The 47,241-nt window shown below is 43.9% G+C and carries 45 protein-coding genes and 1 tRNA gene; 24 read left to right on the top strand and 22 right to left on the bottom strand.

From position 1 onward, the window contains the following. Positions 1 to 777: 777 nt before the first annotated feature. Positions 778 to 1,056 (bottom strand): peptidylprolyl isomerase PpiC, encoded by a 279-nt coding sequence (gene ppiC / locus OH461_RS19595; protein ID WP_004745652.1) that lies wholly within the window; start codon positions 1,054 to 1,056, stop codon positions 778 to 780. A 185-nt stretch (positions 1,057 to 1,241) separates the two neighbouring features. Between ppiC and OH461_RS19590 the strand changes: the two genes are divergently transcribed. Both OH461_RS19590 and OH461_RS19585 read left to right on the top strand, forming a co-directional pair. Then, positions 1,242 to 2,156: a chemotaxis protein gene (locus OH461_RS19590; RefSeq protein WP_270022217.1), complete on the top strand. Its 915-nt coding sequence runs from the start codon at positions 1,242 to 1,244 to the stop codon at positions 2,154 to 2,156. Positions 2,157 to 2,413: 257 nt separating this feature from the next. Then, positions 2,414 to 3,430, top strand: a complete 1,017-nt coding sequence (locus OH461_RS19585; RefSeq protein ID WP_270022216.1) for a GGDEF domain-containing protein — start codon at positions 2,414 to 2,416, stop codon at positions 3,428 to 3,430. Positions 3,431 to 3,443: 13 nt separating this feature from the next. On the opposite strand, the gene OH461_RS19580 is transcribed toward OH461_RS19585, so the two are convergent. Beyond that, positions 3,444 to 4,280, bottom strand: a complete 837-nt coding sequence (locus OH461_RS19580) for a YdcF family protein (RefSeq protein ID WP_270022215.1) — start codon at positions 4,278 to 4,280, stop codon at positions 3,444 to 3,446. Positions 4,281 to 4,450: 170 nt separating this feature from the next. Between OH461_RS19580 and OH461_RS19575 the strand changes: the two genes are divergently transcribed. The 4 genes from OH461_RS19575 to OH461_RS19560 all read left to right on the top strand — a co-directional run bounded on the left by OH461_RS19575 (position 4,451) and on the right by OH461_RS19560 (position 8,136). Beyond that, positions 4,451 to 5,821 (top strand): L-serine ammonia-lyase, encoded by a 1,371-nt coding sequence (locus tag OH461_RS19575; protein WP_270022214.1) that lies wholly within the window; start codon positions 4,451 to 4,453, stop codon positions 5,819 to 5,821. Positions 5,822 to 6,009: 188 nt separating this feature from the next. Next, positions 6,010 to 7,485, top strand: coding sequence for a peptide MFS transporter (locus OH461_RS19570; protein ID WP_270022213.1), 1,476 nt, complete (start codon positions 6,010 to 6,012; stop codon positions 7,483 to 7,485). Between the two features lie 168 nt (positions 7,486 to 7,653). Continuing rightward, on the top strand, positions 7,654 to 7,851 hold the full coding sequence (locus OH461_RS19565; RefSeq protein WP_270022219.1) for a DUF2986 domain-containing protein: 198 nt from the start codon (positions 7,654 to 7,656) through the stop codon (positions 7,849 to 7,851). A 57-nt stretch (positions 7,852 to 7,908) separates the two neighbouring features. Next, a complete protein-coding gene (locus tag OH461_RS19560; protein WP_270022212.1) occupies positions 7,909 to 8,136 on the top strand; it encodes a hypothetical protein in 228 nt (75 codons plus the stop codon). Here the strand turns inward: OH461_RS19560 and OH461_RS19555 are convergent. Both OH461_RS19555 and OH461_RS19550 read right to left on the bottom strand, forming a co-directional pair. After that, positions 8,133 to 8,825 (bottom strand): hypothetical protein, encoded by a 693-nt coding sequence (locus OH461_RS19555; protein ID WP_270022211.1) that lies wholly within the window; start codon positions 8,823 to 8,825, stop codon positions 8,133 to 8,135. The genes OH461_RS19560 and OH461_RS19555 overlap by 4 nt on opposite strands. Before the next feature lie 246 nt (positions 8,826 to 9,071). After that, positions 9,072 to 9,162 (bottom strand) — tRNA-Ser (locus tag OH461_RS19550). Between the two features lie 316 nt (positions 9,163 to 9,478). Between OH461_RS19550 and OH461_RS19545 the strand changes: the two genes are divergently transcribed. After that, positions 9,479 to 10,153 (top strand): MaoC family dehydratase, encoded by a 675-nt coding sequence (locus OH461_RS19545; RefSeq protein ID WP_270022210.1) that lies wholly within the window; start codon positions 9,479 to 9,481, stop codon positions 10,151 to 10,153. A gap of 55 nt (positions 10,154 to 10,208) precedes the next feature. Here OH461_RS19545 and OH461_RS19540 read toward each other — a convergent pair whose 3' ends face one another. Next, entirely contained in the window at positions 10,209 to 11,024 is an 816-nt protein-coding gene (locus tag OH461_RS19540) for a phosphate ABC transporter substrate-binding protein (protein WP_270022209.1), read from the bottom strand. A gap of 177 nt (positions 11,025 to 11,201) precedes the next feature. Between OH461_RS19540 and OH461_RS19535 the strand changes: the two genes are divergently transcribed. Continuing rightward, complete coding sequence (locus OH461_RS19535) at positions 11,202 to 11,552, top strand: DUF3024 domain-containing protein (protein WP_270022208.1); 351 nt, start codon at positions 11,202 to 11,204, stop codon at positions 11,550 to 11,552. Here OH461_RS19535 and OH461_RS19530 read toward each other — a convergent pair. Next, on the bottom strand, positions 11,549 to 12,196 hold the full coding sequence (locus OH461_RS19530) for a TetR/AcrR family transcriptional regulator (protein ID WP_270022207.1): 648 nt from the start codon (positions 12,194 to 12,196) through the stop codon (positions 11,549 to 11,551). The two genes, OH461_RS19535 and OH461_RS19530, sit on opposite strands and share 4 nt — an antisense overlap. 64 nt (positions 12,197 to 12,260) lie before the next feature. Next, positions 12,261 to 12,842 (bottom strand): hypothetical protein, encoded by a 582-nt coding sequence (locus tag OH461_RS19525; RefSeq protein ID WP_270022206.1) that lies wholly within the window; start codon positions 12,840 to 12,842, stop codon positions 12,261 to 12,263. A 148-nt stretch (positions 12,843 to 12,990) separates the two neighbouring features. Between OH461_RS19525 and OH461_RS19520 the strand changes: the two genes are divergently transcribed. Then, entirely contained in the window at positions 12,991 to 13,272 is a 282-nt protein-coding gene (locus OH461_RS19520) for a hypothetical protein (protein WP_270022205.1), read from the top strand. Positions 13,273 to 13,632: 360 nt separating this feature from the next. On the opposite strand, the gene malG is transcribed toward OH461_RS19520, so the two are convergent. The 3 genes from malG to malE form a co-directional block, all read right to left on the bottom strand. After that, complete coding sequence (gene malG / locus OH461_RS19515; RefSeq protein ID WP_260261758.1) at positions 13,633 to 14,523, bottom strand: maltose ABC transporter permease MalG; 891 nt, start codon at positions 14,521 to 14,523, stop codon at positions 13,633 to 13,635. 11 nt (positions 14,524 to 14,534) lie between these two features. Then, a complete protein-coding gene (gene malF, locus OH461_RS19510) occupies positions 14,535 to 16,109 on the bottom strand; it encodes a maltose ABC transporter permease MalF (RefSeq protein ID WP_270022204.1) in 1,575 nt (524 codons plus the stop codon). A gap of 72 nt (positions 16,110 to 16,181) precedes the next feature. Continuing rightward, positions 16,182 to 17,363 (bottom strand): maltose/maltodextrin ABC transporter substrate-binding protein MalE, encoded by a 1,182-nt coding sequence (gene malE, locus OH461_RS19505; protein ID WP_270022203.1) that lies wholly within the window; start codon positions 17,361 to 17,363, stop codon positions 16,182 to 16,184. 659 nt (positions 17,364 to 18,022) lie between these two features. Here malE and malK point away from each other — a divergent pair. Continuing rightward, positions 18,023 to 19,144 carry a maltose/maltodextrin ABC transporter ATP-binding protein MalK gene (gene malK, locus OH461_RS19500; RefSeq protein WP_270022202.1) on the top strand — a complete coding sequence of 374 codons (1,122 nt, stop codon included), beginning with the start codon at positions 18,023 to 18,025 and terminating at the stop codon, positions 19,142 to 19,144. Between the two features lie 37 nt (positions 19,145 to 19,181). Here the strand turns inward: malK and hutZ are convergent, their stop codons facing one another. Further along, positions 19,182 to 19,712, bottom strand: coding sequence for a heme utilization protein HutZ (gene hutZ / locus OH461_RS19495; protein ID WP_270022201.1), 531 nt, complete (start codon positions 19,710 to 19,712; stop codon positions 19,182 to 19,184). A 68-nt stretch (positions 19,713 to 19,780) separates the two neighbouring features. Beyond that, the gene (hutX, locus tag OH461_RS19490; RefSeq protein ID WP_270022200.1) at positions 19,781 to 20,284 is read right to left on the bottom strand and encodes a heme utilization cystosolic carrier protein HutX; all 504 of its coding nucleotides are present in this window, start codon (positions 20,282 to 20,284) and stop codon (positions 19,781 to 19,783) included. Between the two features lie 290 nt (positions 20,285 to 20,574). On the opposite strand from hutX, the gene OH461_RS19485 reads away from it, so the two are divergent. Genes OH461_RS19485 through OH461_RS19460 form a run of 6 tightly spaced genes read left to right on the top strand, consistent with a single transcriptional unit; the run spans position 20,575 to position 25,121 of the window. Beyond that, entirely contained in the window at positions 20,575 to 21,315 is a 741-nt protein-coding gene (locus OH461_RS19485; protein ID WP_270022199.1) for an energy transducer TonB, read from the top strand. A 2-nt stretch (positions 21,316 to 21,317) separates the two neighbouring features. Next, positions 21,318 to 22,016 (top strand): MotA/TolQ/ExbB proton channel family protein, encoded by a 699-nt coding sequence (locus OH461_RS19480; RefSeq protein ID WP_270022198.1) that lies wholly within the window; start codon positions 21,318 to 21,320, stop codon positions 22,014 to 22,016. After that, on the top strand, positions 22,013 to 22,432 hold the full coding sequence (locus tag OH461_RS19475; protein WP_270022197.1) for an ExbD/TolR family protein: 420 nt from the start codon (positions 22,013 to 22,015) through the stop codon (positions 22,430 to 22,432). The genes OH461_RS19480 and OH461_RS19475 overlap by 4 nt, the downstream gene beginning before the upstream one ends. Positions 22,433 to 22,442: 10 nt before the next feature. Further along, positions 22,443 to 23,291, top strand: a complete 849-nt coding sequence (locus tag OH461_RS19470) for a heme/hemin ABC transporter substrate-binding protein (RefSeq protein ID WP_270022196.1) — start codon at positions 22,443 to 22,445, stop codon at positions 23,289 to 23,291. Between the two features lie 10 nt (positions 23,292 to 23,301). Continuing rightward, the gene (locus OH461_RS19465) at positions 23,302 to 24,339 is read left to right on the top strand and encodes a FecCD family ABC transporter permease (RefSeq protein WP_270022195.1); all 1,038 of its coding nucleotides are present in this window, start codon (positions 23,302 to 23,304) and stop codon (positions 24,337 to 24,339) included. After that, complete coding sequence (locus OH461_RS19460; protein WP_270022194.1) at positions 24,336 to 25,121, top strand: heme ABC transporter ATP-binding protein; 786 nt, start codon at positions 24,336 to 24,338, stop codon at positions 25,119 to 25,121. The genes OH461_RS19465 and OH461_RS19460 overlap by 4 nt, the downstream gene beginning before the upstream one ends. 73 nt (positions 25,122 to 25,194) lie before the next feature. Here the strand turns inward: OH461_RS19460 and OH461_RS19455 are convergent, their stop codons facing one another. The 3 genes from OH461_RS19455 to rnb all read right to left on the bottom strand — a co-directional run bounded on the left by OH461_RS19455 (position 25,195) and on the right by rnb (position 30,793). Next, on the bottom strand, positions 25,195 to 27,378 hold the full coding sequence (locus OH461_RS19455) for a hypothetical protein (RefSeq protein ID WP_270022193.1): 2,184 nt from the start codon (positions 27,376 to 27,378) through the stop codon (positions 25,195 to 25,197). Positions 27,379 to 27,609: 231 nt separating this feature from the next. Next, the gene (locus tag OH461_RS19450) at positions 27,610 to 28,650 is read right to left on the bottom strand and encodes a GGDEF domain-containing protein (RefSeq protein WP_270022192.1); all 1,041 of its coding nucleotides are present in this window, start codon (positions 28,648 to 28,650) and stop codon (positions 27,610 to 27,612) included. A gap of 139 nt (positions 28,651 to 28,789) precedes the next feature. After that, on the bottom strand, positions 28,790 to 30,793 hold the full coding sequence (gene rnb / locus OH461_RS19445) for an exoribonuclease II (protein WP_270022218.1): 2,004 nt from the start codon (positions 30,791 to 30,793) through the stop codon (positions 28,790 to 28,792). Positions 30,794 to 31,157: 364 nt separating this feature from the next. Between rnb and OH461_RS19440 the strand changes: the two genes are divergently transcribed. Both OH461_RS19440 and OH461_RS19435 read left to right on the top strand, forming a co-directional pair. Then, positions 31,158 to 33,128, top strand: a complete 1,971-nt coding sequence (locus tag OH461_RS19440) for a DEAD/DEAH box helicase (protein WP_270022191.1) — start codon at positions 31,158 to 31,160, stop codon at positions 33,126 to 33,128. A gap of 231 nt (positions 33,129 to 33,359) precedes the next feature. Beyond that, on the top strand, positions 33,360 to 33,872 hold the full coding sequence (locus tag OH461_RS19435; RefSeq protein ID WP_270022190.1) for a prepilin-type N-terminal cleavage/methylation domain-containing protein: 513 nt from the start codon (positions 33,360 to 33,362) through the stop codon (positions 33,870 to 33,872). A gap of 66 nt (positions 33,873 to 33,938) precedes the next feature. Here OH461_RS19435 and OH461_RS19430 read toward each other — a convergent pair whose 3' ends face one another. Both OH461_RS19430 and OH461_RS19425 read right to left on the bottom strand, forming a co-directional pair. Continuing rightward, positions 33,939 to 34,445 carry a hypothetical protein gene (locus OH461_RS19430; RefSeq protein WP_270022189.1) on the bottom strand — a complete coding sequence of 169 codons (507 nt, stop codon included), beginning with the start codon at positions 34,443 to 34,445 and terminating at the stop codon, positions 33,939 to 33,941. 13 nt (positions 34,446 to 34,458) lie between these two features. Further along, positions 34,459 to 36,777 (bottom strand): tetratricopeptide repeat protein, encoded by a 2,319-nt coding sequence (locus OH461_RS19425; RefSeq protein ID WP_270022188.1) that lies wholly within the window; start codon positions 36,775 to 36,777, stop codon positions 34,459 to 34,461. 338 nt (positions 36,778 to 37,115) lie between these two features. On the opposite strand from OH461_RS19425, the gene OH461_RS19420 reads away from it, so the two are divergent. Next, positions 37,116 to 38,588 carry a C69 family dipeptidase gene (locus OH461_RS19420; protein ID WP_270022187.1) on the top strand — a complete coding sequence of 491 codons (1,473 nt, stop codon included), beginning with the start codon at positions 37,116 to 37,118 and terminating at the stop codon, positions 38,586 to 38,588. A gap of 43 nt (positions 38,589 to 38,631) precedes the next feature. Here OH461_RS19420 and OH461_RS19415 read toward each other — a convergent pair whose 3' ends face one another. Continuing rightward, a complete protein-coding gene (locus tag OH461_RS19415) occupies positions 38,632 to 40,419 on the bottom strand; it encodes a bifunctional alpha/beta hydrolase/class I SAM-dependent methyltransferase (protein ID WP_270022186.1) in 1,788 nt (595 codons plus the stop codon). Positions 40,420 to 40,425: 6 nt separating this feature from the next. Next, complete coding sequence (locus tag OH461_RS19410; protein WP_270022185.1) at positions 40,426 to 41,046, bottom strand: CDP-alcohol phosphatidyltransferase family protein; 621 nt, start codon at positions 41,044 to 41,046, stop codon at positions 40,426 to 40,428. Positions 41,047 to 41,406: 360 nt separating this feature from the next. On the opposite strand from OH461_RS19410, the gene OH461_RS19405 reads away from it, so the two are divergent. From OH461_RS19405 to OH461_RS19390, 4 genes are read left to right on the top strand one after another with little or no spacing between them, the layout of a single operon-like run. After that, positions 41,407 to 42,165, top strand: coding sequence for an energy-coupling factor ABC transporter ATP-binding protein (locus OH461_RS19405; protein ID WP_270022184.1), 759 nt, complete (start codon positions 41,407 to 41,409; stop codon positions 42,163 to 42,165). Further along, complete coding sequence (locus OH461_RS19400) at positions 42,140 to 42,754, top strand: energy-coupling factor transporter transmembrane component T family protein (protein ID WP_270022183.1); 615 nt, start codon at positions 42,140 to 42,142, stop codon at positions 42,752 to 42,754. Before OH461_RS19405 ends, OH461_RS19400 begins: the two co-directional genes overlap by 26 nt. A 1-nt stretch (position 42,755) precedes the next feature. Further along, on the top strand, positions 42,756 to 43,301 hold the full coding sequence (locus OH461_RS19395; protein ID WP_270022182.1) for a biotin transporter BioY: 546 nt from the start codon (positions 42,756 to 42,758) through the stop codon (positions 43,299 to 43,301). Positions 43,302 to 43,357: 56 nt separating this feature from the next. Beyond that, positions 43,358 to 44,086 (top strand): BPL-N domain-containing protein, encoded by a 729-nt coding sequence (locus OH461_RS19390; protein WP_270022181.1) that lies wholly within the window; start codon positions 43,358 to 43,360, stop codon positions 44,084 to 44,086. A gap of 27 nt (positions 44,087 to 44,113) precedes the next feature. On the opposite strand, the gene OH461_RS19385 is transcribed toward OH461_RS19390, so the two are convergent. Next, entirely contained in the window at positions 44,114 to 45,052 is a 939-nt protein-coding gene (locus OH461_RS19385) for a hypothetical protein (protein ID WP_270022180.1), read from the bottom strand. A gap of 319 nt (positions 45,053 to 45,371) precedes the next feature. On the opposite strand from OH461_RS19385, the gene OH461_RS19380 reads away from it, so the two are divergent. After that, a complete protein-coding gene (locus OH461_RS19380; protein WP_270022179.1) occupies positions 45,372 to 46,199 on the top strand; it encodes a delta-class carbonic anhydrase in 828 nt (275 codons plus the stop codon). Between the two features lie 100 nt (positions 46,200 to 46,299). Here OH461_RS19380 and OH461_RS19375 read toward each other — a convergent pair whose 3' ends face one another. Then, positions 46,300 to 46,722 carry a hypothetical protein gene (locus OH461_RS19375; protein ID WP_270022178.1) on the bottom strand — a complete coding sequence of 141 codons (423 nt, stop codon included), beginning with the start codon at positions 46,720 to 46,722 and terminating at the stop codon, positions 46,300 to 46,302. Continuing rightward, complete coding sequence (locus OH461_RS19370; RefSeq protein ID WP_270022177.1) at positions 46,715 to 46,990, bottom strand: hypothetical protein; 276 nt, start codon at positions 46,988 to 46,990, stop codon at positions 46,715 to 46,717. Before OH461_RS19370 ends, OH461_RS19375 begins: the two co-directional genes overlap by 8 nt. Positions 46,991 to 47,241: the final 251 nt, after the last annotated feature.

Below are 47,241 nucleotides of genomic sequence, written 5' to 3'. Positions count from 1 at the left end.
CTCTTACTCTAAGATGTTTTCACATGAGACAGATGAAATAAAAATAAACAATATTTTAATAATTATTTAACATTCATTTGCTAATGTTAATTTTGACATTGCTCGAGTGTCTATAAAGAATTAGAAACTTAACACTTTATACACAAAATTGGGTTATTTTGAAAACCCAAAACTACAATTTGAAAAACTTTTGTCTAAACCCTTTATTAAAATGATATACCGCACAAATTAATAGAACTATCATTTGCACTTATTGCATTTTTAAGATCCTAAAAATAAATACCAGCTAGACAACAAATTCCACAACAATTACAAGGTTAATAATCCTTACATTTAAAAGTGATATTCACCATTCGGGTTTAACGAGTTAAGCCACATCACAACAAAGCCATAAAACCACACAAAAACAATTACTTAATTAAAAAACAAGCAAAATTAGTGAAAGTTTTCACTATGAAACATGTGCATCCCAATAATGACCTTGCTTTTATAATGGTTTAATGTAGATGATCGCTTCATGATGAGACAAAATAAGTCATCATATTATTTGTGGTTATTAAATATAACGAATTGGCTTACTTACAATTAAGCCCAACACAGAATAATAAATTAATCACCATTTAATCTAAGGTCGGATATTAATATCCCATCATATTATCAAAGCCTTACAACACAGCAAGAAAGGCATACAGATGTTAAATGTTGAGCAAGTTGTTACAAAAAAGCGCCTTTGGTTTCCCAAAGGCGCTTTTGCTGTTCATCTTGGCGAGATATGCACTATGTTCTATACAAAACCTTTACTACATGCCATCCGAATTTGGTTTTTACCAAATGAGGAACCAGTGTTTCGCCACTAAAACACACTTTATCAAACTGCGGAACCATCTGACCTTTGCGGAATTCACCTAGATCACCACCTTTTTTACCTGATGGGCAAGTTGAGTACTTCTTGGCTAGAGTCTGGAACTTTGCTCCTTTTTTCAGTTGCTTAATGATGTCTTCAGCTTGTTCTTTATGCTTGACTAAGATGTGGAGTGCAGCAGCAGTATTTGCCATAACAATGTCTCTGTCAGGTTAATTTAGCGCGCGATTGTATCGAATTTACGCACTGGGTTCATCTAAGGTTTGTACCATGATCTCATTTAATCAATGAAACATGACAATCCCTGATCTGCTTCATGGATCATAAATTCATTTGCGTTACCATATTCATTTATAGGATGTCATATCTGAGAGACCAAATGGCGAAAATTAGTAAAGCAAATCAGTCACAAGGTATGCTGATGTTTACACTCACCACCAATAAGCAGCTTTTTGCAATTGGTACGCTTAAGGTGCGTGAAATAGTCCCTTATATGCCGACGACACAAATCCCCTACTCACATCACAACGTGATTGGTACGGTGACGATTCGTGATCTCAACGTTCCTGTTATTGATATGCCTGCGGCTATTGGCTTTCGTCCAATTCAGCCAGAAGAATACAGCTCTTGTTATTTAATCGTGACCGATTGCCTACGCACGGTTGTGGCATTTATGGTTCGTTCGATCGAAAAAATCATAGATTGCGATTGGCGCAATATTGAGCCCTCCCCTCCAACGGCGGGAAACAACGTCTTCGTGACGGGTATTACTCGCTTCGACGAGAAAATCATTCAAATGTTAGATGTTGAGCTTCTGCTTTCCAAAATCTATCCAGACACTGAAGCGGCCAACATTCCGATGCTGACCGATATAGAACGTGAACGCCTCAAAGCCTTGCACATTCTTCTGGTTGATGATTCAAGCATTGCTAGAAAACAGCTCTCAGATGCGCTGGATAGTATCAATATTACTTATGCGATTCGTAAAAATGGCGCGGAAGCACTCGACTACATGCGCGAAGCCTCTCAAGCTGGCAAAGGCATCGATCTATTAGTCAGTGATATTGAAATGCCAGGGCTAGATGGCTACGAGTTAGCGTTTGAAACACAGAATGATCCTGAGCTACGTAAAGCCTACATCATTTTGCACACCTCATTATCAAGTGAGATATGTTTGCAGCGTGCGCAACAAGTGGGTGCTCATGAGGCACTAGAGAAGTTCAACGCAGGCGATTTGATAAAAGCCATGCTTCGCGGCGCAGCGAAACTCAGCCAAGGTACTGAGCTTGCCTAGCTCCCCAAAAGCGCGAACGCATTAGGCATAAGTGAGCCTTTAGTCACCACAAGGTTGTTTTCTATCAAGTAGGATCACAGTTTTTAGGTTTATTCTCTATGCTCACTGTACGCACTCAATCAGTTTGATTAACGTAGCCCTAATCAAGAAGTCATAAAGTAACTAAAAACAATTAGACACTTATTTTTATAACTGACTTAATAAGTTTGAGTTAACATAAACAGATAAGTAATAAAGTAAGACTGCCGCTGAAGATCATGACAGAAGACGATTTTAAGAAGTCGACGGCTAATCTCAAAAAAGCTGTCCCACTAATGATGAAGAATCATGTCGCTGCTACGCCTGCGAACTACGCGCTATGGTATGCCTACGTCGATAATGCGATTCCAAAACTCAATTTCGAGCTTGATACCATTATCGAAAATTTTGGTATCTGCCCTCCCGCCAGTGGCGAACAACTTTACAACAAGCATGTTGCGTCTCGTAACGAAACCAAATTAAGTGACTTACGCGCCAACATTGAGATATTAGTCAACGAAGTGGCTAGCTCAATGTCTGATACTCTGAGCGACACTTCTCAGTTCTCAGAGCTAATAGACCGCAGTTTTAGTAACTTAGAACGCGTTGAAGATGAAAGCATGTCACTGGATGAAGTAATGACAGTCATTCGACAGCTCGTTGCAGAATCTCGTGAAATTCGCCATTCCACCAGCTTTTTAAGCAACCAACTTAGCACCGCGAGTGAAGAGATTGGTCGATTAAAATCTCAACTGGCAGAAGTCCAAAAAGACGCGCTGTTTGACAGCTTATCGGGCTTATACAATCGCCGCTCATTTGATAATGACATCAAAACGCTGTGTTTAAGTGAACAAAGCTTCTGCCTCATTTTGGCGGATATTGATCACTTCAAAAACTACAACGATACCTACGGCCACTTGTTTGGCGATACGGTAATCAAAGGGCTAGCTCGTCGTTTGCACAGCAGTTGCCGCGATGGTATTACCGCCTACCGCTTTGGTGGGGAAGAGTTTGCGCTGATCGTTCCTAATCGCAATGTTCGTGTAGCTCGCCAGTTTGCTGATAGCTTGCGCCGCACCATTGAAAAGCTGTCAATTCGCGATCGTCGCTCTGGTCAGCAAGTCGGCAATATCACCGCCTCTTTCGGGGTCACAGAACGCCTTGAAAACGAGCACTTCGAAGCGGTTATCGAACGCGCCGACAAACTCCTTTACGAAGCAAAACAGCTAGGTCGTAACCGAGTGATGCCACTCTAGCGCGATTAAGCGATTATCCTTCCGGATCTATGACGCGATTTAACTGAGTTAATATCGCGTCAAACTCTACAAGCACTTGCTGCACAACCTCTATTGTTAACTTGCTCTGTTCCAGTAGCAGTTCAATCTGAACAACCCACTCAGATATCCGCTGCAAGTCACTCTGGTGTGGCTTCATTACTTGCAGCTTAGTTAACGCCCTCAAGGCCTGCTTGGTTACGGCTATAGGCTCTTGCGCGGTATCGCTCCAACGCTTCGAAAACACACCTTTCACTATGCCTTCTAATAACACTCGAAATGTCGTGAGCTCATCAATCAGTAAAAACGCTTCACCTTGTTCTGTCTCATGCGGGTATCGTGCACTGCAATGCGCATCGATTGCTAAAGGAACATTAAGATGCAATCCTGCTTGAGCACAGCGATCTACAAGCACAGTCAGTAACCCTTGCTCAGGCATCATCTTTTGTATTTCAATGATTCTGGTGAGGTGATAATCATTCGACACTAAGATCACATCAACCCACTCGCCACGCTCACACAAACCGCTGCGTATAAGTTCACTGCTCGCATTGACTATATTTTGCACCGTATTAATCGAGCGGTTTTCTATAATGATCCGGGCTTGCGGAATGGTTTTCCAGAGGGAGTTAGTGAGCCGAAATTCATCCCATAATGCTTGTGCTTCAGAACGCGTTTGGCCTTTCAATACGCCTCCGCAGAAGACCAAGATGGGTTGCTTGGGTTGTATTAGATGCAAATAATCGTTGAGTGCCGCTATGCGCGAAACGCCCTCTGAAGTGAGAGTATCATCAACTAAGCGCTTGCCTAAAATAAGAATGACTTGCTTCACATTCCTTGATGTTCGATTACTCAATAGCTTCCCTTATCCAACGCATTTTAACCAAGCCCGACTATATTTAGAGTATACCTGACTCGCTTGCTCTCACTAGAGATTAATCTCACCACAGTTCAAAAAAGATCAGGTAACTACCTGATAATTTAGCTAAAAGGAGTACAGGTATGTTGTCTATCTTCGATATATTTAAGATTGGTGTCGGCCCATCAAGCTCCCATACCAACGGCCCAATGCTAGCTGGGTTTGATTTCTTATCTCTCATAGAATCACAACTTGTCGAGGTTTCCCGCGTAAGAGTCGACCTGTTCGGTTCTCTTTCGCTGACGGGCAAAGGCCACCATACAGATAAAGCAGTCATCTTAGGGTTACTTGGCAACAAACCTGACACCATCAAGATCACCAGCGCTAAGCAATCCCTATCAGACACCATCGACAATCATTGTTTGAATCTCGCCGGTAAACAGTCCATTAGCTTTGATTACGATACAGACATCGTTTTCCACTCAAGCAATCTCCCGCTTCATGAAAACGGGATGTCGATTACCGCCTTCGATTCCCAAGCCAAGCCTCTAACAAGCCAAGTGTATTATTCTATTGGCGGGGGCTTCATTGCCACAGAGCAGCAGCTAACCAATAACGAAACCAGTGTACAAATTGATGTCCCTCATCCCTTTAAATCCGCCGATGAAATGCTGACCCAAGCGGATTCACTGGGACTTAGCATCGCCACTATGGTGCTACGCAATGAAGTGGTTTTTAGGCCCATGGAAGAAATTGACCAGCAAGCCGATAAATTATGGAAGGTCATTCAACTCTGTATGCAAAGAGGCTTTAATCAAGAAGGCATTCTAGAAGGTGGCCTGCGCGTCACTCGCCGCGCGCCAAGCCTGCATAAGAAACTCAAATCCAATAATGAATTAGAACATGACCCGATGGCAGTAATGGATTGGATCAACCTATTTGCCTTTGCCATTAGTGAGGAAAATGCCGCAGGTGGACAAGTGGTCACCTCACCAACTAACGGTGCCGCTGGGGTTATCCCTGCGGTTTTAACTTACTACCATCAATTTATCTGCCCACTTGATACCAAACAACTTAAAGACTTTTTCGCCGTAGCAGGTGCAATTGGCATTCTTTACAAAATGAATGCTTCCATCTCTGGCGCAGAGGTCGGCTGCCAAGGGGAAATTGGCGTTTCATCATCGATGGCGGCGGCTGGCTTAACTTCACTGCGCGGTGGCAGCAATGAGCAGATCTGCATTGCTGCAGAAATCGCCATGGAGCATTCACTCGGCATGACATGCGACCCAATAGCCGGCTTAGTTCAAGTCCCATGTATTGAGCGCAATGCAATGGGCGCGGTAAAGGCCATCAATGCCTCTCGCATGGCATTAAAGCGCACCAGTAAGTGCGTTATCTCGCTCGATAAAGTGATTGAAACCATGTACCAAACAGGTAAAGACATGAACAGGAAATACCGCGAGACTTCATTAGGTGGCTTAGCGCTGATTCATCTTGCACACCCGTGTGAATGATAATTTTACAAGACAGAAGTTACATAAGAAATCAACTTCATCGTCAGCATAAAAACCCACAAAGCAAACGGTTGGCATCAAAAAAAGCATAATATCCCGCATGGCAATGGGGAAACTTCGTGCATCATCTCGCATTTCTGCGATAATTCCCGCCCTCAAAATTTGTGTTCCAACCCCAAGAGAAAACTATGTGGAATAGACTCAATAAGTCGATGATGTTCTGCCAAATGATGTTTGGCTTATCTTTCTACGGTGTGATGATTATCCTCACGCGCTTCTTCCTAGAAGAACTGCAATACAGTGAAGCCGATACCATGATGGTTGTTGGTGCATTCTCATCCATCGGCCCACTATTTGCTATCGCAGGTGGTTTCATCGCCGACAAATTCTTAGGCGCATACCGCTCGCTGACCATTTCTTACGGTACTTTCGCGACCGGTTACCTTCTACTTATCCTTGGTGCTTCAACCACCAATATTCCAATGAGTTTGGCAGGTATCGCTCTAGCGAGTTACGCTCGTGGCCTTATGTCGCCATCTTACCCTAGCCTTTACAAACGTACTTTTGCTAGCCAAGAAGACTTCGAAAATGGCTACCCAGTAAACTACTCGGTAAACAACGTAGGCGCTCTACTTGGTCAATACCTATTCCCTATGTTTGTTTTGGTGATTGGCTTCCACGGTAGCTTCATGCTGTCTGCGGTTATGGCTGCATTAGCATTCGTTACCCTCGTATTCTTCCGTAAGCCTTTGGTCGGTGTCGCGGCTGATATTGACCAAAAACCAGTATCAACAACCAATTGGCTCGCGTTCTTTGTTCTGTCTGCGGCGATGGTTGGCTTAGTATTCTTCATGTTCAAAAACATGGACATTGGTCAAAACATCGTTTACGCCATTGGCGCGGTTGCGATCTTGTACTTCATTTCTTTGATGTTCAAATCTGGCAAGTCAGACGCACTTAAGATGGGTACCATCCTCATCATGACAGTGCTGACCACTTGCTTCTTTGTATATTACGGTCAAATGATGACATCAATGACTATGGTAACCATCAACACTATGCGTGGTGACCTATTCAATATCATTCCTATTGCACCTGAAGCTTCAATGGCAATGAACCCTCTTTGGTGTATCGTCGCTGGCCCAGTGATTTCCCTAACGTTCTCTTCTCTAGAGAAGAAAGGTATCAACCTATCGACCGCAACCAAGATCGGTCTAGCGTTTATCTTTACCGCTATCGCGTTTGGTATCTTAACAATGGCAGTAATAAACATTGGTGACGACGTAATCATTCGCCCTGAAATCTTCCTAGCGATTCACTTCTTCCAAGCATTTGCAGAAGTCATTGTAGGTAGCTTAGTGGTTGCATTTATCTTAGCGGTTACACCAAAACACATCGAAGGCTTCTCTGTATCACTATTCTCAGTTGCAATGGCACTAAGTGGCATTATTGGTGCGGTGTTCTCTACGTCTATTGCTCTAGAAAAGGGCCAAGAGATCACTCAAGACATCGTTAAAAACGTTTACGGTGAATACTTCCAACTGCTGACTATTCTTGCTGTCATTATGGTGGTCGTTGCGTTTGTTTCTTCTTTCGTTATTCGTAAGATGCTTCAAGCGGCTCGTGAGCAAGAAGAGCAATTGGTTGAAGCAGAAGCTAACTAATCTTGCTAACAACGTTTAGATAAAACCCGAAGTTCGCTTCGGGTTTTTTATTGCCTGTTTTCCACTATCTAGATAGTAGAATAAGCGCCTATCAAGCAAGCGCGACAGCTAATGCAATACGACAAAGAGTTTGCTATGATTCGCGACCGCACAACACTAGGTGGCATCATGAACCGTAAAAAGAAAATCAATCAGATCTTAAAAGCGAAGCAAAAGAAAGCGAACTCAAAATTGCACAAAAACAATAAGCCTCGTTATATTTCCAAAGCTGAGCGCGCCAAAATGGAAGCGGAAGAAAACCAACAGCAAACTGTGGAAGTTAGCGAACCAGAGCAATCTTTAGAAGAAGCGCCAAAAGCCGAGTAGCCTTCCCCCTCGACAAAGGCTATGCTTGGTGAAGTGGTATATAGCGAAGAAAAGCTCATGAGAGACGACACCAAGCAAAAAGTTAAGCAGCTATTGCTAGCGACCAAATATGGCGTTTCAGCCTCAGAAATGCCAACCATCATCCAAGTGCCCGAAGCTCAAGGCTTAGCCATCATTAAACAATTGATTGAAGATGGCGAGGACATCCACTCCCTTGGAGCAAATGAAAACCCCGCCGAACTCGTGCTTTATTCTATAGGGCCAATCGACGAAAGCATTGGCTAACCTTTAACAAACAGTGACTTCACTTTTTGATAAAGGTAATCCCAGCGCTCCTTCATCCCTGTATCCATGCTCACTAAATAGCCTGTCGAACCGGTATAGATATAGTCCACCGATTCATCAAACACGAACCATGCTGCGTAGGTAGGATAGTCACGATAGTTTTGCTTAAATCGTTCAAACACTAATTGCTCTTGTAAATACCCGAATCGACTTCTGAAATGACACGATGTTGGGGAAGTCATTTTTCCATCTGCCGATTCCTTGGCGACAATCGTGACATCACGCGCCTCCATATATCGACCATAGCTGTACGCGATATCTAACGTGTTATATTGCGCGCGATAGTCATAGCCATCCATCTCTTCTCGGGCTGGATTTTCACTCTGCAAAGCGATGTTTAGATTGGGGTACTTTCTGATATGGGTATCAATCTGCTCAATCTGCGCTTCAGGAAACGTATGTTTTACCAAAGCGGTACAAACATGCTCTAGCTTAGCATTGATCACCGCATCCCCATCTAACAAGAGCAAGGGTAAAAACGGAGTCACCAACACGGTAGTAAACGCAATTAGAATTGGGCTTGGCTTTTTGCGGCCCTTGCCTGACTGACGTTGAACCTTTTTCTTAGGAGTGGCAGAAGATGTTTTTACTTCAGCCTTGTTTTTATTTCGGTTTTTCTTTTTTGCCACGATGCTACAACTAAACTATTGAATACAATAAGTAAGGTGACGACCCCGTTAAACTCAGCCATCCATTGGCTAACCTTACCCTCACGGCGGAATTCTATCACAACCACCAGCTGCAAAATGGCAATTAATTGAATCAAGATCAGATAGTTAGGTAAATATGTCAGATAAACCTAAAAGCATATGGGGATATTGGCTAAACGCCGAAGAAACGAAAAAGCCCCAGCATTTCTGCTAGGGCTTAGAATGTGGCGGAGAGATAGGGATTTGAACCCTAGATACGCTATTAACGTATGCCGGTTTTCAAGACCGGTGCTTTCAACCACTCAGCCATCTCTCCGTTGCGTGGCGTATATTAGATATTGGCATGGGTCTTGTAAAGGAATAATTTGCATCTAAGAGTTTGTTTGCTCACTTAGTCGCCAGCAAATAATTGAAACTTGGTAGCACAAAACGACCAAAGTCGCCAAATAGTAGGTCAAAAACTCTAATAGATCACATTCTAATAAAATAGTGTTTTATTGTTAAGTCAATGAAATTATTATAGGTATTAGCATTGAGCAAACGCGTGTACGCCCGAAAGTAATTGCAGATAATTGTGAACTGCTTCAAAATTAGGGAATTAGCGTAGTCTATGTTCTGTATCTGAGGTTTTTATGAAAGTCGCGGACTTATTTAAACATCGTAGTGAAGTAAGCACTAAACAATCTGAGTTTATGCAATGGGTATCGCCTGCAATGCGTGAGTATTGGGGTGAGTTCTTGCACAAGGCAAATAATCGCCAGCTATTTCAACGATTAAAAGATCTGCAACAACCTGCTGTTAATGATGAGCCACCGAAGCCGAAACCTATCGAGCTAAAACCAGAAGCTCAGCAATTGCTTGAAGAACTGGAAACAAAGCTTGATACCGTTATTCACACTGGCGAGTGGATTCATGTATCGCAAGAGCGAATCGATCAATTCGGTCAAGTAACGGAAGACATGCAATGGATTCATACCGATCCTGAGCGCGCTTCTGTCGAATCGCCTTTTAAGACGACCATTGCACACGGTTTTCTAACGCTTGCATTACTGCCTAAAATGACAGACAGCGTCGACCCAGATAACACCCTATTTCCTACGGCAAAGATGGTCGTTAACATCGGCTTAAACCAAGTACGTTTCCCTTATCCTGTAAAGGCGGGGAACCGCGTGCGTGCCGTTAGCACCCTTTCTAAAGTCACTCCTGTACGTAAAGGGCTAGAAATTGAGCGTGAAATCAAAGTTGAAATCGAAGGCATTCGTCGCCCAGCTGCGGTTGTCGTGTCAGTGATTCAACTTCATTTCTAAGCAATCGCTGCATCAGAATGAACAAGGGAGAGCATCATGCTCTCCCTTTTGCTTTCTATTGTTCAGCAGTGTAGCCATAGTCTGCGATGAGTTGTTTCGCAGTATCACTTTTTAAGAACTCAAGAAATGCTTTGCTGTCGTCATCCAATTTATCGTTACGGTGAATAACGAGAAAAGGACGCGCTAACTGATAGCTTCGGTCTGCCACATTTTGATTACTCGGTTTTTCCCCTTCAAAGCGAATCGCCTTCACCGAACTGTCTATCGAGCCAATGGAAATAAACCCAATGGCTTGTTTGTTATGATTGACCAAGGTTTTTACCATGCTGTTGCTATTCACAACTAAGTTATCCGGATTTACGTCCGATACTCGTTGATCGTTCACCACTTTGGTTAGTCCAAGCAAACTTTCAAAGCTGTATTGTGAGCCTGATGATGCCTCTCGGGTTACGACTGCGATTTTTTGATCATGACCACCAAGTTGCTTCCAATTAGTGATCTTGCCTTTATACACGTCATACAACTGCTCGCGGGTGATATTAGCTAGCGGGTTATCGCTGTTCACTACAACCGCTAAGCCATCAAAGGCAATGGTAGAGACGCTGATATTCTCATCTTGCTCGCTCTCTGTAAGGTGACGAGAACTCATGCCCAAATCAGCTACCCCCTTCTTCAACAAGGTAATCCCTGCGGTTGAACCTATGCCCTGAACCGCTACATAGGTTTCTTTATGGTTGGCGTTAAACTCTTCAGCGAGCACATCCATGATACGTGCTACCGAGGTTGACCCACTAATGTTGACTTCACTAGCCTGCGCTGACAAAGAGATAAAAGAAAAAGACAATAACGCAGCAAGTGCGATTCGCATCATAATGTTCTCCAAAATTTCCAACTTGGCCATCCTTGTGATGTGCTACTCAGTGATGACCACTAAACTATAACCAGCCACATGATATGGCGTTTTGATTACAATTTTGTGAAAGGCTATGCAGACGCCACGGTTTATAGACCATAATATGGGAAGCCGCATGGTTGTATTGGAGTCAGTATGGGTTTAGTGAGTTTGTTGCAAAAACAGGTCGAACACCGCGCGCTGTTTGTCTGCCAGCATCGCAATCAAGGGCTACCTCCAGAAATGGGGAAAGCGAACTTTGAGCCTATTGATAACGGCGTGATATTCATAAAACAGCACTACCTTTTAGACTCTAACCATTGTGACTATATGCGTTCAGTGGCGAAGATTGTTTGGGATCATGAAGAAGAAGTGTGGCAGCTTTTTGTCGCAGATGACAAAGAGAATGATGAGTGGAAACCCTACCCTTATTTGGCGCACAGTGGTGACTTAACGACAATCATGCACGAAGTGGAAAAAGATCCTAAAGAGATGTTTTGGTCTTAATTTTCGACCGTATTATCGGCTTTCAGCATGCCACTGGTCATCATTTTTATGTTGTGCTCTAGCAGCTGGTTAAGAAACTCTTCATTAAGCTCAATCCCATGGATGGCAAATAATGAGTGCGGAGCGATGAAAGGGAACACCATTAGCGAAAGATAAGAGACTTTACATAACTTAGCGTCCATCCCCTCTTTCATTCGTTCTTCACCAAACAACTTATCAAACAACACGCTCTGGACTGGCTTAGTGATGTCCATGAACACTCTTTCGATCAAGGTTCGTTGAATTTCTGACGCAGGCATTTGCATTACTTGAGCAATAAGTCGTGGAAATTGAGGAAACTTAATCATTTCTCGATAATACGTGCGCATGATATCAAACACGCTGCCATTGCTGGAATCTTGCATCAGGCGCTTTACTTGTTGCTCCATCGGGGCAAGCGTGTCACGCACCATGGTTTCAAACAGCCCTTCTTTATTGCCAAAATAGTAGCGAATGAGCGCGCTATTCACCCCTGCCTTTTGAGCGACCAAGCGGATAGATACTTTGTCATAGCTCATCACTGTAAATAGATCACGAGCATGTTTAATAAGCAGCTCTCTTGCATTGGTGTCACGGCTTGGTCGGCCAGCTTTGCGTTTTTCCATACATCTTGCTCTAGATTTAGCGCTTTAAAACTATCGGTGTGTGCTTATACAACCAAGCACTTCTCTATTTATCGATAGAGCAGGTTTCACTTTTGAAGCCATCTAAGCCGGGCTTGAGCTTTGATACGCCATCTAACAACTCTAAGCTGCATTCCGGCGAGCCAGATTTACTCATCTTACTCACAAAGTTAAGCTGATATTCTGAACCTTGTTCCGGCACAAATTCGGATAACATGGTGCACCCCATCCCACCAGAATTAGCCGCCACCATTAATTTGATTGGCTCACCCGCTGCAATCGCGACGGTTTTCTCTTCCGTATCGTATTTCCACTCAGCCCAGCCACCAATACCAATTTTGTGCATCACTTGTTTGTAGCCACTGATGCCACGTACATCGCATTGACCATTCTGATCAACATGAAAGAAACGGACAGATGTCCCTGTCATTGTCCCTTCAGCTTGCGCATGTAAGGTGATGTTAGCAAAGTCATCCTGTCCTGCTTGCTCTAACGCGTATTCACTGGCACAACCGCCTACAGTAATAAGCAGTAATAGCACTAATGTTCGAACCATATCGTTCACCTTCTTTTCCGAGCGAATCGTCATCTCAATCAATGTGACTGAGTAATGACGAAACTCATCCATAGAACAATATCTAAGCAATTAGCAGACCATTGTGAGTATCACTTTGTGCAGCTAGTCGCATCTTTTAAGACGACCTCGCCATATTAGGGTACTAAATATCTTCGATAGTCACGCTGCTGTCATTTTTCTTTCATCTAGGTTTGATTAAATGCTGCGAATTCCATTTTTATCTAAGGTTTCTAAATTGGCGACAAAAGGGACAACGCTAAGCGAACACACGTTGCTCAACCCAAAAGCGGTTGAATATCAATGGGTAAGAACTATGTATGTAGAAGGGTATGGTGACAATGAGATTAACCACTACATTCAAACCTGCTTTGGCGGAGATGCTACCTTTGCCGATCTTTTTCGTCGTGTTGCGTTATCTCAAGAGAGCATTTACGTGCTGTTGCGTTACCTTGGCTGCGCGCCATCCAACCGAGAGTTTTAGAAGCTGTCCTCTCTTAACACTGAACATAAAATCATCAAAGCCGTCTTCGTTTCATGTTGCTTTGCAACATGGCATTCTACGTTTGCTTATTTTTTAGATTTGAATCGCATACAGTTAATCTGCGTATGTACTGTAAATACCACAAAAATTAGTATGCCTTGGTGAGTTAGGCAGAAAAAAGCCCAAGCTATGCTCGGGCTCAGGTTACAAAAAACTGTTAGTTTTTGGATAGTAAGGAATCTAGCTAACAGCCAGCTATGCGTAACGCCAACTTGCCCTTTCTTAACTGATCGGCGGCCAAACCAAGAGTGTTAAGAAAAGAACAAAGAGGCGACCAATAGGTCGCCTTTATCATTTTTATTAGCCTTTCACACCGCCGGATGTTAATCCTCCGACCAACCAGCGCTGTGCAAGTAGAAAAACGATTGTAATCGGCAAAGCAGACAATACTGCTGCTGCTGCAAAATCTCCCCACAGATAGTTCTGCGGATATAGATACTGCTGCATACCTACTGCTAGTGTGTACGAATCTACATCAGAAAGCAATAAGGATGCGACAGGAACCTCACCTACTGCCATAATAAATGACAAGATAAACACTACAGCAAGAATCGGCACTGACAGTGGCAATAGCACTAATCTAAAGGCTTGCCATGGAGTTGCACCGTCCAATGCAGCGGCTTCTTCTAGCGATCCATCTATCGTTTCAAAGTAACCTTTGATTGTCCAAACGTGCAGAGCAATGCCCCCTAAATAAGCGAAGATTAGGCCGCCATGAGTGTTCAACCCAAGGAAAGGAATATACTGTCCAAGCTTATCAAACAATGCGTAAAGCGCGACAAGAGCCAATACTGCCGGGAACATCTGGAAAATCATCATTGCTTTAAGAATGGTGTTCTTACCTTTGAACTTCATTCGAGCAAATGCATACGCTGATGTCGTTGAAAGCGCAACAATCAAAATCGAGCTGATACCTGCAACTTTCACTGAGTTCCACAACCACGTAAGTACTGGGAAAGGCGGTGGTGTTACAGAGCCATCCGCATTAGTGACTGAAAAACCTAGTGCAAGCTTCCAGTGCTCCAATGATGGATTTTCAGGAATGATGCTACCAGTTGCGAAGTTACCTTCACGGAAAGAAATCGCCACAATCATGAGTAGTGGGAACATAATTGCCGCAAGAAATAACCACATGAGGGCGTGTGTCGCCCATACACGATATTTTAGAGATTTACCTTGTACCATTGCCATCGGGTTACTCCTTAATCTTGTGCTAGTTTAGTGAATCGTAGGTTGAGTAACGCTAGTGCGCCGACCAACAAGAAAATCAAAGTGGCGATAGCACTTGCTAGACCGAAGTCTTGACCACCCGCACCTTCAAAGGCGATACGATAGGTGTAGTTAACAAGCAAGTCGGTGTAACCCGCAGGCTCTGATGTGCCAATCATGTTTGGTCCGCCTTGAGTCAATAACTGAATCAGTACAAAGTTATTGAAGTTAAAGGCAAACGCAGCGATTAACAGTGGCATCAATGGCTTAATCATAAGCGGCAGAGTAATCGTGCGGAAGTTGTCAAAGAAATTCGCACCATCAATTGCAGACGCTTCGTACAAATCATCTGGTATCGATTTAAGTAGGCCCATACATAGGATCATCATGTAAGGGAAACCAAGCCATGTATTAACAATAAGCACCATCATTTTCGCCAAGAATGGGTCAGAGAACCACGCTGGGCTTAAACCAAACATTGTCTGGAGCACCATGTTGATCTCACCAAAACTTTGGTTAAACAGACCTTTAAAAATCAGAATTGAGATAAATGCTGGTACCGCATAAGGCAAAATCAGTAACACGCGGTAAATGCTGCGTCCTTTCAGCGCTTCCCACTGAACAACGCTGGCTAATACCAAGCCAATCACCCCCGTAAAGACAATGGTCAGTACCGAGAAAACAATAGTCCAAATAAAGATACTGGTGAATGGTTGGCTGATACCCTCATCTTTCCACACACGCTCAAAGTTATCAGTACCGATGCTAACGATGAATCCCGGAGAAACGGTATCACCAACAAACTGACCGGCTTCATCCACTGGTTGGTAGAAACCTTTGTCTAGATTCGGTTTAAGGGTTTCACCCGTTTCGTTATTAAGCAGTGTCTCGCCGTCTTGCTGCAAAGTATACAGAGGAACAACCGCTGCAAACTTACGCAAACCACTCATGCGAATTTCTTCACCACTAGGCATTAATAGGTCAACCTTACCCAGTGAAGAGCGATTCTTGATGATAGTTTTAATCGGTTCTTTTTTACCATTCACTTGATCAACTGGCTTCAGAGCCATGTTCATCTCGCTCAACTGACTTAAGTTAAAGAAATCAGAGGCCAGTGTTTTGCCTTCTTTCTCAACCACAAGTTGATGACCAGAATCGGTCTTGTACAGTGTGAATGGGTAGCTTTGGCCGCTTTGGTAGGTACGATCTAATAACACCTGTTGCGCGCGGTCATAAGAGAGTTGGTTTTTCGCACTGAAATTGGTGAAGGCCAAACCAACCGTGTACACCAAAGGAAACATAATGAATAGAATCATGCCCGCGATACCTGGGTAGATATAGCGATGTGCATAGGTCTTCTTATTTCCGAAGATATATAGGGCTAGGCTGGTAAGTAAAAGAGTAAGAAGAGCAAAGGCGATTTCACCACGTGAATACATCAAAATCGTGGCATAACCATTAACCAGTGCAACTGAGCCTAATAGACCCCACTTGATAAAAACGCTTTTACTCGACGGTAAATAGAGAGTGTTGGATGCCAAAGCATCTGGGCCTTGTACTGACTGCATAGTAGAACCTGCTAGCGAAATACTAAAGAGATGAAGGAGGGACGAATCCCTCCTTGGGAGCATAGAACAGAATTACTTAGTCATCTGCTTTTCTGCATCTGCAAGCGCTGCATCTACAGTTTGACGACCTTCAACAATGTTGATGATGGCATTCTTAGCACTGCCCCAGAATGCGTTCATTTGAGGAATGTTTGGCATGATTTCACCATTCATTGCGTTATCCATTGTTGCTGCAATACGTGTATCCGCATCTAGCTCACGCTGGAATGAGTTAAGAGCAACCGCACCTAGTGGCTTGTCGTCGTTCACTTTACGCAGACCATCGTTCGTCAATAGGTAGTTCTCAATGAACTCTACTGCTAGGTCTTTGTTAGGAGATGCAGTGCTGATACCAGCCGTTAATACCCCTACGAATGGTTTAGATGACTTACCGTTAAACTTAGGAAGTGTCGCAACGCCGTAGTTGATGCCAGATTTCTCAATGTTACCCCACGCCCAAGGGCCGTTGATGGTCATGGCTGTCTTACCTTGGTTGAAGGCAGACTCAGACACTGAGTAATCCATATCAGAAGAGATAACGCCTTTGTCTACAAGGCCTTTAACGAAGTTCATTGCATCTTTAACGCCATCGTTGTTAATGCCTGCATCTTTAACGTCGTAACCTTCTAGACCATATTTAAACGCGTAACCACCGTCAGCTGCCATTAGCGGCCAAGTGAAGTACGGTTCTTTTAAGTTCCACATGATGGCTGTTTTGCCATCTTTCGCTAACTGCTCGTTAATCTTCGCCACTTCTTCCCAGCTTTTTGGTGGGTTTGGCACGAGATCTTTGTTGTAGATTAGAGAAAGTGATTCAACCGCAATTGGGTAACCGATCAATTTGCCGTTGTATTTCACTGCATCCCATGCGAAATCAACGATACCTTCTTTGATTTCTTTTGATGGAGTGATTTCCGTTAATAGACCCGCTTCTGCGTAGCCACCAAAGCGGTCGTGCGCCCAAAATACGATATCAGGGCCATCGCCCGTTGCCGCAGTTTGTGGGAACTTGTCTTGAAGCGCATCAGGGTGTGCCACAGTCACAACAATGCCTGTGTCTTGTTCAAATTGTTTACCTACTTCAGCAAGTCCGTTATAACCTTTGTCACCATTGATCCAAATGGTTAGTTGTCCTTCTTCGATGGCAGCATTAGCACCGAAAGAGCCAAGAGCAACCAGCGTGCCAAGGGCGACTGAGCTTAGCGCTTTTTTCATGTTCATATCCTTTTTATATTTGTGTTGTAGGGTGTTACCGATAGGCTTCACCGGATTTCGTCAAGCATTGTTAAACAAAACCAGAAGCAGCTCATCATCCTAGTTCCTACGCCTTGGGTATGATGAACTATTTTTGTGATCACTATCGACTACTATTTCCAACTCAAATCACAAAAACAAATCGTATTGTGATCATTCTCTATAATTACTCAGGATTTATTTTGAACTCGATCTCCTTACCAATTTTCCTCCCCGTTTCTGCTACTCCCCCCCTACTACCCCTTTAAAAAAAAGCACTGGGAGGATGAACAATGTCCTATAGTTAAGCAAAATTGCACCATCTTAAGTGGAGGGTGAATCCCTTACCGACGTTGTTAAGAGCGACGGTTTTCAAAGCTACGATAAAAATGTTGAAAACAAATCAGTGTTAGTGGATTAATACGGGGCACGCACTGATAAGTTTCGGGGGAGATATTTTTATCTATTTGCTTTGATGGGTGGCAGAACTACAGCCTGGTTCGCCACCCTTATTTCTTACCCTTACCGATTGCAACACAAGTCGGTAAACTCCACCTTACTGAATTCCTACACTTACTGTCTGCGAGATAATTCATATAACGTGCGGGCGGTAATAAATATAAAAATCGAGGACGAGCTAGATGGCGAGTGTTACCTTAAAAAATGTCTGTAAAGCCTATGGCGATGTTTTAATCTCAAAAAACGTAGACTTAGAAATTGAGCAAGGCGAATTTGTCGTATTTGTAGGGCCGTCTGGCTGTGGTAAATCTACCCTACTTCGTTGTATTGCAGGCCTAGAAGATATCACCTCGGGTGATCTATACATCGGCGAACAACGCATGAACGATGTTGAACCATCAAAGCGCGGCGTTGGCATGGTATTCCAATCTTATGCGCTATACCCACACTTAAACCTGTACGACAATATGTCTTTTGGTATGAAGCTAGCCAAAGCAGATAAAGCGGAAACGGATCGCCGAGTTGAACATGCTGCAGAAATTCTTCAACTGAGCCATCTACTAGACCGTCAACCTAAGGCATTATCGGGTGGTCAACGTCAGCGTGTGGCAATTGGCCGTACATTGGTTTCACAGCCGAATGTTTTCTTATTAGACGAGCCTTTATCTAACCTAGACGCAGCACTGCGCGTTCAAATGCGCTCAGAAATCACTAAACTGCAACGCAAACTAGGTTGCACTATGATTTACGTTACGCATGACCAAGTTGAAGCAATGACGATGGCAGATAAAATCGTCGTCCTTGATGCTGGTTTTGTGTCGCAGGTTGGTAAGCCGCTCGAGCTTTATCATTACCCACAAAACCGTTTTGTGGCAGGTTTCATTGGCTCACCAAAGATGAACTTCATGAGTGTGTTCATTGAAGAAGTGGAAGATGACCGCGTAATGGTTCAGCTGGCAAATGGCACCACATTCTGGATCCCAGTGGATGGCCGAACCGTCACTCGTGGCGAGCGCATGTCTTTAGGTGTTCGTCCAGAACACTTGTTACCAGCGACACAAGGTGATGCAACCATTAGCGGTAAAGTCATGATCGTTGAGAAACTTGGTAACGAAACACAAGCTTACCTACACATTGATGCAGCAGATGCCGATGTTATCTACCGCCAACCGGATACGCTAGATATCGATGCTGGTGATACACTAGAAATTGGTATTCCTGCAAATCGCTGCCATCTATTCCACAGTGATGGCAAAGCATGCCAACGCTTACATCGCGAAGCGGGTGTAGAACTACCTAACTAATTGATATAAGAAAGGGAGCAAGTCGCTCCCTTCCCTTTTATGCCGTTTCGACTTTCTTATGCCCATCCTGTAGATGAACAAAATCAACCATATCATCACCAGAGACTTGATACGCCTGACCAAAACCTTTCACAAATAGCCCATTCTCTGCCGTCAGGTTGAACAACACAAAATCTTGAAGTTGACTAAGGCCGTCAATAATCTCGCCAAAGCGTTCTGTCATCTGCGCGATCACTTGATGCCACTGTTCGCTATCACGCTCTACGACTGACGCGACGGCATCAAAGGTAAGTCGCTTACGAGCAAACAACTGTTTTGATGACTCTTCATCTTCAATCATCATTAAAGACACGTTTGGATTTACTTGCAGATTACGTGCATGACGAGCGATCTCTGAAATCAGCACAAAGTATCCATCTTGGTTTTGCACAAATGGCGCGTAACTGACATTCGGACGACCATCAGCATCGACAGTAGCTAACTGTAATGTGCGTCGTTCTTGGCGAAACTCTTTGATTTCAGGTTCAAGGCGGCCTTGTAGGCGCTCCTGTTTTATTTGTTGATTCATTGACTAACTCCTAATCTTTCTATTCTTATTACATCAAGCGGGTTGAGCTCATTCTGGTTTCGACCAAATTATTGGTTAAGTTCCGCTTGCTTGTTTTTAAACTGTTCCACTTGAGCACTGATCAATTGACGCTTGTCATCACGCCCCAAGTAGATTTTGAAAATGTTATTGCCTTGCTCGCAGAAGAACCCAAAATAGTGGCTCTCGCGGCCCATAAACGGCTTACTGACTAGCGCGATATTCTTTATATTATCTAGCCTCAAATGGCCATGTAACTGACCTTCAGTGCCCATTAAGTTGTAATATCCACGCGCCATTTTCCCTCTAGGGAACGGGGCTTTCACCTCAAATATCGAACCAAACGACTGAACAATCGTGGTCACAGGGCCAAAATCAACCAATCCTTCAAGGATAGCTTGCGCATCTACACCAGAAGCGAGTGCTACCATCTCTTTTGGTAACGCTGAAACCACATTGAATTCCGCAACGCCAAGGCGCTCAGCTATCGCAGCGGGTAATAAATTTGGGTCCTGCTCTAATATCAGAGCAACATCATTATGAATGTCTTGCATATCATTTTTACCTATCGACTACTGTTGCCTAATTTTTGCTTACGCTCATTACGCCTTACCACTAGAAAATCAAATGCATAAGCACGCTATATGATTTAATAAAATGTTACTAACCGCAGCAAGGCATTTGCCCTCAAGCCTTATTTTATAAAGCTCAAGCGTGATTGTTTATTAATTGTGACAGATAATAATTTGACGCAAATGAGAATGCAATTGATAATTGATCTCAAATATTTTCTGCGTAATAATTCGCTCACTTTGAACATTAACTATCTTCAATGGGACGAATTGTGAACGTAACTCGATATGTCATTGCTGGCGGGGTGTCTTTAGCCTTACACGCAGCGTTACTATTTGTGACTGACGAACCCAAAGCGTTTGCAATGCCGGCTGGAGCCAAAACACAAATCGTATCTCTAAAATTTGTTACGCCTATTACGCCCGCTGAACCTGCTTCGGCAAAACCAACACCACCTAAGCCTATTGAACCGACACCGGTGAAAAAAACCGTTTCAAAACCCGCTGATGTGTCAAAACCTAAAGTAAAGCCAAAACCAGTAACAAAGAAAACACCTGCGAAAAAAGCTCAGCCTAAAATCGTCAAAAAGCCAGTTAAGCCTGCCGAAAAGGTAGCGCAAAAAACACAACTAAAACCCGCAGAGACCATAAAGAAAGTAGAACCAACCAAAGTCGAACCAGAGAAAATAGCCAGCAAACCCAAACCAACAACCTCTGGTATATCTGCTCAGCCAATCATGGTGAAGAAACCCGCATTCCTAGAGCGACCTTCAGCACCCAAATACCCAAGAATTGCTCGAAAAAGAGGAGTTGAGGGCGTTGCTATGTATGAGATCTGGCTTGATCAAAACGGCAATCAAGTTAAACAAGTTCTAATTTCATCCTCTGGCACAACCGTGCTTGACCAATCAGCGCTTGATGCGATTAAAAAATGGAAATTTTCCCCTCATACGATAGGTAACCAAACCGTTGCCCATCGAGTACAGATACCTGTTCGATTTAAACTGGACTAAACATGCAACAACTTAACGAATTACAGCAACAGTTAGGCCTAATGGCTTGGCCACTTATCATTTGTTCAGCACTCACGTTAATGATCATCACTGAACGCCTCTTTCAAGTGGCCATTAGTTTAGGCGTAGGTAAGCGCGCAATCAGAACAGAATTAACCAAGGTATCGCCAACCAATGGCCAACAACTTGAGCAACTAGCAAAAAAGCTGTCACCTCGCCGCCCACTGCTTTACAAAGGCGTTGCGATGCTATTAGCGCACCACAACTTTGACAAAGTACTTCGAGAAGATGCCGCGGGAATGTGGCTACAAGAAAAACGCCATCAACTTAACTCTGGGCTTCGTCTATTAACTTTAATCGGTGTGATCAGCCCACTCATTGGCTTATTAGGCACTGTGCTTGGCCTTATTGAAATGTTTAAAGGGGTAGCAGTATCAAGTGGCAACATCACCCCTAACGATCTTGCAGAAGGCTTGGGCATTGCAATGCGCACCACAGCGGCGGGCCTAATGATTGCCCTTCCAGCTATTGCGGGCGCGCAGCTATTAGGTTTATGGGCGGATAAGGTCATGGCCAAGCTTGAGCACACGCTCAACTACGTTAACTTATGGTTAGAAGGTATTAGCGTCACCGAAGCAACACCATCTTTTAATACCCTACAGAGTACAAACCCTCAACCGGCCAATGAGGCTTCACTATGATCAAAGCCTCTCAAGAAAAGCAAAACTATGGGTTAACACCCGACCTTACCCCTTTGCTCGATATCATCTTTATCGTCATGGTTTTCTTGATGCTAACTGCCGCGGTCAAACTCGAATCTCTTGAGGTTGACTTACCCACCACTGATTCACAAGCGGTTGCCGAAGTCGACACTCGCTCGATGAGCATCAATATCTTAGATGCCAAACCTCATTGGGCGATTGATGGCAAAGAGTATATCGACTGGGAAAACTTTACCCTCGCACTGCTTGAACAATACAAATCAAATTCACAGCCCATCGTCATTGGTGCTGAGAAAACCGCTGATATTCAGCATTTAGTTAGAGTGCTCGCTTTCTTACAAGAAAATGGCATAGAAGCGACACAGCTTTTGACTGAAGACAAACCGAATAACTAATGAGCTCAACATGAAAAAAACAACATTGATTAAAGGATTAGCCCTCGCCTCTCTCGTAGCATTTGCGCCCGTTTCTTTCGCGAAAGAACGCATCATCAGTGCTGGCGCCGCCGTAACGGAACTTATGATTGCTTTAGGCCAACAAGATCAATTGATCGCTGTGGATGTGACAAGCCAGCTACCTGATGGAGCGCAGCTTCCTAAAGTCGGCTATCACCGACAGCTCTCTGCTGAAGGTCTATTGGCCATGGGACCTACCAAGCTTGTTGGCTCCGATGAGATGGGGCCAGATACCGCTCTAGCACAGCTTAAATCTGCGGGTGTGAGTGTTGATATCGTCAATACAGAAGCTACACCAGAGGGGCTTCTACAACGAGTTGATCAAATCGCTAAGCTCACTCACAGTGAAGCGCAAGCGGCGAAAGTGAAACAAGACATTGAATCTAAAATTGAACTGCTAAACCAAGCAAAAGCCCAACAAACGGAAGTGAAAAAAGTACTGTTCTTACTCATTCACGAAGGTCGCCCTGCCAATGTAGCAGGTAGTAAAACCACACCAAATGCAATCATCGAACTTGCTGGCGGTATTAACCCAGCAGCCAATCAACTCGAGTCATACAAACCGCTTTCTGTTGAAGCCATGCTTGAAATGCAGCCAGACGTAATTTTGGTAAGCGGTCGCAGTTACCAAAAAATGGGCAGCGCTGATGCCATTCTTAAAGCGATGCCAATGCTCTCGGCAACACCAGCAGGCAAAACCAAAAACATCGTCACTATTGATGGTCATGCATTGGTTGGTGGCTTAGGTCTAAAAAGCCTAGAAGAAGCACAACGCCTAAGCGCTATTCTCAGCCAGTAATAAGGTTTGTATGCTGTTAAGACATGTTCCACTGTCGATAACACTGCTGATATTTAGTTTCGCTCTATTGGTGACGGCTGTAAGCTCCGTCACCATAGGACCGATGAACATCAGTTTTATCGATAGCCTCACCAGTTTATTCACGACCAATAACCAACTCGCTCCGCACATTAACCTAGTGATTCACGAAATTCGGTTCCCTCGAACAGTATTGTGTATGTTAGTTGGTGCGATATTGGCTGTCTGCGGCACAGTGATGCAAGGGCTATTTAGAAACCCCCTCGCAGAACCGGGTATAATTGGCGTATCAGCGGGGGCTGCATTGGGTGCTGCCATCGCTATCGTACTATTTGGCGAGATAAGCCAAGCTTACCCGCAATTGATGAACTTTGCCGCGGTACCCATTTTCGCCTTTTTTGGTGGCGCACTAACCACAATTGTTGTGTATCACTTAGGCACAAGCAAGATGGGCACATCTGTGACCATTATGCTATTAGCGGGTGTCGCTATCAGCGCGCTATCTGGTGCGGGGATTGGTTATCTAAACTTCATTGCCGACGACCAAATGCTGCGAGATCTTTCGTTATGGTCGATGGGCTCTTTAGCTGGTGCTAATTGGCAAAACATCCTACTTTGCTCAGCGGCTTTACTTGTCTTACTGTTTTGCTTTATGCGCAAATCTTTGGCTTTAAACGCTCTATTGCTTGGCGAAGCAGAAGCTAATCACCTTGGCATTCCAGTACAAAAGTTAAAGCGTCAGCTAATTTTACTCACCGCTGTAGGTGTTGGTGTGACAGTCAGTGTTTCCGGTATGATCGGCTTTATTGGCCTCGTGATCCCGCATCTTGTTCGCATGCTTTCTGGGCCAGACCATCGAACTTTGATTCCTATCTCTGCGTTGATGGGCGCGTTACTGCTCACTGGTGCTGATATGTTTGCTCGCGTCGCCGTTGCCCCTGCGGAACTGCCTGTAGGTATCGTAACCGCCATTATCGGTGCGCCATTCTTCCTTTACTTGTTATTCCAACAAAAAGGACGCATTTTATGACAAATCACGTCGTTTTAAGCGGTAACAACCTTTCTGTTACCTACGGAAAACGCAAAGTCTTGAATGAAGTCGACATTGAGATCAAAGCCGGTGAAGTAACCGCATTACTTGGTCCAAATGGTGCGGGGAAAAGTACTCTGCTTAAACTACTGTGCGGCGAAATCCCTTCAAACAATGATATTCGGATTTTCGATCAAGCGAAGCAAGATTGGCAAGCGAGCGAACTCGCTAAGCATGTCGGAATGTTGCCTCAACACAGTACGTTAAGCTTTCCTTTCTTGGCTCAAGAAGTGGTTGAGCTAGGGGCAATTCCACTTAATGTACCGAATAAGCACGCCAAAGCATTAGCGGATAAATATATGCTGATGACGGATGTCGCTCATCTTGGGAAAAGACTTTATCCATCTCTGTCGGGGGGAGAAAAGCAAAGACTACATTTAGCGCGTGTTTTGGTCCAACTTGACCAGTCAGAAGGCAAAAAGATTTTAATGTTAGATGAACCCACGTCTGCATTAGATCTCGCCCACCAGCACAACACCCTTAAGATCGCTCGTGATATGGCGAAAAATCACCATGCTGCCGTCGTTGTAGTATTGCATGATCTTAACCTTGCGGCGCAATATTCTGACCGCTTAGTCATTCTGCACCAAGGTAAGCTCGTTTGTGATAATCCACCGTGGCAAGCGCTGACAAGTGAAATGATTGAATCCGTTTACGGCTACCAATCCATTATTTCTGAGCACCCCACTCTTGGCTTCCCCATGGTTTACCCTGCGGAGTAAACGCTTTTATTTACAATGGATACAACAAAGGGCTCTTACGAGCCCTTTGATTTATAACAATTAGTATTGCAACTTACGATACCCAAGCCGTCTGCTTAGAACTATTACTAGCGTGCAGTGATCTTGCATCCATCCAAGCCAGTAGCGCCAAGATTAAACCGATCAGTAATAGACCGAAAACCATGCCTAACTGAATAAGGTTTTTAACAAACTTGTCTTCTGTATAACTTGTATCAACGTACAAATGCGTTTGTTGGTCTTGCTCAGCCACATCAACCACTACGCCATAATCTAATGCGAGAGATTGCTGCTCAGTCACCATCTTAATCACGCCCTCAAGGTAGCGACGCTTGAACGTTTTATCACTGCTTACTGCGTTACCACTACCGCGGTATTCTTTAAGTTTGTCCCATGCTGTTGGCTCGCTGTCATGGTTAACTAAGTGCACAACGACATTCGATTGCGATGCCGCTTGCTTCTGAGCATCGTTCACCGCTTTCATCCACTGAGCAATAACGATATCCACCGCTTCGCCTTTCATTGCCATCAAATCGCTCACTTTGTAACGTTTGACGTAATCATTCTCGCCAACATCTTCAAGATCATGCGCCAGAATTTCTTGCCAGCATGCATCACTTTCACAGCTTTCATCTTCAGACAACGACTGCCAAAGTCTTACCAGTTCCTGCTTACTCTGCTTGAAACCTTTCAGCGTTGGATTAATTTCAACCCACTTAGCCCACTTAGCAATCGCCGCTCTATTGATAGAGACGATGTTGTATTGTGGCTCAAGTGTTTGACCATAAATTCGTGCGTAAGAAGAAAGCATTAAGTAAGCGCTATTGCCAATTCTGCGCTTTGGCACATCATCATTGATATGCCACAGCTTAACAATGAACGGCTCACTGATCGCTTTAATATCCACTTGCGGTAAGGCATCAAACACACCATAGCTAGAACAAACCCCTGAGTTATAGCTAGAGGTATAGTTATCAGCACACACAGCAGCGATTGACTCTATTGAAACTCGCTGACCAACATTAGCCGCTTCAACAAACTGGCTTTGCTTTGCAATAGGATCTAACTCTGGGTGGGACAACATGCCAAAAATAGTCGTAAGCTTAGCTGGCCCCATGAACATGAAGAAGAATAAACTTGAGACAATAAAGCTCAACGCCATATATCTAAGGTGCAAGTTTGCAGATTTGTTGGTCGTCTTTGCTTGCTGTTCAATCGAATAATACGGCTGAACACTGACTACTTGACCAAGTTCAACACAAACTTCAAAGGACGTGGTTTTATTCAATGGCGTCTTATCCAACCATTGTTCTGGAATCGAATACTCATCGTACTTCTTCCAGTTCGTCGGACGCTGGATACGAATACACTTAATCTCGTGGTAATCGTTGATTGACTCTATCTCACCGCGCATTTTAGTAATGGTGTACTCTTGGCGAACTCGCTTAGCGCCTTTGTTCCACAACCACAATAGAATCACTGTGATAAACAAGTAGAAGAATACGATCACACCAGCGCTATCAGGGCTCGCGTCTTCAATGAAGAAAGCAAAGAGTAGACCTAAAGCAATAACGCCCGCCATCCATCCAAAACCTGGTTTTGCCGGGTCAAAATACCACTGTTCAACTTCTGTCGCTTTTCGCTCACTCAAGACCTCAACATTGGACTTCATTTCTTCCACTTTGATTTCAGACTGAGCAGGTTTGCTCGCTGGATATGTTGAGTTCGGTTCTGTGGCTACCGAAGAATCTAATTCGAACTCGGCACCCGGTTCCACAACATACTGTGCGTCATGTCCTGTTTGCTGTTCACCAGAACCCAACCAGTAGTCTTGAAGTGTTAGAACGTATACCTTGCCGTCATACGAAGCCACTTTACACATAATATTTTCAGGCGGAAACGCGGTCTCTTCCAAGTAGGCTATTATTTCATGATATGGCAACTCAACCATTACGCCGCCAATGGTAATAAGCTGCTCACCCCCACCCATATTTGAACTCAACTCTCTCATAACGAGGTCGCCTTCAATGACAGCGGTGTAGATGGTTTCGGTTGTTTTTATATTATGAACATCTCGAAGAATATCGAGCTCATGAGCACTCGCGGGAGTGGTAAAATCATCATCAAGTAATTCTTTGGTCGCCTGCTTCGCATTTGATTTTTCGCCTTTAAACGACAACATTGCGAACAGAGAAAAGACCAAAATACCGATCTTTAGTATTAAGACAAACTGGTCCATGCATTAGCCTACTGCGTTGTTATTGGTTTTGCTTGGGGTGAAATAAAAAAGGCCTCACATTGTTTATAAAGTAAGGCCTATTTAATAGCGGGCAATAATACGTGACTCACGCTCTCAATTTCTTAAAAGATCAATAAATTATCTATTTTTGTGCAACAGATCACCCAATAATCAGGAATGACAAGGCCGCAGATACCATCAAAGAAAACTCCATGATGTATTGCTGTACATCTATGCACCAAGGCAATGTTGAGTATCTAATAGCGATTCATGATAGAAGACTCGGTTCTTACCGTTTTTCTTGGCGAGATAGAGGTTTTCATCCGCGCCAGTTAAGATTTGGTCTTCCGAGAGGAAATGTGCATTTTTAACCAAACCACCGCTAAACGTCACGTGTATATCATTTTTAGAAGCCACAATCGAAGAGTCGCCGATAACCGACTGAATCTGATGTACAAAACAATTTATGCATTCATCTTTAGGCAAGTTATCCCCGATAGTGACAATAAACTCTTCACCTCCGGTTCGATACACGTGTTCTGGGCCACACGCGTTTTGTAACCTTTCGACGACCGCTTTAAGTACGTCATCTCCACCTTCATGTCCCAATGAATCATTGATGTGCTTAAAATCGTCAACGTCAAACATCAATAGGTAATCAATCGAGCCTGCTTGATGTTTAAGTTGGTGGACTAATGCTCTGCGATTTAACGCTTGAGTTAAAGGGTCATGCAGTGCCATGTGCCTTAATTCGTTGACGGCTTTCTCTCTGCTGGCTTCATAAACGTGCGAGATAACCCATACACATACATAAGCTAGCGAAAAATTCGCCAATACCATCTCTGGGTTGATTACTGTGTTTGAAAGAGCGCCGATAACGATGCACGTTTCAGTGACAAGAAAAACAGCGCTTGTAACTACGGCGACACGTTTACCCAAAGCTAGATAGAAAACTGTTGGCAATGCCAAAGACCATAAAAACAACATACTTTGGATGGTATGTACGGTCGTCCCATATATAACTAGAGTTGCTAAAATAAAAGTGTGGCAAGGTAAAAACCACCCTCTTACTGGCTTAGACTTGATGTCTAGCAGCATCCAGAACGAAAGTGAACAATAACCTAGCTCTAGAACGCCCAACATTGGTGCTTTTACTTCAAAGAAAAATAGATTACCAAGGCCTAATACCAGCGCAGCAAACCCCAAGTTGAGACACAGACCTTTTAACACTCTGCGCCTTAAATTTGCCGTACTATCTAATATTCCTGTCATCTGCCACACCAAACCATTGCAAGATGAGGAAGTCTATCAAAGTTTGAAACAAAAGGAATGGGGTACTATTTAATGCATGGCATAAAAAAAATCCCCCGACACTGTCGAGGGATGTTTAATGACTCATTTGATATCGAGCTTATTCAGCTTTAGGTGCTGCCTGCTCTACCTTCGCTGGCTCGGCGAAAATTTGGGTTGGCTTAGCCACTAGGTTACGGTTTTCTTGATTGACTTCTGCAAGTACCACCTCTAGCGTGTCACCTAAACGGTATACTGTTTCTTTATCAATAAGAACCATACCTTGTTCACCGTTGCACTCTAGACGCTCTTTGTTTGCCAGAATCAACGAAGCAGGAATGAATGCCGCAGCGCCATTTTCTAACAAGCGCACACGCATGCCTGCGCGGTTAATATCGAAGATCTCACCATTAAACTTCGTCTCTTTTGCAGGATCTTCTGCAAGAGTACGTGCATATAACCAGTCACCCACATTGCGCTCAGCAATTTTATGATGCTTACGGTGCAGAGCAAGCTCTTCGCCCACGGTTTCATCTGCCGTTTGAACTGGCTCTTTGCCTAGGATGTGTGCTTTTAACATGCGATGGTTAATCATATCGCCATATTTACGGATTGGTGAGGTCCATGTCGCGTAGATATCAAGACCCATCGCGTAATGCGGCAATGGCTGATTACCAATTTCACTGTACGTTTGGTACTTACGAATGCGGTTATCTAGGTATGAAGTATCTTGCTCACCCAACCAACGACGCATTGCAGCAAAACCTTCTAGAGTTGCAATAGATTCAGCGGTAAATGGCAAATCACCTTGTGGGTTAACCAATTCAATCACGTCAGCAATCTTTTCAGCTTTAATACCCGCATGATGGTTAAACACGCCAGAGTTAAAGCTCGCTTGTAGAGTCTTACCTGCGCAGATATTCGCAGTGATCATTGACTCTTCAACCAAACGGTTTGCACTGCGACGCAAGTCAGCATGAATGGCCACAACATCGTTGTCTTCACTAAGCTCAAAACGGTAGTCAGGACGATCCGGGAATACAACGGCATTCTTCTCACGCCATTCTGCGCGAGCTTGAGCAAACTTATGCAAGTCTGCCACGATTTGTGCGATCTCATCACTTGGCTGCCAATCTTTAGATTCGCCAGTTTCAAGCCAATCTGAGACATGGTCATAAGCCAAGCGAGCATGAGATTTGATGTTCGCAGCGAAGAACTTGATGTCATCGCCAATTACGCCATCTTTCGCTACCGTTACTGTGCAGCATAGCGCTGGGCGAACTTCATCTTGAATCAGAGAGCAAAGCTCATCCGCTAGGTCACGTGGCAACATAGGAATGTTACGGCCCGGCAAGTAAATAGTGAAACCGCGTTCACGCGCTACCTTATCCATCTCAGAGTCTGGCGTAATGTAAGCGGTAGGATCGGCAATCGCGACCGTTAGCTCAAAGCTGCCGTCTTCTAGCTGCTTCGCGTACAAGGCGTCATCCATATCTTTGGTTGACTCGCCATCAATGGTTACAAACGGTACGTGCGTCATATCGACACGTTCTAAATCGGCGTCGTCTTTGATTTCCCAATTATCGATGCCCGCTGGCTCGCTATTCGGCAGATCGTTTTGCGCTAGAGTTACCCACCAAGGCGCAATTTTGTCATCAGCGTCAGTAATCTTCTCAGAGATCTCGGCGAAGAAGCCATTATCACCTTTTAATGGGTGGCGAGTAAGATGAGCAACAACCCAATCACCTTCTTTTAGATCATCACTCTTCAGACCTTTTTGCGTCTTAGCCTTTAGCGATAGTTTTTTCAGCTGCGGATGATCCGGCGTTACGTTAAGTTTGCCTTTAAATAGCTTAACTCGGCCAATGAAACGAGTAATGCCTTGTTCCAATAACTCTTCTGGTTCAGCTTGTTCACGATCTTTCTCAATACGAATGATCGCTTTTACTTTATCGCCATGCATACATTTCTTCATATATGGTGGTGGGATAAAGAAGCTGGTTTTGCTGTCTACTTCTAGAAAGCCAAAGCCTTTTTCAGTTGCTTTGATGGTGCCTTCTTTCTTAGGTAGGTTTTCTTGAATTTGCTGCTTGAGTTGAGCCAGTAGAGGGTTATCTTGGAACATCTTTATTTTTTCACTAACAAAATTGGCGTCACTATAACATTCGCAATCTGACCAAGCTACTGAAAGCACCATTTAGTTCGCCTTATAAACCAACAATAAATGCGCAAATAAGTAACGTTATCCTACTTATGTGACATGGATTAGCCCCAAAACGTCTCTTTCGAGAAAAAATTGTGATGAATTTCAATTTTTTCTGGCTTTTTTTATGCTTTTAAGGAATAATCCGCCTCCCTTAGACGTCCCTAGCGGCTTGATGCGTTTTAACACTTATCCGCATCTGAATGGATTCAGCGATTGAGCTTGGATTTGTATTGGAATTTGTAGAGCTCGTGGGACCTTTTGTTTTTAATTTAGTGGGATCCCAATGACAGATTCTGTAATTCAATTTAGTGAATTAGCACTAAACGACGCCATTCTTTCAGCACTTGATAGCATGGGCTTCGTTTCTCCAACTCCTATCCAAGCAGCAGCTATTCCTCACCTTCTAGAAGGTAAAGATGCCCTAGGTAAAGCTCAAACTGGTACAGGTAAAACAGCAGCATTCTCTCTTCCGTTGCTAAACAAACTAGACCTATCTCAACGTAAGCCACAAGCTATCGTTCTTGCTCCTACTCGTGAGCTAGCGATCCAAGTTGCAGCTGAAATCAAGAACCTAGGTAAGAACATTTCTGGCCTTAAAGTTCTAGAAATCTACGGCGGTGCTTCTATCGTTGACCAAATGCGTGCTCTTAAAAATGGCGCACACATTGTTGTAGGTACTCCTGGCCGTGTTCAAGACCTTATCAACCGTGACCGTCTACACCTAGACGAAGTTGATACGTTCATCCTTGATGAAGCAGATGAAATGCTGAACATGGGCTTTGTTGACGACGTAACAGAAATCATGGAGCACGCTCCTGCATCTGCACAGCGCGTTCTATTCTCTGCAACTATGCCTCCAATGCTGAAAAACATTGTTGAGCGTTTCCTACGTGACCCAATCACTGTCGACGTTGCTGGTAAAAACCACACAGTTGATAAAGTGGAACAACAGTTCTGGGTTGTAAAAGGTGTAGAGAAAGACGAAGCAATGTCTCGTCTACTTGAAACTGAAGAAACTGACGCGTCAATCGTATTCGTACGTACTCGTCAAGATACTGAGCGTCTAGCTGATTGGCTATCTGCACGCGGCTTCAAAGCCGCAGCACTACACGGTGACATCCCTCAGTCACTACGTGAGCGTACGGTAGATCACATCAAGAATGGCGTTATCGATATCCTAGTTGCAACTGATGTTGTTGCTCGTGGCCTTGACGTGCCACGCATCACGCACGTATTCAACTACGACATCCCATTTGATGTTGAGTCATACATTCACCGTATCGGCCGTACAGGCCGTGCTGGTCGTAAAGGTAAAGCGATCCTTCTCGTTCGCACAAACCAAATCCGCATGCTTCGCACTATCGAGCGCGTAACTAAATCATCAATGGAAGAAATCCAACTTCCACTACGTGATGAAGTAGCAGCAGCTCGTCTAGTTAAACTAGGTGCAGAGCTTGAAGCTGATAAAGAGCACAAAGCACTAGACAAGTTCTCTGAGCTTGTAGAGAAGCTACAAGAATCTCTAGAAATCGATGCAGCGACACTTGCAGCGATTCTACTTAAGCGTCAACAAGGTAAGCGCCCTCTATTCTACATCGGCGAAGACCCAATGATTGAAGCGATTGAGCGTGACAAGCAACGTCGTAAAGAACGCCGTGAAGGCGGTCGTGACGGTGGCCGCGATGGCGCTCGTCGTAGCTTCAACAACCAAGACTGGGATACTTACCAGCTTCAAGTTGGTCGTGAGCAAGGCGTTCAAGTTAAAGACATCGTTGGTGCACTAGCTAACGAACTTGGCCTAACGAAAGGTTCTATCGGTGCTATCAAACTAGCGCAAGGTGAAACTTACGTTCAGCTACCAAAAGCAATGAGCTCTGACGCAGCAAGCAAACTAAGCAAGCTACGTATTCGCCAGAAAGAAGTTGGCGCAGTAGTTTGTGACTTCGATGACTTCCGCGAGCCTCGTGGCCGTCGTGACGGTGGTCGCCGTGATGGTGGTCGTGGTCGTCGCGATGGCGGTGGTTACCGTGGTAACCGCGATGGCAACCGTGAAGGCGGCTACCGTGGCAACCGCGACGGTAATCGTGATGGCAACCGTGACGGTAACCGCGAAGGTGGTTTCCGTGGCAACCGTGAAGGTGGCCGTGGTGGTCGCGATGGCGAGCGTCGTTTCGACCGCAACCGTGGTGGCGACAACCGCGGTAACTACCGTGGCGAACGTGGCCATGGCCGTAGCCGTCGCAACGAAGACTAATCTCAGCTTCTACGCTTAGAACTAAAAACAGCCGCTCGATGAGCGGCTGTTTTGTTATCAGTAAAATAATAAACGCCCTCTCACCTTTCTCATATACGAAACGATAGAGTGTAAACTCTAAATGCCGTTTCTCACTTGCGAGCCACAGATCTTGTTTTGAAAGTAAGACAATAGACGCTCATAAATTGGATTCGTATCCTCTCGCCATAACCCTATTAATTACAATGAATTATGGATGTATCATTAAAATATCGGGGAAAAGCGAAAGGCTTTACACTCATTGAAATGGTGGTAGTGATTGTCGTGCTTGCAGTTTTAAGCGTAACGGCAGCCTCTGCTTACCTTAATGTGGCAAAAGAAGCGCGCATCGCCACATTACTGGGGGCGAAAGATGCGTTAGCAACGATCAATTACCAAGTCTATACAAAAGCGGTGTTACAGAACCAACAAGACGTCAATGATGGTAACATGAAGAATATCGACCTTGATAATGATGGCATCAACGATGTCGTTGGACACTTTGGTCTGATCAAATATGTAGAAGCGGCAGAAGAGTTAAGCGGCCTAGATCCAAGATTTACGATCCGCACATGGTATGGCGTAGACCATGTTGGCGAACCTTACTTCTTAATTGGATTTACTGACCGCTCACCAAGCAGCAGCAATTTGTGTTACGTTGAAGTCTACTACCCTGACAGTGGAAACGGCAACGTCATCTATACACCTATCACTGACGATTGCTAAATAAAAAGCACTGATACCGCCAAGGTGTCAGTGCTTCATTTCATTCTATTACTTTGCAATCCTATTTTAGGACGTCGGGCACATATAAGAACCGACAAGCGGTACTTCTAGAGCTTTACCAGTCAAATCACAGCCTTCGTGCTCGACAATCTGCAAAGGCTTATCGGCAATATTAAAATAACGATAATCCGCCATCGAGTTTAGAACTTGGTATCGGTAAGTGAACTCTTCATCAGGATAAATAAACTCTAAACCTTCCAGTCGTTCAATTTCACCGTCACTGCGCAAGGCGAATGTGGTTTCAATGACCCAGTATTCCTCTCGCTCTTGCAGCGACTGTTCTATCATCTCAAGGTGGGCTTCGTAGCACTCGTGCAGCAGTTCCGAAAAATGATATTCCGTTTCTCTTTCCGTCAAATTGATGGGTTGAAAATATAGATGAGGGATACACTCCGTGCCCTGCACATCTTTAAATACAGCGCCAATTTCACCTTGCTGGAAAAGCGAATATTCACTTTTACTTAAAACAAGACGTTGCTTAAACTCGGTATAGTTAATCGTTGCATCGATCATTGATTCAAACCCTTTATTCTAAATCTTCTAAAATCGTTAGCATCTCTTCCAAACCTTGATATCCATAAAGATCAACATCTGAGAAATAGCCTAGATAATTTGTAATCCATCGCTTCATTTCACCTTCGTCATCAAGTTCCTGTGCTAATTCAACTTGCTTAATACAAAGCTGTGCCAACGCGCGAGATTCCTCAACACTTGTTTCTTTTAATAGGTAACTCTGCCAACAAGCGCTCAATTGCTGCATGGATTGGCGAGTTTCGAGATAACGAGTGTTAAAGATTGATACATGGATCACGCTTGCCTCTAGAGCGGGAGACTGAGCCAACAAAAACTGTTCTGTGATTTTATTAACCATCGCAACCGCCTGCTCTTGATCGGCTCGATCATTCAACTTAGCCCATGAAAAACAAAGCCTTGCATATCGAACTGCAAATTGTTCAGGCCAAGATGAGTCAGGAATAATGCTCTCGATGGCTTTCAGATACTCGCGAGTCGAGTAACACTCTCGCTCCGCATATTCCAGCGCTTCTGCTAAACCATCAAGGTAATTCGAATATAAGACATCGCTTTGCTGAGGGTTGTGAACTTCAACTAAAGAGCACACTGCATCATAGAGTACGCTATCGCAAGCCGATGATGTGACTGATAGGTTATTCCAGTTTTTCACAGATTCGATGAGCAGTAACTTTAACGCGCTCAAGCATTCGCGCACAAAGAGCGGCTGTGTTGCAATGGCTTGTGCTCTTTTATTCGGACGAACCACGCCTTCTTCATCGAAGCCACCTTCTCCTTCCCATTCCTCTAACCAATCATCTTCGTCAGCCAAACCGTAGTCATCTGCAGCATAGTAGTCACTATCAACACCTTTAATTCCAAAACGTTGGCAAGCCAAGGCTGCAACGTCAATCGCATCGTCATACAGCCCCCAATCGAAGGCTTGCTGGGTAGCGGCTAACCAATTGTGCAGTTGCTGTTCATCAGAAAAATCGTTTTGTACAAGCTCTTCTTTAACTGTAACAAATGTCTGCTTATGTGCAGATTTAGCGGCAAAGTAACTGTTTTTCTTTGCCAGATAGACCATCTCTTGAATACGGTCGTCCTCACAATCACCTTGATAACGATTTAGCAGACGTCGATAGCACTCTAGCGCTTCCTGATGGCGAGATACATTACCCAGCGCAACACCTAAGTTATACATCGAACGGGCAATATACTGATGGCTGGTTGCATCGGTAAATGCTTTGTTTTGCTCAATAAAATCTTGATAAATAGAAATCGCTCGCTCAGCATGACCTATGGCCAAATAAGACCGAGCGATTGATTGCCACATAGATCGTTGCTGTTTAACGTCCACATCATGAGCTTTAACCAAACTGGTATATCGAACAAAAATATCATCAAGCATAGCGACATCAGAAAGATAGCTCGCCTGTTCTAACATCAGGTCTAGCAAGCCCTGCCAGCTCTCGCCTAATTGCTCTAGCTTAACAGTCGTGGTCGATATTGCATCTAAGTAAGTGGTCGCAAAATCAGCCATTCGTCTATGGTTGTTCACAAGAGAAAAGGCATACAAATGCTGGTAGGCAAGCTCAAGCAAATCTGGTGTCGGTGTCACTCTTATCTGTTGGGACAACTGAGCCCAATCAAACCCTAACTCTGTGATTTGCTCTATCGAAGCGACAAAGTCTTTAGCGCGCTTAATGTGACGATAGATCGCACTTCTAGAATCAACCCGACCTTTGTCGTAAACGCTAAGTAGTTGATTAAATTCATGCTTAGCGCCAACAAAATCACTTTGAGATAACTTCAGACACCCCGCATGAAGACGTGATTCCGCCGCTACCGTTTTCTCTTCAAGATCGCTCTGTTCGATGACTACAGTCAGCTCTGAATAAAGGCTTAGTGCCTTTTCAAACTCGCCTAGATCCGCAAGAAAACCCGCATGGTAACAATTTAACTTATGCAGCGTGACAGGACTGTTAGGGTGTTCAATACTCGTTACGGCATGAATTGCCTGTTTAAAAAACTCATGCCCCTCACAGCCATCGTGAGGAATCCGATGTGCAAGATTAATTGCTTTGTTCAAGTAGGCTTCAAGCACGTTTTTTATAACGTCGGTATCTTCCTCTCCCGAAAAACGTTCAATCAACTGCTGATAAACGTCGTTTTCCGCTCGGCTATCCCCAATATCATCATAGGCGTAAGCCACTCGAATCATCGCATTTGACACCGCTAAAACGGCTGCTGGAGTGGGTTCTTCTGCAAGCTTGCTTTCTAAAAACGCTAAGGTGTTTCTAGCATCAACTAAACGTGAATCTGTCTCTGACATGGTCTATTTCTTTATTTCTATCAATGACACGATTATTTCATTAATTATCAATTATTTTCAGCGATAGACAATAAAATCTGATCTCAGTCATTATCACAAACACTGTAACTTCATGCGGTAAGTTATAACTATGAAAAAACCAAAAACTGCATATTTATCAAATAATTATTCAGGTCAATTTTGTGATCGAATAGTCAATAAGCAGTTACATTACTCCATATACTCGAAGCACAACATTCTCACAGAATGATAATAATAAAGGGACAAGATTCCCTAGCTTCGCAAATACAACTGACATGAACTTTGTTTTTTCTCATAGATAACTTTGGAGAGTTAGTATGAAAACTTGGTCTGTAACATTTGTAGCGAGTGCAGTGGCTCTCGCAGTTAGTAGTAGTGCTTTCGCTTGTACTGGTTTAATTGTCGGTAAAGGAGCTTCAGCAGATGGCAGTATTATGATTGCCCGCAATGAAGACTTCGGTATTAACAACTGGAACAAGCATTTAGAGTTCCGCCCGGCGCAAGACAATGAAGCCGGAGACTGGGACTTAGGTAATGGCCTTGTCGTTCCTATGCCAAAACACTTTTTCGCTTACTCCGCTATTCCGGATTGGGACGCACATACCGTCAATAACGAGGGCAAATTTTACGAAGAGCGCGGCATTAACGAACACAATGTCGCTATTTCGGCGACCACCAGCGCTGAAATAAACGAGCGCGTCGCTAAAATCGACCCGCTCAACGACAACGGTGTTATCGAAGCCGTGATTCCTACTCTGATCCTTCCTCAAGCAACATCCGCCAAACATGCCGTTGATCTCCTCGGTCACTACATCGAAACTTATGGAGCGGGCGAAGGGAATAGCCTATACATTGCTGACGTCAATGAAGCGTGGTTATTTGAAATTGGTTCAGGCCACCACTGGATTGCAGTCAAAGTACCTAACGACAGCTACGCAATGATCGCCAATGGATTGCGTGTTCACGGCGTAAACCTTGATAGTAAGGATGTTGTACACTCAGCCAACCTGTTCGAGTTTGTTCAAGAACAGAAACTCTTAGCAAAACCAAATAAGAAATCTTTCAACTTTGCTAAAGCATTTGGCGTGATTGCTGACGTATATAATGTTGATCGCGAATGGCTGGGTCAGAAAATGCTGACCCCTTCCAAAAAGCAAAAAACAAGAATGGAACAGTATCCTCTATTCTTAAAACCCGATCAGAAAATTTCAGTTAATGATGTGGCGGAAGTATTGAGCGCGACTTATGAAGGCACAAGCCTTGAAGAAAAAGGTCAACGCCCTATTCGCGTCGAAAGACAGCTAGAATCGCATATTATTCAACTGCGTCCTGAGATGCCTCAAGAGCTACAAGGATTGATTTGGCAAAGCTTTGGTGTATTGCCAGAGTCAGTATTAGTCCCGCTATACACTACACTACAAGATTACCCGAAAGCTTACCAAGTCGGTGACGATACTTATAGTGATGAGTCGGCATACTGGCAGTTCCGTAGTTTGACTGCATTGGCAACCGCGAATCAAGACAAGTACCTACCTATGCTTAAAGCAACATGGAATAAGGAAGAGAGCAAACTTTACAAGCAAGTTCAACACCTTGATTCAACGCTAGAAACCGTTTACAAAACCGATAAACAAGCCGCTCTGAACATGGCGTCAGACTTCTCCTATGGTCAGCTGATTCGCACCTTGAACATGGCAACAGACCTAAGATATAAAATGATGACCGACCTGACTAAGAGCACTGAGAAGAAATACTCAGATGAAGAGTTCGAGAAAATCATGAACTTGTAACATCAACTAAAACGGAGCCTTGTGCTCCGTTTTTTAACCTAAATTAAGACTTATCGGATACTTTTCGCGCTATCGATACCGTAAAGATACCCATCTCATCGATTCGTTGTTCTATCTTCTTAAAACCCGCTTGCGCAACGAGCTGATCCATTTCCGCTTGGCTTCGACGTCTCATTACCCATGCTTGGCCATCTCGATGACTCGTCAACGCTCTAGCAATCAACTCTAGCTGAGGATGCCAAGGTTGTCCTGTGTAAACAAGGTAACCGCCCTCTTCCACGTTCTCACCAATACCCGCAAGTGACGTACGAATCATATCGTTATCGGGGAACAACTCGTATAACCCTGACACCACCGCTAAGTTTGGCTTAAACGGCAACTCAGTATAACTTTGCTGAGCAAAAGCATCTGCTTTAACAAAGTTAACGTAGTCATCCATGCCTTTTTCTTCAATTAGCGTGTTCCCATCTCGAACATTAATATCACTGTAATCACGCAATAGCACACTATCTGGCTTGGTCTGCGATTGCTCTATCGCTTCCAAGATATAACGGCCATGGCCTGCTGCAATATCAAGCAATCTCACTTCACCCTGCTCAGTTTTGAGCTCTGCCATTACTTGGTTAAGTAGCTCTTCAAGGTGAACTTTGCGTTGACGAATACCTTTCCAACCTACTGACTGCAAGTAGATCTTATCAATAAGTTTACCAAACTGACCTTCGCCTTGAGGCTGGTTGCGGTAGACATAATCCAAGGTACTTCCGGAATCGAAACCGGTATCAAAACCAAGCTTAATACCCTCAGAAAACCGACTTCCGTAAGCCATTGAAGCTCGATACATATCCCAAAATTTAGCTCTCAAAGAGTTTGCTGGCAAAGGCATCGACAAAGATTCGGCTTCTGCGCAAAATACACCTTCTTTATCCGCATTAATGAGTGATTTAACGTTATGCGGCTTGGCAAATTGCTCGGTGACAAAACGTCGAATTCTCTTAACTACCCCCTCTCTATCACGTTCACCTAACGTGTCATGATAAAAGCCGTGGCAAATATGCAGTTCTTTCGTTTGTGAACCCAAACGATCATAAAAATCTTGTTGCGGTTTCTGCCTTACGACCCAATCTGAGCCTGAGACTAATATCTGTGTCGGTACAGTAATCGCCGCTGCATCTGCAACAATACGTTTCGCCGTATCATGCAAACCGAGCAACATGTTCACCGATATCGGACGAGTGATGAGAGGGTCTTGCTCGTATGAGCGCACTCTCTGCTCATCATGAGTTAAAAATTTGGCTTTTACGTAACTATTTACAAAGAAATTCCCTTTCACTTTTTGCATTAGTCTTAAACTAGGTATCGCAAGAGGGACATATAATTTAATGCTAAAAGCTGGAGAGGCTAGCACTAAAGCTCGAATATCCGGCGCATAGTCATGTACCCAAGTAGAGGCAATTACCGCCCCAACGCTTTGTGCAATCACCACCGTCTCAGACATTATTAAGCCATGGGTTTGTTCTAGGTGAGCCATAAATGTTTGAATGTCTCGAACACTGGTTCCAAAACTTGGGCTATCACCCCTTTCACCTGGAGATTCACCATGACCTCGGGCATCCCACGCGAAGAAATCAAAGTCATCTAAACCCAGCTCGTCAACGAGGTGCGCTATTCTACCGCTATGCTCATGCCCGCGATGAAACATCACCACGGATTTCTTAGTAGAGCCTACCGCTTTGCTAGGCCAGTGACGATACTTCAACTCAACACCATCATGAGTCATAAAAGCATTCATCTCACACACTTGCTCTTCTGCTAACTTATTTACAGTATTCATATATGCTTATGCCTCTTGACTATTTTTAGCGCCGATTTTTATACCGCTACGAATCCGATTGGTGATGGTGACAAGTAAAAGCAGCAATGTAATAGCAAGCACTACATTCACCCACCAAGCTGAAATTACGCCCAACCCCCAAAACAAGCTCAAAGCGCCAAATACGAACGCGCGATCACTCTTACCCATTGGCCCATCGTAACGTCTGTCTGCGCCAACCATTAATCCCAACGCTCCGGTATATTCACTCAAGGTGGCTAAGAAAATAATACTCAATACCAAAATCGGGCTTACCCCGACTAGCAGCGCAAAAGGCACAAATAACGCAGTGTCAGCAATAACATCTGAGAGTTCATTGAAATAAGCACCTAATGGCGATTTCTGACCAAACTCTCGCGCAAGCATGCCATCCATCGCATTAAGTGCCATACGGATAAACATCCAAACAGGGACGATAAAAAACAGTTTTGCGTGTTCGATGTTCAGCGCGAGTAAAGTACCGACTGCGATAGAAACAAGCATGGCAAACAAAGTCACTTGATTTGCAGTGACACCAAACTTGTATAACTGACGAACAATGGGACGGAGTAGATTTTGGAACTTAGACTTCAACACGTAAATAGACACAAATTACGCCTTATTTGTTAATACTTTATAGAATCAATATGATGGCATAATCATACGCAACCGTGTTGGCAATTATTTGAACCAACCCTTGTTTATCACAATTTGGCCCACAAACATGATGGCGATTATTTATACCAATCACAGCACGGTTTTTACTTTGAGTTATGCTCAACAGATCCGACCGCTTCTATAATCTCATTTCCCTTGTACTTCTGTGGTTTACCACGCATTTTCTAGTTGCTACTATGCGCAACAAGTGAGTATCAACCATGAACTCTTTTATCTATCGCCTGATAAGGCTGAATTACGTTTAGGAAATAATGCCATTATTCAACAAGAGTAACGGTATGCTAACTCAATATGAACAGTAGTACCCAGACTCTCCCACAAGACAAAACGGCGACATCAATCAAGGTAAAGAATATTTGCTTAGATATTGGTGAAAAGCAGGTATTGGACAACCTGTCCTTTGACCTACAAGCAAAACGCTTGGGTATTATTGGCCGTAACGGTTCTGGCAAATCTACTTTATCTCGCGTGCTTTCTGGTCTAATTGAAATCTCTTCGGGCGAGCTGACTGTTGCCGGGATCAACCCTTTCAAAGATAGAAAATCAGCAATCAGAGAGATTGGGCTGCTATTTCAAAACCCTGATCACCAAATTATCTTCCCTACGGTTTTAGAAGAAGTCGTTTTTGGCTTACGCCAATTAGGGCAACAGAAAAAACAGGCAGAAGAGGCCGCATTAGAAACGTTGCGAGGATTTGGTAAAGAACACTGGCGAGATGTGCATACCTCAGCGCTTTCACAAGGGCAAAAGCACCTCGTCTGTTTAATGGCCGTAGTAGCAATGAAACCAAACCTCATTATCCTTGATGAGCCATTTGCCGGTTTAGACATTCCAACTAAGAAGCAACTTCAACGCTATCTTGAACAGTTCCCGGGCAGTTTGATTCATATTAGCCATGACCCGAATGATTTAGAAAACTACAACCAGTTACTTTGGCTAGAAGCTGGAAAAATTGCAGCTATCGGCGACAAAGATGAAGTGTTGCCGAAATACCTCGCAGAGATGCACAGAATTGGAGACAGTGATGATATCTCTATCCTCTCCGATTGAGACACGAGCACATAACTGGAGCGCTGGGCTCAAACTAGGTGCACTCTGTTTGGCCACCTTGGTGCTTTTTTATGTTGATAACCTCGTCTTTCATGGCCTATTTCTCGCCTCGGTACTCGTTCTATACGCATTACCGGGAAAAACGTTTTTTACCAGCGGCTTACGATACATCACTGTCGTTTGGCCGTTTATTCTAGTGGTTGGCCTTTGGCACATTTGGACGCAAGAAATCACGCTGGGCGTAACGACAATAATTAGATTGGTCTCTGCTATCGCACTAGCCAACCTCGTTACGATGACGACCCGTTTATCAGACATGATTGATGTGGTTCGCTACCTTGCTCGTCCTTTTCAACGCCTAGGGTTAAACACCAGAGCATTGGAGCTCGCAATCGCTTTAGTTATTCGCATGACGCCTGTGCTACTGACCAAGGGGCAGAACCTCTCTTGGGCATGGAAAGCACGCTCGAACCGACGTTCCGGCTGGCGAATTATATTACCTTTTACTGTGGTCGCACTCGATGACGCAGACCACGTCGCCGAGGCGCTTCGCGCTAGAGGTGGCACTATGGACTTGGAGAAAGACTAACATGGAAAAAAACATCGCTTACACCGCTCTATTTGCGGCTTTAATTGCTGCACTAGGCATGGTGCCTAAAATCACTTTAGCCTTTGGTGTCCCGATCACAGCTCAAAGCCTTGGCATAATGCTATGTGGCACTATCTTAGGCGCTAAACGCGGTGGCCTAGCGGTCCTACTCTTCTTATTGCTTGTCGCTTTAGGGTTGCCATTATTGTCTGGGGGCAATGGGGGTTTAGGCGCTTTCGCATCCCCAGCAGCAGGCTTTCTATTCGGTTGGCCAGTAGCGGCATTTGTCACTGGCTTGATCGTAGAAAAGTGGCGTAGCGGTAACATTGCCGTAGTAGCTACTGTAGCCTCAATTCTTGGTGGCATTGTAGTCATGTATGTTTTCGGTATTGTCGGAATGTCAATCGCTCTTAAGAAAACCGCGCTTGAAGCCGCTGCATTAGTGACTGCGTTTATTCCTGGAGATATCGTGAAAGCGGTTATTGCGGGTCTACTAACCTCTGCGATTGCTAAAGCACGCCCTGCCAGTTTGCTGTCGAGAGCGTAATAAACCTTCGTTTATTAGCCACCATACCTAAATAAATTGCCGCGAGAGTGACGCAAATGAAGACTCTGATCTATACCGACAACGTATCAGCCAACCACATTCTCTACTATGCGTTGGGCAAACTTCGCGGCAAAGAAAACGTCTTCTTCGTCAATGCAAATGAGATTCTTGAGGGGACACTAACAAAAGATGTCAGTCTTTTTGTTATGCCCGGAGGCGCGAGCCGATACAAAGCCGCTAAGCTTAATGGCCCTGCTAATGAATTAATCAAGCAATACATCGCGAAAGGCGGAAGCTACTTGGGAATTTGTGCGGGCGCTTACATGGCTTGTGAGACTACGTATTGGGCTAAAGGTGCTCCTCACGAAATCATTGCGCACAATGAACTCAGACTTTTCCCCGGTGACTCAATCGGCCCTATTGATGCTTATGGCCGAGGGGACAACTACAACGGCACTAACGCTCGTATTGTTACCTTAGAGTATGAAGGCGAACGTATCCCTTCACTTTATATTGGAGGCTGTGTTTTCCAACCTAAAACCGTCAACGGCTATGAAGTATTAGCCACTTTCACTGAACTACCAGGCCAACCTGCCGCCATTGTCAGCGGAAACTACGGAATGGGGAAATGGCTCTTGTCCTCCACCCATCCTGAATACGACAGTGAATCCCTTGAGCTATTAGACTTTAATGTGGTCGGTAATGACTACCAACACTATTCTAACCTTGATAACAGCTCCGTACTCAACCTAGAACTGTTCGAACGATTATTAGACAAACTATAAAAATGGCACTCTTAGCGACTAAGTTACTTAACTAGATAACCTACTTTTGTTAGTGACGGTGTAATAGTAACTGTTGTGTTTATCCAAAGACATTTGGTTCAATAGCATCACTTCTTTGGTTGCTTCAATTGATTCTTTAGCTTGAACAGTAATGTTACCGGACTCTATGTCGACTTGATGCCGAGTAACTAGATACTGTTCTCCAACTGACAAGTTTTCAATTCTCACCGTTAGATCCACTTGCTCTGACGTTTCTCCTAGCACAAACAGTCTTACTGGATATTGCTGTTCATGTTCAGCGCTATTGAGCGTTACATCCTGGACAGCGAAACCAAAAAAGAAGTTTGAAGGATTACGCAACGTATATGGTTTCGCAGAGCTAGAAAAAGCAACTTCATCAACTTTTACCTTGCCATAGTTTCGATTATTACTGTTATAAGTGATTTCACCAGAGTCATAACCGGTAACGACTACAAAGTGGTCTAAAAACCAAGTTGGATTGGAAGATGGATTTCTCTTCACACCCGAAAATACTGGCGATTCATTTTTCAGGCTTTCTTTGAGCCACAAAACATAATCATTAACACCATTACCGCTTTGGTTAATATACGTCGTGTATTTAAAGCCCAGTTTCTTTAACACGGGTTCAATTTCATCGGAATAGAGATCGAGGTGTTTTGGGTTACCCAGTTGATTGATGACTTTCTGGGAATGGTAGTATCCGTAATACAAAGCAATCATTTGAATCGACACTTCACCACACCACCCCACGCGATCCACTCCTGGGGTAAACACATCCCAATTTAGGTTTGGAATGTTTAGCTCTACTCGATTCTCTGTACTGACATAGGGGGCCTGTGCTGCCGCTATCTCACTGTTAATAAAAACCTGTTTGGGCTTTTCATACTTGCATGACACCAAAAACGCCATGGACAACATCAATAAGCTTTTAACCGGAAACCTCATTCAACAACTCGCCCTATCTCGACCACAACAATATGTGAATGAAGGGCAACTTAACACAGCCACCTAAAGTCAGTGACACTAGAACTAATACATCTCTCAGCAATGCGACCTAACCGAAAGTTATTGTAATAAATACTCCTTGTCACTTTCTAAGTAATAACTCACACCTAACAAGCGATAACAAACATAACAATAAACTCGCAAGCCATTAAGAGTCACATTTACCGCTGTCTCAAAAGTCAGCTTTGACAATTAAAGGTATCTTTTTTGTCCGTCAGACGAATAAAACCAACAACACTTCAAATTAGGAAATTTAAACATGGACGCAAAACTCATTGCCCCTTCAATCGCCATCATTTTCTTGTCCGCAACAGCGGTAGCCAACTCAGTTGATGATAGCGTCATCGAACATCAACGAGCTGCATTGCAGGAAAACACGAAAGGTAAAGGCTTTGGCCCTCAATCGCCCCGGGATATAGACAGCCTCATCGGCAGCAACTCACGCAAGTTTGGAGTAGCACCAAACTACTCGAAAATGAATTTGTGTAATATCCATTTCCACAAAAATGCTGAGCACAAAGGTGGCGAATTTAGTAAATATGCAGGCAATGGTGACGGCAAAGGCCATAATACTGGTTACTTATATAACGGCTCGTTAAGCAGCGAAGAACTCAAACCATTTGCAGATAAAAACAGTGACCTAAAGTCAGGAGACACAATCGAAGTTCATTACGTGTTTTCAACAGCACAACTATCACCTGGCGCGACGCTCGGTGCCTGCCTCTCCGATTCGTTGAACAACCCACAACTTCGCGTAGAAACTCAAGTATCAGTGTTAGTGAATGACGACAGTGCTCTAGATTTCAAAAGCTTAACTGAATTTGATCTAAAAGATGGCTATTACCAAGCATTCAACATCCCAACGAACACCGGTAAACCAGTACAATACGCAGGTTCAACAACTGGGCCTAGTTACAACGAAAAAGGCTCTCCCCTTCAAGTAACATGGAGCGTAAGACCAAAAGTAAATAAAGTGAATATCGCTAGTGTAGCCAAGTGGCTAGAAGGAAATGAATTTAACGAAGATCATGCTCACGGTGTCCGAAACCTCGTAATAAACCCCGCGCTTCTTTCTTCAGGTGAATAAGGGAAACGACAAGTTACGAAAGATGGCCTAGACAATAGGCCATCTTTGGGCGCAAATGATACGGGCACAATGAAACGCCCTAAATACCACCTACCTGGGCTCACTCAACGCGAGCCAAGTTACTTCGCTCGATACTTTGGTAATGTTCCACAACGCTTTGAACATCTGAGTCAGTCAATACGTGGATAGGGATTTTTCTAGCCACTTTTTTACCTTTGTGAACCACATCTAAAACAAGTGACTTTTTCTCGTGACGTACTGAGATAATCGCACTATTCGGTATTAGGAAGCTAGAACGCATAGGACCAGGTTTTACCTCGGAATAATCACTATAAAAGGTCAGAAACGCGTAGCTCCTTAGATGAACATGAAGTGCTAATTTCACCAATGCAATACCAAAGCAGACAGGTGCAACCACAATGCCGGCGATTACCAAAAGGACCACTAAAAATCCGTCTGGAAGCAGTCTTTTTTCATCAATCCGAAAAACTTTTACTGGACTTTCAATTACAACTTCACTCACAGCTTTGCTCCTTCAAGAAAACGGCTTTCTGATGCTCATCCATACTTTTTCTAACGCCGATGATTCCTAAAATACCAATAGGAACAAAGAAAACAAAGCCTGCCATCGAGATATAGGCCAATGCCTTAATCCGTAGAGATTGGTAAAGGAAACCAAACAAGCTTAAACCATATCCGACCGTCATAATATGACCAAGCCCTTGGTAATGGGGGTCAGTATATAGTGAAATGACAACAATTAAATTTATGAATAATGACAATATGTACATGATATTCTCTCTACCAAAAAGACGCACTAGCACCAAGCAAGCAATTCTTACTCAGCACCAAACAGACACTAAAACAAGCCAAAATTTTATCGGCATCAATTCCATTTAAGTAGGAGTATTGAATATAGTCTCTTCACCCTTGGGAGTACATCACATAATCAAAAGCCAATTAAGAAAGTTACATTTATAAATTCAAATTGAGATAAAACTCATTAGTAACGACATTTACACTACATATATAATACAAACAA

Source organism: Vibrio sp. LaRot3 (genome assembly GCF_027587025.1).
Taxonomy (GTDB): Bacteria; Pseudomonadota; Gammaproteobacteria; order Enterobacterales; family Vibrionaceae; genus Vibrio.
Note: the sequence above shows the minus strand (reverse complement) of the source record. Positions and strands in the feature narration are given on the sequence as shown.

Excerpts from the sequence above, each read along its gene's own strand:
- OH461_RS19395 (WP_270022182.1), top strand. The coding sequence starts at position 42,756 with ATGGAAAAAAACATCGCTTACACCGCTCTATTTGCGGCTTTAATTGCT.
- OH461_RS19590 (WP_270022217.1), top strand. The coding sequence starts at position 1,242 with ATGGCGAAAATTAGTAAAGCAAATCAGTCACAAGGTATGCTGATGTTT.
- OH461_RS19460 (WP_270022194.1), top strand. The coding sequence starts at position 24,336 with ATGACAAATCACGTCGTTTTAAGCGGTAACAACCTTTCTGTTACCTAC.
- OH461_RS19540 (WP_270022209.1), bottom strand. The coding sequence starts at position 11,024 with ATGATGCGAATCGCACTTGCTGCGTTATTGTCTTTTTCTTTTATCTCT.
- malE (WP_270022203.1), bottom strand. The coding sequence starts at position 17,363 with ATGAAAAAAGCGCTAAGCTCAGTCGCCCTTGGCACGCTGGTTGCTCTT.
- OH461_RS19530 (WP_270022207.1), bottom strand. The coding sequence starts at position 12,196 with ATGGAAAAACGCAAAGCTGGCCGACCAAGCCGTGACACCAATGCAAGA.
- hutX (WP_270022200.1), bottom strand. The coding sequence starts at position 20,284 with ATGCAAGACATTCATAATGATGTTGCTCTGATATTAGAGCAGGACCCA.
- OH461_RS19535 (WP_270022208.1), top strand. The coding sequence starts at position 11,202 with ATGGGTTTAGTGAGTTTGTTGCAAAAACAGGTCGAACACCGCGCGCTG.
- OH461_RS19470 (WP_270022196.1), top strand. The coding sequence starts at position 22,443 with ATGAAAAAAACAACATTGATTAAAGGATTAGCCCTCGCCTCTCTCGTA.
- OH461_RS19385 (WP_270022180.1), bottom strand. The coding sequence starts at position 45,052 with ATGAGGTTTCCGGTTAAAAGCTTATTGATGTTGTCCATGGCGTTTTTG.
- OH461_RS19370 (WP_270022177.1), bottom strand. The coding sequence starts at position 46,990 with ATGTACATATTGTCATTATTCATAAATTTAATTGTTGTCATTTCACTA.
- OH461_RS19400 (WP_270022183.1), top strand. The coding sequence starts at position 42,140 with ATGATATCTCTATCCTCTCCGATTGAGACACGAGCACATAACTGGAGC.
- OH461_RS19465 (WP_270022195.1), top strand. The coding sequence starts at position 23,302 with ATGCTGTTAAGACATGTTCCACTGTCGATAACACTGCTGATATTTAGT.
- OH461_RS19405 (WP_270022184.1), top strand. The coding sequence starts at position 41,407 with ATGAACAGTAGTACCCAGACTCTCCCACAAGACAAAACGGCGACATCA.
- OH461_RS19440 (WP_270022191.1), top strand. The coding sequence starts at position 31,158 with ATGACAGATTCTGTAATTCAATTTAGTGAATTAGCACTAAACGACGCC.
- ppiC (WP_004745652.1), bottom strand. The coding sequence starts at position 1,056 with ATGGCAAATACTGCTGCTGCACTCCACATCTTAGTCAAGCATAAAGAA.
- OH461_RS19525 (WP_270022206.1), bottom strand. The coding sequence starts at position 12,842 with ATGGATGAGTTTCGTCATTACTCAGTCACATTGATTGAGATGACGATT.
- OH461_RS19565 (WP_270022219.1), top strand. The coding sequence starts at position 7,654 with ATGAACCGTAAAAAGAAAATCAATCAGATCTTAAAAGCGAAGCAAAAG.
- OH461_RS19575 (WP_270022214.1), top strand. The coding sequence starts at position 4,451 with ATGTTGTCTATCTTCGATATATTTAAGATTGGTGTCGGCCCATCAAGC.
- OH461_RS19380 (WP_270022179.1), top strand. The coding sequence starts at position 45,372 with ATGGACGCAAAACTCATTGCCCCTTCAATCGCCATCATTTTCTTGTCC.
- OH461_RS19545 (WP_270022210.1), top strand. The coding sequence starts at position 9,479 with ATGAAAGTCGCGGACTTATTTAAACATCGTAGTGAAGTAAGCACTAAA.
- OH461_RS19570 (WP_270022213.1), top strand. The coding sequence starts at position 6,010 with ATGTGGAATAGACTCAATAAGTCGATGATGTTCTGCCAAATGATGTTT.
- malF (WP_270022204.1), bottom strand. The coding sequence starts at position 16,109 with ATGCAGTCAGTACAAGGCCCAGATGCTTTGGCATCCAACACTCTCTAT.
- OH461_RS19585 (WP_270022216.1), top strand. The coding sequence starts at position 2,414 with ATGACAGAAGACGATTTTAAGAAGTCGACGGCTAATCTCAAAAAAGCT.
- malG (WP_260261758.1), bottom strand. The coding sequence starts at position 14,523 with ATGGCAATGGTACAAGGTAAATCTCTAAAATATCGTGTATGGGCGACA.
- OH461_RS19560 (WP_270022212.1), top strand. The coding sequence starts at position 7,909 with ATGAGAGACGACACCAAGCAAAAAGTTAAGCAGCTATTGCTAGCGACC.
- OH461_RS19435 (WP_270022190.1), top strand. The coding sequence starts at position 33,360 with ATGGATGTATCATTAAAATATCGGGGAAAAGCGAAAGGCTTTACACTC.
- malK (WP_270022202.1), top strand. The coding sequence starts at position 18,023 with ATGGCGAGTGTTACCTTAAAAAATGTCTGTAAAGCCTATGGCGATGTT.
- OH461_RS19415 (WP_270022186.1), bottom strand. The coding sequence starts at position 40,419 with ATGAATACTGTAAATAAGTTAGCAGAAGAGCAAGTGTGTGAGATGAAT.
- OH461_RS19430 (WP_270022189.1), bottom strand. The coding sequence starts at position 34,445 with ATGATCGATGCAACGATTAACTATACCGAGTTTAAGCAACGTCTTGTT.
- OH461_RS19390 (WP_270022181.1), top strand. The coding sequence starts at position 43,358 with ATGAAGACTCTGATCTATACCGACAACGTATCAGCCAACCACATTCTC.
- OH461_RS19425 (WP_270022188.1), bottom strand. The coding sequence starts at position 36,777 with ATGTCAGAGACAGATTCACGTTTAGTTGATGCTAGAAACACCTTAGCG.
- OH461_RS19480 (WP_270022198.1), top strand. The coding sequence starts at position 21,318 with ATGCAACAACTTAACGAATTACAGCAACAGTTAGGCCTAATGGCTTGG.
- OH461_RS19455 (WP_270022193.1), bottom strand. The coding sequence starts at position 27,378 with ATGGACCAGTTTGTCTTAATACTAAAGATCGGTATTTTGGTCTTTTCT.
- OH461_RS19450 (WP_270022192.1), bottom strand. The coding sequence starts at position 28,650 with ATGACAGGAATATTAGATAGTACGGCAAATTTAAGGCGCAGAGTGTTA.
- OH461_RS19520 (WP_270022205.1), top strand. The coding sequence starts at position 12,991 with ATGCTGCGAATTCCATTTTTATCTAAGGTTTCTAAATTGGCGACAAAA.
- OH461_RS19475 (WP_270022197.1), top strand. The coding sequence starts at position 22,013 with ATGATCAAAGCCTCTCAAGAAAAGCAAAACTATGGGTTAACACCCGAC.
- OH461_RS19420 (WP_270022187.1), top strand. The coding sequence starts at position 37,116 with ATGAAAACTTGGTCTGTAACATTTGTAGCGAGTGCAGTGGCTCTCGCA.
- hutZ (WP_270022201.1), bottom strand. The coding sequence starts at position 19,712 with ATGAATCAACAAATAAAACAGGAGCGCCTACAAGGCCGCCTTGAACCT.
- rnb (WP_270022218.1), bottom strand. The coding sequence starts at position 30,793 with ATGTTCCAAGATAACCCTCTACTGGCTCAACTCAAGCAGCAAATTCAA.